The sequence below is a fragment of the Nocardia sp. NPDC059240 genome (genome assembly GCF_042753865.1).
GTDB lineage: Bacteria > Actinomycetota > Actinomycetes > Mycobacteriales > Mycobacteriaceae > Nocardia.
Genome location: NZ_JBHZAC010000005.1, coordinates 171,998 through 227,443 on the forward strand (window position 1 = coordinate 171,998; position 55,446 = coordinate 227,443).

General features: G+C 67.8%; 43 protein-coding genes, 1 tRNA gene and 2 pseudogenes (1 of these 46 running past the window's edge). 27 read left to right on the forward strand and 19 right to left on the reverse strand.

Going from position 1 to position 55,446, the window contains the following annotated elements; translation table 11 throughout:
* The 5 genes from ACFXHA_RS19590 to ACFXHA_RS19610 all read left to right on the forward strand — a co-directional run.
* A protein-coding gene (locus tag ACFXHA_RS19590) for a LuxR C-terminal-related transcriptional regulator (RefSeq protein WP_379358628.1) crosses the window boundary here: on the forward strand, positions 1-417 show its 3' portion. Its footprint begins 2,685 nt before the window's first position; 417 of the gene's 3,102 nt are visible here — the last part of the coding sequence; the start codon falls outside the window, past its left edge; the stop codon is at positions 415-417.
* 44 nt (positions 418-461) lie between these two features.
* Positions 462-1,601, forward strand: coding sequence for a hypothetical protein (locus ACFXHA_RS19595; RefSeq protein WP_379358630.1), 1,140 nt, complete (start codon positions 462-464; stop codon positions 1,599-1,601).
* Positions 1,602-1,719: 118 nt separating this feature from the next.
* Positions 1,720-3,072, forward strand: a complete 1,353-nt coding sequence (locus ACFXHA_RS19600) for a S1 family peptidase (protein ID WP_379358632.1) — start codon at positions 1,720-1,722, stop codon at positions 3,070-3,072.
* Positions 3,073-3,253: 181 nt separating this feature from the next.
* Complete coding sequence (locus tag ACFXHA_RS19605; RefSeq protein WP_379358634.1) at positions 3,254-4,597, forward strand: S1 family peptidase; 1,344 nt, start codon at positions 3,254-3,256, stop codon at positions 4,595-4,597.
* 195 nt (positions 4,598-4,792) lie between these two features.
* Entirely contained in the window at positions 4,793-5,626 is an 834-nt protein-coding gene (locus tag ACFXHA_RS19610) for an NRDE family protein (protein ID WP_379358636.1), read from the forward strand.
* A gap of 212 nt (positions 5,627-5,838) precedes the next feature.
* Here the strand turns inward: ACFXHA_RS19610 and ACFXHA_RS19615 are convergent, their stop codons facing one another.
* The gene (locus ACFXHA_RS19615) at positions 5,839-6,555 is read right to left on the reverse strand and encodes a hypothetical protein (RefSeq protein WP_379358638.1); all 717 of its coding nucleotides are present in this window, start codon (positions 6,553-6,555) and stop codon (positions 5,839-5,841) included.
* Between the two features lie 375 nt (positions 6,556-6,930).
* Between ACFXHA_RS19615 and ACFXHA_RS19620 the strand changes: the two genes are divergently transcribed.
* The 3 genes from ACFXHA_RS19620 to ACFXHA_RS19630 all read left to right on the forward strand — a co-directional run bounded on the left by ACFXHA_RS19620 (position 6,931) and on the right by ACFXHA_RS19630 (position 12,274).
* A complete protein-coding gene (locus ACFXHA_RS19620; RefSeq protein ID WP_379358640.1) occupies positions 6,931-10,140 on the forward strand; it encodes a (Fe-S)-binding protein in 3,210 nt (1,069 codons plus the stop codon).
* 274 nt (positions 10,141-10,414) lie between these two features.
* Positions 10,415-11,176: a copper homeostasis protein CutC gene (locus ACFXHA_RS19625; protein ID WP_379358642.1), complete on the forward strand. Its 762-nt coding sequence runs from the start codon at positions 10,415-10,417 to the stop codon at positions 11,174-11,176.
* A 249-nt stretch (positions 11,177-11,425) separates the two neighbouring features.
* Positions 11,426-12,274: a lytic polysaccharide monooxygenase gene (locus ACFXHA_RS19630; RefSeq protein ID WP_379358644.1), complete on the forward strand. Its 849-nt coding sequence runs from the start codon at positions 11,426-11,428 to the stop codon at positions 12,272-12,274.
* Between the two features lie 782 nt (positions 12,275-13,056).
* On the opposite strand, the pseudogene ACFXHA_RS19635 reads toward ACFXHA_RS19630, so the two are convergent.
* The 3 genes and pseudogenes from ACFXHA_RS19635 to ACFXHA_RS19645 all read right to left on the reverse strand — a co-directional run.
* A pseudogene (locus ACFXHA_RS19635) lies at positions 13,057-14,349 on the reverse strand (YibE/F family protein); the annotation flags it as partial.
* A gap of 482 nt (positions 14,350-14,831) precedes the next feature.
* On the reverse strand, positions 14,832-16,091 hold the full coding sequence (locus ACFXHA_RS19640; protein ID WP_379359583.1) for a pyridoxal phosphate-dependent aminotransferase: 1,260 nt from the start codon (positions 16,089-16,091) through the stop codon (positions 14,832-14,834).
* A 12-nt stretch (positions 16,092-16,103) separates the two neighbouring features.
* Positions 16,104-17,465, reverse strand: coding sequence for an XRE family transcriptional regulator (locus ACFXHA_RS19645; RefSeq protein ID WP_379358646.1), 1,362 nt, complete (start codon positions 17,463-17,465; stop codon positions 16,104-16,106).
* Positions 17,466-17,721: 256 nt separating this feature from the next.
* Here ACFXHA_RS19645 and ACFXHA_RS19650 point away from each other — a divergent pair, with 256 nt between their 5' ends.
* Positions 17,722-18,171: a hypothetical protein gene (locus ACFXHA_RS19650; protein WP_379358648.1), complete on the forward strand. Its 450-nt coding sequence runs from the start codon at positions 17,722-17,724 to the stop codon at positions 18,169-18,171.
* A 264-nt stretch (positions 18,172-18,435) separates the two neighbouring features.
* Here ACFXHA_RS19650 and ACFXHA_RS19655 read toward each other — a convergent pair whose 3' ends face one another.
* From ACFXHA_RS19655 to ctaD, 3 genes are all read right to left on the reverse strand, one after another.
* Complete coding sequence (locus tag ACFXHA_RS19655; protein ID WP_379358649.1) at positions 18,436-19,764, reverse strand: Hsp70 family protein; 1,329 nt, start codon at positions 19,762-19,764, stop codon at positions 18,436-18,438.
* A 205-nt stretch (positions 19,765-19,969) separates the two neighbouring features.
* On the reverse strand, positions 19,970-20,542 hold the full coding sequence (gene dcd, locus ACFXHA_RS19660; protein ID WP_379358651.1) for a dCTP deaminase: 573 nt from the start codon (positions 20,540-20,542) through the stop codon (positions 19,970-19,972).
* Between the two features lie 15 nt (positions 20,543-20,557).
* Positions 20,558-22,309 (reverse strand): cytochrome c oxidase subunit I, encoded by a 1,752-nt coding sequence (ctaD, locus tag ACFXHA_RS19665; protein WP_379358653.1) that lies wholly within the window; start codon positions 22,307-22,309, stop codon positions 20,558-20,560.
* 301 nt (positions 22,310-22,610) lie between these two features.
* Here ctaD and ACFXHA_RS19670 point away from each other — a divergent pair.
* Positions 22,611-22,681 (forward strand) — tRNA-Gly (locus ACFXHA_RS19670).
* 95 nt (positions 22,682-22,776) lie between these two features.
* On the opposite strand, the gene ACFXHA_RS19675 is transcribed toward ACFXHA_RS19670, so the two are convergent.
* From ACFXHA_RS19675 to ACFXHA_RS19690, 4 genes are all read right to left on the reverse strand, one after another.
* The gene (locus ACFXHA_RS19675; protein ID WP_379358655.1) at positions 22,777-23,223 is read right to left on the reverse strand and encodes a hypothetical protein; all 447 of its coding nucleotides are present in this window, start codon (positions 23,221-23,223) and stop codon (positions 22,777-22,779) included.
* Positions 23,224-23,341: 118 nt separating this feature from the next.
* Complete coding sequence (locus ACFXHA_RS19680; RefSeq protein WP_379358657.1) at positions 23,342-23,701, reverse strand: hypothetical protein; 360 nt, start codon at positions 23,699-23,701, stop codon at positions 23,342-23,344.
* A 49-nt stretch (positions 23,702-23,750) separates the two neighbouring features.
* On the reverse strand, positions 23,751-24,047 hold the full coding sequence (locus ACFXHA_RS19685; RefSeq protein WP_379358659.1) for a hypothetical protein: 297 nt from the start codon (positions 24,045-24,047) through the stop codon (positions 23,751-23,753).
* Positions 24,034-24,258 carry a hypothetical protein gene (locus ACFXHA_RS19690; RefSeq protein WP_379358661.1) on the reverse strand — a complete coding sequence of 75 codons (225 nt, stop codon included), beginning with the start codon at positions 24,256-24,258 and terminating at the stop codon, positions 24,034-24,036. Before ACFXHA_RS19690 ends, ACFXHA_RS19685 begins: the two co-directional genes overlap by 14 nt.
* A gap of 73 nt (positions 24,259-24,331) precedes the next feature.
* Between ACFXHA_RS19690 and ACFXHA_RS19695 the strand changes: the two genes are divergently transcribed.
* The 4 genes from ACFXHA_RS19695 (at position 24,332) to ACFXHA_RS19710 (ending at position 28,026) form a co-directional block, all read left to right on the forward strand.
* Positions 24,332-25,111, forward strand: coding sequence for an alpha/beta fold hydrolase (locus tag ACFXHA_RS19695; RefSeq protein ID WP_379358663.1), 780 nt, complete (start codon positions 24,332-24,334; stop codon positions 25,109-25,111).
* Between the two features lie 19 nt (positions 25,112-25,130).
* Positions 25,131-25,889 carry a crotonase/enoyl-CoA hydratase family protein gene (locus tag ACFXHA_RS19700; RefSeq protein ID WP_379358665.1) on the forward strand — a complete coding sequence of 253 codons (759 nt, stop codon included), beginning with the start codon at positions 25,131-25,133 and terminating at the stop codon, positions 25,887-25,889.
* 156 nt (positions 25,890-26,045) lie between these two features.
* Positions 26,046-27,152 carry a DUF4185 domain-containing protein gene (locus tag ACFXHA_RS19705; protein ID WP_379358667.1) on the forward strand — a complete coding sequence of 369 codons (1,107 nt, stop codon included), beginning with the start codon at positions 26,046-26,048 and terminating at the stop codon, positions 27,150-27,152.
* Positions 27,153-27,294: 142 nt separating this feature from the next.
* Positions 27,295-28,026 (forward strand): class I SAM-dependent methyltransferase, encoded by a 732-nt coding sequence (locus ACFXHA_RS19710; protein ID WP_379358669.1) that lies wholly within the window; start codon positions 27,295-27,297, stop codon positions 28,024-28,026.
* Positions 28,027-28,045: 19 nt separating this feature from the next.
* Here ACFXHA_RS19710 and ACFXHA_RS19715 read toward each other — a convergent pair whose 3' ends face one another.
* Positions 28,046-28,936 carry an SDR family NAD(P)-dependent oxidoreductase gene (locus tag ACFXHA_RS19715; RefSeq protein ID WP_379358671.1) on the reverse strand — a complete coding sequence of 297 codons (891 nt, stop codon included), beginning with the start codon at positions 28,934-28,936 and terminating at the stop codon, positions 28,046-28,048.
* Between the two features lie 78 nt (positions 28,937-29,014).
* Between ACFXHA_RS19715 and ACFXHA_RS19720 the strand changes: the two genes are divergently transcribed.
* Positions 29,015-29,587, forward strand: a complete 573-nt coding sequence (locus ACFXHA_RS19720) for a TetR/AcrR family transcriptional regulator (RefSeq protein ID WP_379358673.1) — start codon at positions 29,015-29,017, stop codon at positions 29,585-29,587.
* Positions 29,588-29,646: 59 nt separating this feature from the next.
* Here the strand turns inward: ACFXHA_RS19720 and ACFXHA_RS19725 are convergent, their stop codons facing one another.
* A complete protein-coding gene (locus ACFXHA_RS19725; RefSeq protein ID WP_379358675.1) occupies positions 29,647-30,252 on the reverse strand; it encodes an alpha/beta family hydrolase in 606 nt (201 codons plus the stop codon).
* 504 nt (positions 30,253-30,756) lie between these two features.
* On the opposite strand from ACFXHA_RS19725, the gene ACFXHA_RS19730 reads away from it, so the two are divergent.
* Positions 30,757-32,583 carry an acyl-CoA dehydrogenase gene (locus ACFXHA_RS19730; protein WP_379359585.1) on the forward strand — a complete coding sequence of 609 codons (1,827 nt, stop codon included), beginning with the start codon at positions 30,757-30,759 and terminating at the stop codon, positions 32,581-32,583.
* Positions 32,584-32,678: 95 nt separating this feature from the next.
* Here the strand turns inward: ACFXHA_RS19730 and ACFXHA_RS19735 are convergent, their stop codons facing one another.
* On the reverse strand, positions 32,679-34,382 hold the full coding sequence (locus tag ACFXHA_RS19735; protein WP_379358677.1) for a VanW family protein: 1,704 nt from the start codon (positions 34,380-34,382) through the stop codon (positions 32,679-32,681).
* 227 nt (positions 34,383-34,609) lie between these two features.
* On the opposite strand from ACFXHA_RS19735, the gene gnd reads away from it, so the two are divergent.
* From gnd to ACFXHA_RS19760, 5 genes are all read left to right on the forward strand, one after another.
* Positions 34,610-35,638, forward strand: coding sequence for a phosphogluconate dehydrogenase (NAD(+)-dependent, decarboxylating) (gene gnd / locus ACFXHA_RS19740; RefSeq protein ID WP_379358679.1), 1,029 nt, complete (start codon positions 34,610-34,612; stop codon positions 35,636-35,638).
* Positions 35,639-35,709: 71 nt separating this feature from the next.
* Positions 35,710-36,876, forward strand: coding sequence for a glycoside hydrolase family 3 N-terminal domain-containing protein (locus tag ACFXHA_RS19745; RefSeq protein ID WP_379358681.1), 1,167 nt, complete (start codon positions 35,710-35,712; stop codon positions 36,874-36,876).
* 131 nt (positions 36,877-37,007) lie between these two features.
* Positions 37,008-37,616, forward strand: a complete 609-nt coding sequence (locus tag ACFXHA_RS19750) for a TetR/AcrR family transcriptional regulator (RefSeq protein ID WP_379358683.1) — start codon at positions 37,008-37,010, stop codon at positions 37,614-37,616.
* Between the two features lie 98 nt (positions 37,617-37,714).
* Positions 37,715-38,998 carry a DUF5685 family protein gene (locus ACFXHA_RS19755; RefSeq protein ID WP_379358685.1) on the forward strand — a complete coding sequence of 428 codons (1,284 nt, stop codon included), beginning with the start codon at positions 37,715-37,717 and terminating at the stop codon, positions 38,996-38,998.
* 75 nt (positions 38,999-39,073) lie between these two features.
* A complete protein-coding gene (locus tag ACFXHA_RS19760; protein WP_379358687.1) occupies positions 39,074-40,681 on the forward strand; it encodes an FAD-dependent monooxygenase in 1,608 nt (535 codons plus the stop codon).
* A 114-nt stretch (positions 40,682-40,795) separates the two neighbouring features.
* Here the strand turns inward: ACFXHA_RS19760 and ACFXHA_RS19765 are convergent, their stop codons facing one another.
* Positions 40,796-41,665, reverse strand: coding sequence for a MaoC family dehydratase (locus tag ACFXHA_RS19765; RefSeq protein ID WP_379358689.1), 870 nt, complete (start codon positions 41,663-41,665; stop codon positions 40,796-40,798).
* A complete protein-coding gene (locus ACFXHA_RS19770) occupies positions 41,662-43,062 on the reverse strand; it encodes a 3-oxoacyl-ACP reductase (protein WP_379359587.1) in 1,401 nt (466 codons plus the stop codon). The genes ACFXHA_RS19765 and ACFXHA_RS19770 overlap by 4 nt, the downstream gene beginning before the upstream one ends.
* Positions 43,063-43,205: 143 nt before the next feature.
* On the opposite strand from ACFXHA_RS19770, the gene ACFXHA_RS19775 reads away from it, so the two are divergent.
* A complete protein-coding gene (locus ACFXHA_RS19775) occupies positions 43,206-44,528 on the forward strand; it encodes an acetyl-CoA C-acetyltransferase (RefSeq protein ID WP_379358691.1) in 1,323 nt (440 codons plus the stop codon).
* Positions 44,529-44,643: 115 nt separating this feature from the next.
* Here the strand turns inward: ACFXHA_RS19775 and ACFXHA_RS19780 are convergent, their stop codons facing one another.
* Together ACFXHA_RS19780 and ACFXHA_RS19785 are read right to left on the reverse strand one after the other, a co-directional pair.
* Positions 44,644-45,978 (reverse strand): ADP-ribosylglycohydrolase family protein, encoded by a 1,335-nt coding sequence (locus ACFXHA_RS19780; RefSeq protein ID WP_379358693.1) that lies wholly within the window; start codon positions 45,976-45,978, stop codon positions 44,644-44,646.
* Complete coding sequence (locus tag ACFXHA_RS19785) at positions 45,975-46,427, reverse strand: hypothetical protein (protein WP_379358695.1); 453 nt, start codon at positions 46,425-46,427, stop codon at positions 45,975-45,977. Before ACFXHA_RS19785 ends, ACFXHA_RS19780 begins: the two co-directional genes overlap by 4 nt.
* 209 nt (positions 46,428-46,636) lie before the next feature.
* Between ACFXHA_RS19785 and ACFXHA_RS19790 the strand changes: the two genes are divergently transcribed.
* From ACFXHA_RS19790 to ACFXHA_RS19805, 4 genes and pseudogenes are all read left to right on the forward strand, one after another.
* Positions 46,637-47,125, forward strand: coding sequence for a universal stress protein (locus tag ACFXHA_RS19790; RefSeq protein ID WP_379358697.1), 489 nt, complete (start codon positions 46,637-46,639; stop codon positions 47,123-47,125).
* Positions 47,126-47,260: 135 nt separating this feature from the next.
* Positions 47,261-48,352, forward strand: coding sequence for an isochorismate synthase MenF (locus tag ACFXHA_RS19795; RefSeq protein ID WP_379358699.1), 1,092 nt, complete (start codon positions 47,261-47,263; stop codon positions 48,350-48,352).
* Between the two features lie 102 nt (positions 48,353-48,454).
* On the forward strand, positions 48,455-48,625 hold the full coding sequence (locus tag ACFXHA_RS19800; protein WP_157389630.1) for a DUF2613 domain-containing protein: 171 nt from the start codon (positions 48,455-48,457) through the stop codon (positions 48,623-48,625).
* A 4-nt stretch (positions 48,626-48,629) separates the two neighbouring features.
* Positions 48,630-52,933 (forward strand): annotated as a pseudogene (locus ACFXHA_RS19805) (alpha-(1->3)-arabinofuranosyltransferase).
* On the opposite strand, the gene ACFXHA_RS19810 reads toward ACFXHA_RS19805, so the two are convergent.
* Positions 52,834-53,988: an acyltransferase family protein gene (locus tag ACFXHA_RS19810; RefSeq protein ID WP_379358701.1), complete on the reverse strand. Its 1,155-nt coding sequence runs from the start codon at positions 53,986-53,988 to the stop codon at positions 52,834-52,836. The pseudogene ACFXHA_RS19805 and the gene ACFXHA_RS19810 sit on opposite strands and share 100 nt — an antisense overlap.
* Positions 53,989-54,175: 187 nt before the next feature.
* Between ACFXHA_RS19810 and ACFXHA_RS19815 the strand changes: the two genes are divergently transcribed.
* Complete coding sequence (locus tag ACFXHA_RS19815) at positions 54,176-55,315, forward strand: DUF3068 domain-containing protein (protein ID WP_379358703.1); 1,140 nt, start codon at positions 54,176-54,178, stop codon at positions 55,313-55,315.
* Positions 55,316-55,446 lie beyond the last annotated feature (131 nt).

Genomic DNA, 55,446 nt, shown 5'->3' on the forward strand with positions numbered 1-55,446 from the left:
GAGGGCGCGGCGGCCCGACTGGCCGGACTCGGTCTGCGCTGGGACGCGGCCCGGCTGGCCAGCGAGGCCGCGCTGGCGGCCCGCGATTCGGCCACCGCGACCGCCCTGCTCAAGCTGGCCCGCACCCTGCGCGCGCAGGCGCGGCCACCCGAGTTGCCGATGCGGACGCCCGTACCCACGGCCCCGCAGCCACGACCGGAACCGATCACCGATACGGTGCTCAGCGAACGCGAACGCGAGGTCGCCGAATTGGTGCTCCTCGGTTTGACGTACCGGGAGATCGGGGCCCGGCTCTACATCTCGGCCAAAACCGTGGAACATCACGTGGCTCGGATGCGGCGTCGGATCGGTGCCGGGTCGCGTTCGGAGTTATTGTCAATGCTTCGCGCCATGGGTCACGGTTCACTCCTCGTCTGACCCGGCGCGAGAGGACCCGGACGCACCGAGTGAGGTAGAGAAGGATGGCCACTGGGGTGGGCCTGCGGATCGCGGACGACGAATCCGTCGTAGCCGTGGTGACAGGCGACGATGCCACACTCCCGGTGCACTACACCGTGCGCGAGTCCGTGCTGCACATGTCCGAGGACGGTGACGCCGTACTCGGCGGGGAAGCGCCGGAGGGCTACACGCACTCCATCCGCGATTTCGTGGGCGCGGTCGGCGACCCGGCCGGCCTGGCGGTCGACGACGGCGAGGCGTACCGCGCCGAGGATCTGATGGCGACCGCCGTCTTCTGCCTCATCGGCCAGGCGGCCGAGCATCTCAACGGCCCGGCGGAGTTCTATCTGGCTCATCCGACGAGCTGGCCGGACACGCACATTCGCGCGCTGCGCGAGGCCCTCGACTATCTGGGTCTGAAGTCGGTGGTGCTGGTCGCCGAGCGCGACCTACCCCCGGCGGACGAGGACACGGGCAAGACCATCGCCTATCAAGCCGCGCGCGCGGCCCTGGCGGCGGTGCTGTCCACTCCGGCCGGGGTCACGCCGCCCGATGCCACCGCGTCCGCCGCGAACGCCGCCGATGTCACCGATGTGCTGCCCGCCCTGCGCTCCGATCTCGCGCAGGCCTATTCGGAGGCGGTCCCCGCCGTCCCCGCGGACACCGCCGTCGAACCGTCGGTCACCCGGGGCATGCCCCAGGTGATCGTGTCGTCCCGCGCCCCGCGCGCCAATCGCGGCCCGTACATCATCGCCGCGGTCGCCGCGACGATCGGTTTGCTGCTGGGTGGCGTGGGGATCGCCGCGGTGATGCGGCACGACAACTCCACACCCGGCCCGCCGCGCGGCGAGGTGCGTTCCGAGCCCGCGGGTTCCGCGGGCGCGGCGCCGCCGCTGCTGCCGCCCACCGGATCCGACAAGCCGACCGCGGCCGCGCCCGCACCCGCCGATGTCACGGATGCGCCGGTCACCTCGGACCCGCCGACCACCACGGTGCCGCCCCCGCCGCCGCCCACCACCGAGGCGCCGACGACGACACCCAGCCCGACCCGCACCACGCCGCCGACCACGACACGCCCATATCCGCCGATCTATCAGTACCCTCCTGTGCCGACATTCGAACCGCCGCCGCTGTTGGACCCATGGGGACTGACTCAGCACTGATTTCGTAGAGACCTTCGGTGCTTTGTGCCCTAAAGTGGTGCGCTGACCGACCTTCCGGAAGGTAACCGGATCCTGGTCTCGGAATGCCGGTCTGCTGGGTGCACTACGAAGGGACTCCATGCGCAAGTTCATGGCGCGCCGCGCCACGGTTCGAGCTGCCACCATTGCCGTTGCCTCGACCGTTCTCTTGGGTCCCTTGCTCAGCACCGCCACCGCCGACCCAGCGTCGGTGGATCAGCTTGCCGCCGACAAACTTCCGGCGGAGCTGGTTACCGCCATTCAGCGTGATCTGAAGATGTCGCCCGCCGAATATCTGGATCGGGCCGCGAAGTCGCAGCAATTGCGGGGTTACGCAACGGAATTCCGGTCCCAGCGGCCCGACGATTTCGCGGGCGCCTGGATGGGCACCGACGGCAAGCCGGTCATGGCCGTCACCTCCCTGGATGCCGCCAAGATCGCCGCGGCGGACGGCTACCAGACCCGGTTGGCCCCGATCAGCGCCGACGGCCTGGAGAAGTCGGCCGATCAGCTCAATATGTGGATCACCAGCCTGCCGCGTGATCTCTCGGGCGCCATCAACTCGGTCGCCATCGACTTCCTCAACAGCCAGCTGGTGTTGAGTGTCGCGAATACCCCGGCCGGGCATTTGCTGAATCTGCCCACGCTGATCGCCAATATCAAGGTGATGCTGTCGCCGGATTCGGGTGGCCCGGTGGAACGGCGGCCGATGGGTGGCGACACCTACATCACCGCGCCGACCTCGCTCAGCGATTCGTCGCTGCACAGCGTCGATGTCTGCTCCTTCGGTTTCAACAGTGTGGATTCCGCCGGAAATGCGCTGAACATCAGTGCCGGTCACTGCAATCCGAATGTGGAGCAGGGCACCAGCGCGGATGTCTACCTTCCGAATGTGCGAAATCTGGCGGCCAGCCCGAAGGTCGGCAGCTTCGTCTCCTCGAACCTCGGCGGTCGCAGCGGGCTGGACTATTCGGTCATCAAGCTCAATGACGACGCGGTGCGCGGCGGCATGGATCAGCCGTCGGTGCGCGGCGCCAACGGCACCACGCTGACGATCACCGGTGTGGCCGATCCGATCACCGGTGCGCCGGTCTGCAAGTCGGGCCAATCCTCCACGTTCACTTGTGGTTTCGTGGTGGCCGACCGGGTCGAGACGCAGTTGTTCACCTCGGAGGGCAACTCCAAGACGGTGCGCGGTTTCGCCTCCAGCGCCTGCACCCTGGGCGGTGACAGCGGCGGCGCGATCGTGACCGGCACGCTGGCGCTGGGTATCACCAGTGGTTCGAATGCGGCCGACGCGCCGAACTGCAGCGAGGCCAATACGCAGTTGGCGCAGTACGGTGGAACCGCGTCGCTGGGTATCCCGGTGCGCTCGATTCTCACCGAAATCGATGCCAATTCCGGCGGCGGTATCGGCAGTGGAATTCAGGTGCGGACGCAGTCCGGCGCCTGAGCGAGGGCGATAGCGCCTCGACGGCAACAGCATTAACAGCGGAGTCGGATGTCACCGGAGAGAATCGGACGTCCTTCTCATTGCGCTTGAATCCGACACGCTGGCTGTTTGCCCCCTGAATACCGAAACGTCACCTCGCAATAAGTAGGCATAACGGGCCCGACACCATATAGTCGGGGCCATGCTCCTGCCACGTATGCGCTTCTCCATGCCATCTGCGGGCCGACGACGCCCACAGACCCTTGTCCGCACTGCGGCGATCGCGGCCACCACGCTGCTTGTCGCCGGACCGCTGGCGGCGAGCGCACAGGCGGATCCCACCCCCGCGACCCCGGATCTCCCGGCCGCGCTGATCGACGCCATCACCCGCGACCTCAAGATTTCCCCGCAGGACTACCTGCAGCGCGCGGACGTGGCGCAGAAGGTGGCCGCCTTCGCCACCACCGCGCAGCGTCAGTACCCGAACGTCTTCGGCGGCGCGTGGCTCGACGAGAACGGCAAGGCCGTCGTCGCGCTGGCCCCCGGTGACGGAATCGACCAGGCGCGCAAGGCCGTGACGGACGCCGGCTTCACCGCCAAGGACGTCAGCAAGAGCGAGACCACGCTGCGCGGCGAGAAGAACGCCTTCCAGCAGTGGCTCAAGGATCAGCCCGAGTCCGTGTCGAAGGCCATCCGGGGCGTGGCCATCGACACCCTGAACAACAGCATCGCGGTGCGGGCCGACAAGCCCGGCCTGCCGCTGCCCGGCTTCGTCGATCCGGCCCGCGTCATCGTGATGAGCGCGCCGCCGGTCGGCGGCGAGGGCGTGGACGTGCCGCAGGCGAGCGATATCGCCGGTGCCGGACCGCGGGCCATGGCCGCGGGTGAGGCGTACGCCTCGGTCGCCGGTCGCATGTCGCTGCGCTGCTCGCTGGGCTTCAACGGCACCGACGGCAGCGGCAACGTCGTGAACATCACCGCGGGCCACTGCAACCCGAACATCCCGGCCACCGGCGGCGCCAACTCGCCCGCCGTGTACGCGATGGCCGGCGACAGCCGCGGGCCGCAGATCGGCGTCTTCCAGAAGTCGGTGCTGGGCAACGAGGACTACTCGATCATCAGCGTCAACGGCGACTACCAGGGCGCGCTGAACAACCCGCTGGTGAGCGTTCCGGGCAACGCCCCGATCTCGATCACCGGTGTGGCCGTGCCCGTGGTCGGCGCGCCGGTCTGCAAGTCGGGTGCGCGCACCGGCTTCAGCTGCGGCGTGGTGAACGCCGTCGATCAGACCGTTCAGGTCGGCGACCGCATGCTCACCCAGTCCTTCTCGGCGAATATCTGCGCCCTGCCCGGTGATTCGGGCGGCCCGCTGGTGACCGGCACCCTGGCCCTGGGCATCTCCAGCGCCTCCTCGGTCGCCGACTACCCGATCTGCGAGATCCCGAACCTGATCGGTCTCATCACCGGCAACACCCCGCAGCTGTTCGCGCAGCCGGTGAGCACGGTGCTCTCCGACAACCCGGGGCTGCGGGTCAGCACCACGTAGTCGCGCACCACCACGTAGTCGCGCACCACTGATTCACAGCACCTTCGAAAAGGCCGGTAGCTCAACAGCTACCGGCCTTTTCGGTCTCTCGGCACACCCAAGGTCCCGGAGGGCAGTGCTGAGGCAGCAGGGGGCCATGGGACGGGTGTGGTTCGGGCATAGGCCGGGCACCACCCGCTCGGGCATGCTTGGGGTATGTGTTTGGTGTTGCTGGGCTGGCGTGCGGTGCCGGGGTACCGGTTGATCGTCGCCGCCAATCGGGACGAGTTCTTCACCCGCCCAACGCAATCGCTGCGGCACTGGGACGAGGTGCCCGGCCTGCTGGCGGGCCGCGATATGGGCGCGGCCGGACCGGTGCCCGGCACCTGGCTCGGCCTGCTGCCCGACCGGCACCGGTTCGCGACCGTCACCAATGTGCGTGGGCAGAACGAATTCCGCACCGATGCCCGCTCCCGCGGCGCCCTGCTGCTGGATTTCCTGCGCGGCGACACGGTTCCGGAGAAGTTCGTGCGCGGCGTGGCCGCGGCGCCCGACGACTACAACGGCTACAACCTGGTGACCTCGGACCTGGACACGCTGTGGTGGCACAGCAATCGCGGCGAGCGAACTCCCCGCGAACTCCCGCCCGGCTTCCACGGCCTCTCCAACAGCGCCCTCGCCGGTTCGCTCGAGCCCGATGGCAGCGTCACCACCGGCACCCCGGATCCGGCCTGGCCGAAGGTCCGCGAGGGCGTCCGGGCCCTGCATGCCGTCGCCGCGGCCGACCCCGGCGATACCGCCGGCTACCTGGCCGTCCTGGCCGACCGCACCCGCGCCGCGGACGCCGAGCTGCCCGCTACCGGCCTGGGCCGGCTCGGTGAGCGCGCCGCCTCCTCGCGCTTCGTCTTCCATCCCGTGCACGGAACCCGCTGCAGCACGGTGCTACTGGTTCGCGAGGACGGTAGCTACACGATGACCGAACGCACCTTCGCGCGCTTCGGCCGCCGCCAGGGCACGGTGACCTTCGACGGCGTCCTCGAATTGCCCTGAACCACAAAGGCTTGCCCGGAAGGACCCCGGACAGCCGAACGGCCCGTCTCCACGCGGGAAGACGGGCCGTTCGGATTACTTACCGGGGACTACGCGCCCCAGCCGGCACAGCCAGCGCCGCCGCTGGACGCGGTGCAGAGGGCCTTGAGCAGGCTGAAGAGCAACTTCTGAAAATCCATGGGATTCCTCGATGTTCGATGGGGAGTGGGGTGCTAGTTGGCCCACTTGGTGGTGCCGGCCGGAGCCTGCAGGGTGTTCATCAGGTCGATACCCGCGGCGAGCAGGGTCGGACCACCGGCAGCGATGGTGCCGAGGATGCCGCCCACGCCCGCGCCGGCGACGAGGCCCGGCACGCAGCCGACGGGGATGGTCACACCGCAGCCGATGATCGCGCCGAGCGCGGTGCCGACGAAGCTACCGATACCGATGGCCAGGCTGAACTTCGTGGAGAAGTCACCCATCGCCTTCTGGTTCTCGGCGTCCGAGGCGATGTCCTTCAGCTCGGGCTGACCAGCGATCGGCTGGGCCTGAGCCGCAACCGGCTGGGTGCCGGGCTGGAAGTCGGCCGGCTTGTCGGGAACGACCTCGAGGACCTTGTTGTCGTCCTTGAGGTCAGCCTTCACGGGGATATCCGTGCCGGAGATCTTGAACGCCAGGGGGAACGTCATCGTCGTCGCGCCCTGCGCGTCCTTGACGTTCACGAGGGTCTGCTTGGGATCCTCGGGGGTGGCGCCATCCTGCTGAGTCAGCTCGAAAGTGCCGTTCTTCAGCGTGGAAACGACGGCTTTGACACCATCCTGGTCGACCAGCTTGGTCGAGTAGGCGATATCCGCCACCTTGGTGGGCTCGTCGGCGTGGGCAGTAGACATCCCCACGGTCATTGCGCCGATGACCAGGGCAGCCGCCGCAGTGGTACTGCGAAGCTTCATTCGGTTGGTTTCCAATCCGTCATCAGGTAATCCGCTGTGCGCTCTCCGCCACGCGAGGCCCGGCTTCCCTCGGGCCATGCCTTCGCGCTAGGACGAGTCCTCCCCGAGCATGTGAAGATGCGCACAGCTGTCGGACAGCGTGAGCCTAGTCGATCAACTTACGATTTGCGAGATTCGTTTCTTTCTGCAGGACAGTGCCTTTCAAAGTAAGCCTGCCCTTGGTAAACCCCGCGTTTTGCCGGGATTTACGGTGTGGGAAAACCTGGACACTTAAGTTACCGGCGGGTAACTTACCGTCCATTAGGATACGAGCAACCCGAGGCGGGACCAGGCCGCCTCGTCACACGTTCGTAGAACCGTAAGAGAGGTCGCGACATGAATGCCCTGACAGTGACGCTGGGCACGATTGGGGCGGTGTTCACAGTCTTCTGTTGGGCATCGTTCATCGGAGGCGTGCGGAACATCGCGCGCACCGTCATGGTCGGGCAGTCCGCGCCCGATCGCTGGCGGCCGTTCTTCCCCCGCTTCAAAACCATGTTCGTGGAGTTCCTAGCGCACACGCGGATGAATAAATTCCGCACCGTCGGCTGGGCGCACTGGCTCGTCATGATCGGCTTCCTCGCCGGATTCATCCTCTGGTTCGAAGCCTACGGTCAGATCTTCGACCCCGAATTCCACTGGCCCATCATCGGTTCCTGGGGCATTTACCACCTGGTCGACGAAATCCTCGGCATCGGAACGGTCGTCGGCATTCTGGTGCTGATCGTCATCCGGCAGCTGAACCACCCGCGCGTGCCGGAGCGGCTGTCGCGCTTCAGCGGCTCGAAGTTCGCGCCCGCGTATGTGATCGAGAGCATCGTCCTGGTCGAGGGCCTGGGCATGATCTTCGTGAAGGCCGGCAAGATCGCGACCTACCACGAATCCCACACCTGGAGTGACTTCTTCACCGAGCAGGTGGCCAAGCTACTGCCCGAGTCGGTCGTCATGGTGTCGATCTTCGCGTTCATCAAGCTCTGCTCGGGCGCGCTGTTCCTGCTGCTGGTCGGCCGCAACACCACCTGGGGTGTGGCCTGGCACCGGTTCGCGGCGTTCCCCAATATCTACTTCAAGCGTGAGGACGACGGTTCGGTCGCCCTCGGTGCGGCCAAGCCGATGATGTCCAACGGCAAGCCCATCGAGATGGAGACCGCCGATCCGGACAACGACACCTTCGGCGTCGGCAAGTTCGAGGACTTCTCCTGGAAGGACATCCTCGACGTCACCACCTGCACCGAATGTGGCCGCTGCCAGTCGCAGTGCCCGGCCTGGAACACGGGCAAGCCGCTCTCGCCCAAGCTGCTGATCATGTCGCTGCGCGACCACGGCTACGCCAAGGCCCCGTACCTGCTGGCCGGTGGCCGCAAGGATATGGGCGGCGACGAGATCGGCCTCGTCGACAAGGACGGCAAGCCGAACGAGCGTGCGCTGGCGAACATTTCGGAGGCCGCGCGCGCCGAGGCCGAGCGTCCGCTGGTCGGTGGCGAGGATGTCAACGGCATCATCGATCCCGAGGTGCTGTGGTCGTGCACGACGTGTGGTGCGTGCGTCGAGCAGTGCCCGGTGGATATCGAGCACGTGGACCACATCATCGATATGCGCCGCTACCAGGTGCTCATCGAGTCGGAGTTCCCGTCCGAGCTCGCGGGTCTGTTCAAGAACCTGGAGAACAAGGGCAATCCGTGGGGTCAGAACTCCAAGGACCGGTTGAACTGGATTTCCGAGGTCGACTTCGAGGTCCCCGTCTACGGCCGTGACGCCGACAGCTTCGACGGGTACGAGTACCTGTTCTGGGTCGGCTGCGCCGGTGCGTATGAAGACCGCGCCAAGAAGACCACCAAGGCTGTGGCCGAACTCCTCGCCACCGCCGGGGTGAAGTTCATGGTGCTCGGTCAGGAGGAAACCTGCACCGGTGACTCGGCGCGGCGTGCGGGCAACGAGTTCTTGTTCCAGCAGTTGGCGATGCAGAACATCGAGTTGTTGAACTCGGTGTTCGAGGGTGTGGAGGCGTCGAAGAAGAAGATCGTCGTGACCTGCGCGCACTGCTTCAACGCGTTGAACAACGAGTACCCGCAGGTCGGTGGCAGCTACGAGGTCGTGCACCACACGCAGTTGCTGAATCGTCTGGTGCGGGCGAAGTCGTTGGTGCCGGTGTCGCCGGTGGCGCAGAACGTCACCTATCACGACCCGTGCTATCTGGGTCGGCACAACAAGATCTACAACGCGCCGCGTGAGTTGATGGAAGCCTCCGGCTCGACGCTGGTGGAGATGCCGCGTCACGGTGAGCGTTCCATGTGCTGTGGTGCCGGTGGCGCCCGCATGTGGATGGAGGAAAACCTCGGCAAGCGCATCAACGTCGACCGCGTCGACGAAGCATTGGACACGCTCAAGGGCGGTAACGAGCCGTCGTTGATCGCGACCGGTTGCCCGTTCTGCCGCGTGATGCTCACCGATGGTGTGACCGCGCGTAAGGATGGTGGCGAGGTCGGCCAGGGTGTCGAGGTCGTCGATGTGGCGCAGTTGATGCTGCAGTCGATCGCCCGTGTCGAGGCGTCGGTGCTGACGGAGAACTTGAAGGTTGTTCAGACCCCGAAGGTCGAAGAGCCGGAACCGGTTTCCGAGCCGGAGCCGGTCAAGGCCGAAGCCGTGGCCGAGGCTGCGGTCGAGGCGCCGAAGGCGGCTCCGGCCGGTGGCGGTCTGGGCATGAAGGGTGGCTTGAAGGCCCCCGGTGGCAAGGGTCTGGCCATGAAGGGCGGGCTGAAGGCACCGGGCGCGAAGGCCGAAGCGGCTCCGGCCGCCGAGGCTGCCCCGGCCGAGGCCGCAGCTGAGGCTGCTGCCCCGGCTCCGGCCAAGGGCCTGGGTATGAAGGGTGGCGCGAAGGCCCCGGGTGGCAAGGGCCTGCAGATGAAGGGCGGCCTCAAGGCCCCCGGCGCGAAGGCGGCCGAATCCGCTTCCGCCGCTGCGGCTCCCGCCGAGGCCGCTGCTGCTGCCGAGGCTCCGGCCGAAGCCGCCGCTCCGGCCGCCAAGCCGGGCGGGCTCGCCATGAAGGGCGGCCTCAAGGCTCCCGGTGGCAAGGGCCTCCAGATGAAGGGTGCCGCCAAGGCTCCGGGCGCGAAGCCCGCCGCCGAGGCACCGGCCGAGACGGCTCCCGCCACCGAGGCTGCCGCTGCGGCTGCTCCGGCTCCCGCCGAAACGGCTTCGGCCGCATCGGCTCCGGCTGCCGCCGAGGCCAAGCCCTCCATCGCCCCGAAGGGCCTGGCCATGAAGTCGGGCCTCAAGCGCCCCGGCCCGAAGGCTCCGGGTGCCGCCGCACCCGCCGCCCCGGCCCCGGAAGCGCCTGCGGCTCCGGCCGATTCGACCCCGGCTCCCGCTGCTGCGGCTCCGGCGGCCGAGCCCACCGCCCCTACTGAGCCCACCGCCCCGGCCGAACCGGCCGCGTCGGAGAGCAACGGCACCTCGGAGGGCAACGGCGCTGTCAACCCGCCCGCCGCGAAGCCGGGTGGCCTCGGCTTCAAGTCGGGCATGAAGGCTCCGGGCAAGAAGAACTAGGACCGGGCCCGAATTATCGGGCAGCCGAACCTGATCCACTCGGGCGGCGCTACCACCTCGGTAGCGCCGCCCGAGTTGTCTCAGCACTGGTTCGCATCCCCGGTCACCGCCATTTCGATGAGCCCGGCACCGTCATTCCGGGATGACGAGTGGTCCGACCGCACGAGCAGGCGGGTCTGCGGCCTGCGTTTGCGGGGTTCGTTCACGGGGCATTAATGCGGGAATGGCTAATCTCAGGCAACATGTCGGGCGGGAGTTCGCCATACTGCAAGGTATGACGGATGCGCGGGCGGTTCGGGTCGAGATCGGGGTGGAGTCTCTCGGTGGGGTCCGAATTGCCGAACAGGCGGGGGCTACCCGGGTGGAATTGTGTTCGGGGCTGACGGTCGGGGGACTCACGCCCGGGGCCGCCCTGATCGAGGCGGCGGTCGAGGCGGCGGGGCATACGCAGGTGCATGTGCTGATCCGGCCGCGTCCCGGCGACTTCCGCTATTCGGCCGATGAGGTGGCGTTGATGCGGGGCGATATCGAGCGGGTGCGGGCGGCGGGTGCGCACGGCGTGGTGATCGGGGTGCTCGACGAGGACGGTCACATCGATCCGGCGGCCAATACCGAATTGCTGGCCGCCGCGGAGGACATGGAGGTCACCTTCCATCGCGCCTTCGATGTGTGCGCGGATCCGGCCATCGGTTTCGAACAGTTGGTGGAACTCGGTTTCACCCGGCTGCTCACCTCGGGCCGCCAGGAGTCGGTGCTCGACGGGGCATCGTTGATCGCGCGGCTGGTGAATCTGGCCGACGGCCGCATCGACGTGATGGCCTGCGGTGGCCTGCGCGCCGACAACGCACGCCGGGTGATCGAGCTGACCGGGACGCGCGATCTCCATGCGGCGGTGCGCATTCCGATGCCGGGCCGCCCGCAGCCGGATTCCGAGGTGTCCTTCGCCGAATTCGGAGTGCCCAGCGGCTTCGACCATTTCGTCACCGATGCCGACGGCGTCTCGGCGTTGTGCGAGGCGGCGCGCACCTCGCTCTGAGCGGTGTCACCGGTGGGCCAGCGATCGGCGTGTCGCTGTCGTGTCCAAGCCAAAGTTTGCTGCGCAACCAGTGATGTTTGCTGTGGCACAGGACAATTCGGTCAGGCGTGGTAGGACGCTTGACCAAAGGGTTGCCGGGTCATATCTTTTGGAGCACGCTATTGCTACAAAGTGGTCTGGATCACATCTCAGATCCGTCACGGGGAAGCACGCCGGCCTCCGCTACCCCACTCTCACAAGGGGTTTCACGTGATAGGTAGAAGACTGTCCATGCTCGGGGCCGCCGGGATCACACCGCTCGTCGTCGCGATATTGCCAGCCGCCATCGCCCATGCCCACGGCTACGTGTCGGGACCGCTGAGCCGCCAGGCGCAGTGCGCCCAAGGGCTCCTATCCTGCGGCGACATCAAATACGAGCCACAGAGCGTGGAAGCGCCCAAGGGCTCGAACAAATGCAGCGGCGGCAATTCCCGCTTCCTGGAACTGGATGACGACACCAAGCCCTGGCAGGTCCAATCCGTCGGCAGCACTGCGACTTTCACTTGGACCTTCACCGCACTACACCGCACCCTGAACTGGGAGTACTACATCGGCGCGACCCGGGTCGCGGTCTTCGACGGCGGCAACAATCCGCCACCGGCCGACACCGTCAGCCACACCGTGGATCTCAGCGCCTTCACCGGCCGCCAGAAACTGCTGGCGGTCTGGAATATCGGCGACACCGCCGATGCCTTCTACTCCTGCGTCGACCTGCAGATCGGCGGCGGTGGCGGAACTCCCTCCACCACAACGCCTCCCGCGACCACAACGCCTCCGGTGACGACCACAACCCCGGCACCGACAACGACGCCGGCCACCACGACACCACCCACGACTACACCACCCGCGACCACGATGCCGCCGACCACCACCCGCAGTCCGCAGCCCACCACCACCGCCGGAAAACCCGCTGCCGCCTGGAAGGTCGGCGCGCACTACAATATCGGCGACCTCGTCACCTATGACGACATGCGCTATCGCTGCCTGCAGGCCCATACCGTGTACGACCCCGGTTGGACACCGGAAGCCGCGCCCGCCCTGTGGCAGATGGTGGACTGATCCCAAGACCCCGTCATGAGCGGGTAGCGGGCCCGAAACCGCCGAATCGGGCCGGCCTCTCGTCGAGTTCACTGCCGCAACGGATTTCCCCGCGCCTATCCGCCACGCCGTGACCGATGACCATCCCCGCACCTGACGGAGAGGGGCGTGTTCCTCCGTGGGAACACGCCCCTCGCATCAGCTTTCGCTCACCGGGAGTGCCGGCCGCCACGCGGCGGCTCGGGTGGCCACCCTTGATCCGGCGACTCGGGCCAATCTTGGTTCGGTGTCTCCGGCCAGCCCTGGTCCGGTGAATCCGGCCAGCCCTGATTCCGTTGCTCCGATCGACCCGCATCTCGCGGTTCCGCCCCGGTCCACGGCTCATCGCGATTGAACCAGGAGGACGTCGTATGCCGCTGCTCCTGCGGGACATCCGTCGCGTACCACGAACGCTCGTCCGAGACAGCGGCTTCCGGCTCAGGATTCGGCTGCACCACACTGGTTCTCGGAATGGTCGGCGGCTCACCGCTCCCGCCGCCCGACTCCGCCGACTGCACGCCACTCCACGAATCGCGCGATTGCGCAGCGCTTCTCGGTACCGGCTGATCGCCTCCGTAGGGCGCGCCCCGGCCCGCGGCCGGCTGGGATCCGGTGCGCGACACTGCCGATTGCTCACCGGTTCGTGGGGTTCCGGTACGGCGGGCGGCAGCCTGGGAGCCCGTGCGAGTGGTTGCGGGTTGCGCGCCGGTACGCGGCGCACCCGTGCGGCGGGGCGTATTCCGTTGCGCCCCCGTGCTTCGCGACCGTCCGGTGCCCGCGGGCGCCGTCGCCGGTTTCGCGCCGAGCGGCCGGGCCAGCAGGACCGCGATGGCGGTGGTCAGCGGCACCGACAGGGCCAGCGCGATGCCACCGACCGCGGCCCGCGCGATCTCGATGCCGACCGCGTCGCTGGTCAGCACATCGCTGATCGGCCGCCCGGCGACGCTGAACAGCAGCAGCAGCGGCAGCGCGCCACCGGCGTAGGCGAGGACCAGGGTGTAGACCGTACTGGCGATGTGATCGCGTCCGACCCGCATGGCCGCCGCGAAGATGTTGCGGCGGTTGGACTTTTCGTCGAGCGCCGCCAGTTCGAATGCGGCCGACGCCTGCGTGATGGTGACATCGTTGAGCACACCGAGTGAGCCGATGATGAATCCGGCCAGCAGCAGCCCGGTGATGCTCACGTGCTGGATATAGGCCGCGACATTGGTGTTCTGTTCCTCGGAAAGCCCGGTCAGGCGAGTCGCCTTCAGTGCCGCCCAGGACAATCCCGCCGCCAGCGCCATCGAGGTCAGCGTGCCGAGCAGTGCCGAGCTGGTGCGCAGGTTCACCCCGTGCGCCAAATACAGCACGGCATAAAGGATTACCGCGCCGGCGACCACTGCGACCGGTATCGCGGGCTCCCCGGCCAGCATCGCCGGCAGTAGGAAGAAGACCAGCACGCCGAACGCGATGACGAGTCCGATCAGCGCCCGCAGCCCGCGCCACCGCGCCACCGCGATGATGACGACCGCGAAAAGGACCACGATGATGATCAGTGGCATCCCACGGGCGTAGTCGTTGAACGTATACGACGTGACGAGCGGATTCTCCGCACTCACCGGTTTCGTCGGATCCTTCGGAACCGATTGCGGCGCAATGCGAATCTTGTCGCCCACCTGTAAGTGGGCCTGATCCGGCCCCGGCGAATTCACCAGAATCGCCCATTTGCCCTGATCCGCCCCGGATTCGATGGAGACGACACTGCGGGTGCATTGCCGCTGCGCCGCCGGCAACAACTCCGGCTCCTGGTCGAGTACCTGACCGGCGGTACCGCTACCGCACGGCCCGAGGTCCTGTTTGATCACCGTCGCGGCCTGGGTGGCCACCGCCCCGCCACCCGCACCCTGCATGGGCAGCGGAATATCGACGTGCTGCGAACTCGGCCATAACCAGATCAATCCGGCGATCACCGCTAATCCGATCACCGCCAACAGCCCGACCACAACACGTGCGGCATTCGTCCCGATAGCAATGGGCCCGGAGTGGTCGTGATGGTGGTGATGGTGATCGCTCACGCGCAGAGCCTAAAGGAAAACAATTCTCGACATGCTGAGAGGTTGTCCGCGCCATTGCGAATCCGAAGTCGGAAACAAAAAAGCCCCAGTCGTTTGATAACGGACCGGAGCTTGCGGGAGGGGCGGCGGAGAGCAGGGGGATGTCTCCGCCGCCCGGCATCAGCGGCCCAGGGGGGGTAGGCCGGCTGACACAGGACCGGACGGCCCAGGGGGGGTAGGCGGTCCGGTCGGGCACTCTAGGTGCCGAGGACCACTGTACACAAAAGACGGTTCTTTGCGCTAGCTAAGTCTCTAAAAACCCAACTTTTTCGTACCAGCGGTTTGTTTTTGCCATGGTCCCACCTGCGCCATCCACCCGGAGTAGGGGTGTCCACAGCCGGACAAGATCGAATAGCCGCAGGTCAGGGTGGGTATATACGAGGGCGCGTCGGTACTCCAGCGTACCCCTCGAGTACGCCGTGATCGAGAATTTCCGCCTGGAATTACTGCCGATAGCTCGAGAGGAAGTTCCCGAATCGCTCGATCGCGACCGACAGATCGCGCGCCCAAGGCAGCGTGACGATCCGCAAGTGATCGTGATGCGGCCAGTTGAATCCGGTCCCCTGCACCATCAGGATCTTCTCCTGCAGCAGCAGATCCAGCACCAGCTTCGAATCATCGTGGATCTCATGGACTTCCGGATCCAGCCGCGGGAACGCGTACAGCGCGCCCTGCGGCTTCACGCACGAAACGCCGGGAATCGTATTCAGCTTCTCCCAGGCCACATCGCGCTGCTCGAGTAGTCGCCCGCCCGGCAACACCAGATCGTCGATGCTCTGATGCCCGCCGAGCGCGACCTGAATGGCATGCTGCGCGGGCACATTCGGGCACAGCCGAGTCGAGGCCAGCAGATCGATACCCTCGAGGAAACCGCCCGCGTGATCCTTCGGCCCGGTGATCACCAGCCAACCGGAGCGGTATCCGGCCACCCGGTACGCCTTGGACAGGCCGTTGAAGGTGAGGCACAGCAGGTCCGGCGCGAGCGTCGCCAGCGACACGTGCTTGGCGTCGTCGTAGAGGATCTTGTCGTAGATCTCGTCGGCCAGCAGCAACAGCTGATGCTTGCGGGCCAGGTCCACCACCTGCTGCAGCACCTCGGCGGAGTACACCGCGCCGGTCGGGTTGTTGGGGTTGATCACGACAATCGCCTTGGTCTTGTCGGTGATCTTGGCTTCCATGTCGGCGATGTCCGGCTGCCAGCCGTTGGACTCGTCGCACAGGTAGTGCACCGGGGTGCCGCCCGCGAGCGAAGTCATGGCCGTCCACAGCGGATAGTCCGGCGCGGGAATCAGCACCTCGTCGCCATTGTCGAGCAGCGCCTGCATGACCATGGTGATCAGCTCGGAGACGCCGTTGCCCAGGTAGACGTCGTCCACATCGAATTCCGGGAAGCCCGGCACCAGTTCGTAGCGGGTGAAGATGGCCCGCCGCGCCGACAGGATGCCCTTCGATTCGCTGTAGCCCTGCGCGTACGGCAGCGCGGCGATCATGTCGCGCATGATCACATCGGGTGCGTCGAACCCGAACGGCGCCGGATTGCCGATGTTCAGCTTCAGAATCCGATGCCCTTCGGCCTCCAACCGCGCCGCGTGTGCGTGTACCGGCCCCCGGATCTCGTAGAGCACGTTCTGGAGTTTGGTCGACTGCTCCAGCACGCGCGGGGACTTGTGCGGTAGGTGACTAGAAGGGCTCACCCGATCAATGGTGCCAGAGGGCTACCGGGCAGTATCCGGAGGTAGCACGCTGCGCGCGGCGGTCGACCCGCAGAACTCCTCGATCCTTTCGTCCAGGTCCTGGGCCTCCCCGGCATCGCGGAATTCGGGACTCGCGAGGCGCTGACGCACCGCGGAGAGCCGTTCCTCCAGTTGCGCGATGCGCTTGTCCTCCTCGAGTTCCAGCACCGGGTCCAGGGCCGCGGCGGCCCCGTCGAGGCTGCCGTTGATCAGGTGCGCGGCCGCATTGTCCACGCGGGCCAGCGATTCCGCGCCATAGGAGCGTTTGTCGGTGGGCCCGTTCACGTACAGGTCGATGGCGCGGTTGGTGGCGTCCAGCGCGGGAGCCGCCTGCCCGAGGTGGATGTAGGTCGCGCCCGCGTAGTAGTGGCTCTTGGGCTGGTTGAAGCCGAAGACGCCGCCGACCTCGTCGTGCAGGTTGTCGCTGGATTCGCTGTCGCGGGCGTCGTCGGCGGAGCGGATGCAGCGTTCGGTGTCGGCGGCACTGCCCAGCCGCGACCAGATGCGGGCCTCGATATTCAGCAGCCGCACCCGCGAGGTGGCGGATTCGGCGTAGTGCTGCCCGCTCTGAGCCAGCACGACCGCGCGGCGCGGCCGCTCGGCCCGATATTCGATGAGCGCCTGCATGCCGCGGGTCCAGGCGCGCAGCGGGTTGTGCTCGCACAGTTCGGCGTAAGCCCAAGCCGCCCTTGCCTGTTCACCGGCGGCATCGAAATAGCCCAGATCGGTACTGGCATTCGCCAGCAGACCGGACAAAGTACCCGCTAAAAGGTACAGATGAGACGTATCGGCAGGCCGCTGATGGCCTTCCAGCAACCGGTACACCCGCCGCCGCACCCGCAACATCTCCACCATCATCGGCACCGGCGGCATATGTACGTAATCGTTCGCGATGCGCGTGACATCCGCATCCAGCTGCTCGAGCAGTGTCGCACCCACATTGGTGCCCTCGGCCCTGCCTGCGTGTTCGCTGGCTTCGTGGGCAGCCGCCATGATCAGATCCCTCTCCGAAATCGCCGCTAACGCATCGCCCCTCATCGCACCCGTGTCGACGAGTGCCAGCAGTTCCGCGTCGCTGGAATAACTGGCCTGCGCCGGCATGCCGCTCCAAAGTTCGGAACCGCCTTGGCGCACATCGAAACCGGGAACGGCGGGGCGCTCGCTCGAAGGCTGATCGATCAAGGCCGCGAACCGTGCCCGCACAACATCGTCGGACCTGGCAAGTGAGGTATCCAGGGCGGCCTGATTGATGGGACGGGGATGCACCCGATCGCCCCCGGCCTCCCACTTCGAGACCAGTCGCTCGTGCACGCCCAGATGTGCCGCGAACTCCCGGATACTCATGCGCTTGGCATCGCGGAGGGCCCGGGCCTCTTTGCCTGACCAGTGCCGGACCACGGTGCCATCCCTTCCGAACGAACTCCGATGTCCAGGGTACGAGCGGAAACTGGCCGCGACCACATCCGAAACCCGGTTGGTACCAGGCTTTATACGTATCGGTAATAGTGGCGGCGGATTGGCAGTGGAATGCGGGTGTGCGGGCGTTTTCACAGGCGGTATCCGCGCGCCACCCTTGTGGTCAGGGGAAGGAGGCGGGGATGTGAACGCGGACAAGCTCCGAACAGTCGAAGACTGGGTTTCCTACTACCGGCACGAGTTCGGTTTGCCGGTCACCGAACGCGGCGGATTCGTCATGCTTCCCGTCACCGCGCAGGTCGGGGTGGTGCACCTACCGGTGGCGCGGGCCGAAAAGGTCCGCGGCGCACTGCAACAGCAGCAGCGCGAGGGGCCCATGCTGGCGCGGCAGATTCGCTGGAGCTTTCTGGCCGAACCGGATTCACGGCCCGGCGATCAGATCATGGAGGTCCTGAATCGGCTCGATATCGGCATTCCGGCCGTAGGCAGCGCGGTCATGCTGCCCACGGGCCTCGGCCGCTGGACGCGCGAGGGCTGTCACTGGGTGACGCCGCCCGCGCGCGACACCAAACTCCCACCCCTGTCGGCGATTATCACGACAGCTCTGGCGGTGGGAACCGGGAGCGGGGACTGAACGCAGCCTGTCCTCGCGCCGGCGCTGCTCGCGCCGGATCCACCGAGTCCGCCCCCTTCTGGCAGTCGACGGGGCGGACTTGGCCCAATTCAACTCTCGAAACTCTCAGGGGCTTCGCCCCCGAACCCCCAGGGGCGAACTCGAGGGCTGCGCCCCCGAACCCCCGCGAGGACGCCCCCGAACCCCCGCGAGGATCCGGGCCAACGCGCCCGACTGGCTGCGAGGTTGTGGAGGCGGCGGCCCGAAATACCTTGTGGTGGCGGGCTACTGCGGTGCGGCCGGGGCCGGGAACAGCGGGGGGATGGTGGGCACGATAACCGGGGGCAAGCCCGGGATGATCGTGATGGTGTTCGGGCCGGGCGTGGTGGGGGGTGCCTCGGTGGTGGTGGTCGCGTAGCTGTGGGGCTGGGGGGCGGCCAGGGATTCGTTGGTGGCGTCGCTGGTGGTGGGGGCGACGGTGGTGGATTCGGCCGGGCGGGTGGTGGTGACCGGGACGGAGCTGGTGACGGCGTCCTGGCGCTGCGAATCATGGCTCAGGACTTGGGATCCCCAGCCGAGGGTGATGCCGATGGCGGCGACCACGACGAGTGCGCCGACCGCCACTCCGGCGAGGCTGATCTCGCGGCGGCGACCGGACTTCTCGACCGCGACCCGATGGCCGGACGGCCAAGACTGCGCCGGTTCCGCGGGCGCGGCGGGCGCGCTGTCGTGCGCGGCGGGGAAGGGCGCGGGGGCCGGGCGGGCCATGACGGGGCGCGCCAGCAGGGCCGCGCCGCGGGTGACCACGGTGTCGGGTGCGGCGGGCACCGTGACCGGAACCCCGAGCCAGCGCCGCAGAACCCTTGCGACCAGCGGAATCTGGGCGCAGCCGCCGAGCAGCGCGACCGCCTGCACGGGCTGCTCGGAGCGCAGGATGACATCGCGGGTCATGCGCGCGGAGGATTCGACGGCCAGCATGATGAGGGCCTCGAAGTTCTCCTGCGACAGCAGCACCAGCCCCTCGGTGGAGGGCAGCGCGACGGCATTGCTGGTCGAGAGTTGTTCCTTGGCCTCGCGACAGAGCGCGTCCAGCGCGGCCAGCCCGGTGTGGTCCGGCGGATGCGCGATGCGCCCGGAGGCGATCTGCTGTTCGCGGATCAGCGAATCCAGGTAGTCGCCGCTGATGTCGCTGGTGCGTTCGGTGAAGCAGACCTGTCGGGTGGCGGTGTCCACCACCGTCACGGACAAACCGGACGCACCCAGGTCGTAGAGCGCGACCGTGCCGAAACCTTGCAGCTCACCGGAGTATTCGAGGAATTCCAGCGCCGCCACCACATCCGGCACCAGTTCGTAATTGGTGAACTGCCGCCGCGCCAGTTCGGCGCGGATGGCGCGTGCGTGATTCTCGTCGCGGTAGGTGATGGCGGTGGCGCTGATGCGGGAATCCGCCGCGAGCACCGCGCCGATGACATCGGCGGTGAGTTCGTCGACGCGTCGCTCGCCGACCGGCACCGCCTGCACATCGAAGGCGGCGGTCTCGGCGGAATCACCGGCGATCGGGCGTGCGATACGCACCGCACCCGCTCCCACCGATACTCCCAGAACCGAACTCATCCGTTGCCCGCCCTTGATTCCATACACCTGTCGCCGTCACCTTACGACGTACCGCGCCATCCGTACACCCGGTCTGCTCACCCACCGGTCGGCGTATTCGCGCCATCACTGACGGTCAACTGTCCAGGCAGCGGCCGATTTACGCCGAATACCCGGCAGAAACCGCTAGCGCGAAAGGCAACTCGGCACCGGCTCCGCAGGCGATTCAGCGCGAGACGGGAAAATTCAGATAGGCCCGCGACGGCGTCGGCCCGCGCTGACCCTGATATTTCGAGCCCGCGGCCGCGCTCCCGTACGGATGCTCGGCCGGACTGGTGAGCCGGATCAGGCACAGCTGGCCGATCTTCATGCCCGGCCACAGGGTGATCGGCAGGTTCGCCACATTCGACAGTTCCAGCGTGATGTGCCCGCTGAATCCGGGATCGATGAATCCCGCGGTGGAATGCGTCAGCAGACCCAATCGGCCCAGACTGGATTTACCCTCCAGCCGTCCGGCCAGATCGTCGGGCAGCGAGCACACCTCGAGGGTGGAACCGAGCACGAATTCGCCCGGGTGCAGCACGAACGGCTCGCCCTCGCCCGGTTCGACCAGCGTGGTGAGCTCGTCCTGCCGTTGCGCCGGATCGATATGGGTGTAGCGGGTGTTGTTGAACACCCGGAACATACTGTCCAGCCGCACATCGATACTCGACGGCTGCACCAGCGTCTCGTCGAACGGCTCGACCCCGAGACGCCCGTTGGCGATTTCCTTGCGGATGTCGCGATCTGAAAGCAGCACGGGCAAAAGACTATGTCAATGCCCGGTCGCCTTATCGACTGGCCCGGCCTCGGTGACCTGTTTGGGTTTGCGCAGCCCCCAGCTGGCGTGCGCTTCGGCGCGCATGCGCGGCACCATGTGCGGATAGTGCAGTTCGAAGGCCGGGCGTTCGGAGCGGATGCGCGGGAGTTCGTAGAAGTTGTGCCGCGGCGGCGGGCAGGTGGTGGCCCATTCCAGCGAATTGCCGTACCCCCACGGATCGTCCACGGTGACCACTTCGCCGTATCGATAACTCTTGAAGACATTCCAGACGAACGTGATCATCGAGAACCCGAGGATGAACGAGCCGATGGTGGAAATGGTGTTGAGCGTGGTGAATCCGTCGCTGGGCAGGTAATCCGCGTAGCGGCGCGGCATGCCCTGGTTACCCAGCCAGTGCTGCACCAGGAAGGTGGTGTGGAAACCCAGGAACGTGGTCCAGAAATGCAGCTTCCCGAGCCGTTCGTCGAGCAGCCGGCCCGTCATCTTGGGGAACCAGAAATAGATGCCCGCGAAGGTGGCGAACACGATGGTTCCGAACAGCACGTAATGGAAGTGCGCCACAACGAAATACGAGTCCGAGACATGGAAGTCCAGCGGCGGTGAGGCCAGGATGACGCCGGACAGCCCGCCGAACAGGAACGTCACCAGGAAACCGACGGACCAGAGCATCGGCGTCTCGAAGGTGAGTTGCCCACGCCACATGGTGCCGACCCAGTTGAAGAATTTCACGCCCGTCGGCACCGCGATCAGGAAGGTCATGAACGAGAAGAACGGCAGCAGAACCGATCCCGTCGCATACATGTGGTGCGCCCATACCGCGATGGACAGCGCGCCGATGGCCAGCGTCGCGTACACCAGCGTGGTGTAGCCGAACAGCGGCTTGCGGCTGAACACCGGGAAGATCTCGGTCACGATGCCGAAGAACGGCAACGCCACGATATAGACCTCGGGATGCCCGAAGAACCAGAACAGATGCTGATAGAGGATGGCCCCGCCATTGGCCGAGTCGAAGACGTGTCCGCCCAGGTGTCGATCGAACTCCAGGCCCATGAGCGCCGCGGTGAGGATCGGAAACGCCAGCAGCACAAGCACACTCGTGACGAGGATATTCCAGGTGAAGATGGGCATGCGCCACATGGTCATGCCCGGACAGCGCAGGCAGATGACCGTGGTCACCATATTGACGCCGCCCAGGATGGTGCCGACACCGGACACCGCCACACCCATGATCCACAGGTCCGCGCCCATGCCCGGCGAGTGTTCGGCCAGGCTGAGCGGGGTGTAGGCGGTCCAGCCGAAGTCGGCCGCGCCGCCCGGGGTGAGGAATCCGGCGGTGGCCATGGTGGCCCCGAACAGGTACAGCCAGTAGCTGAGTGCGTTCAGCCGCGGGAACGCCACATCCGGCGCCCCGATCTGCAGCGGCAGCACCGCATTGGCAAATCCGAAGACGATCGGTGTCGCATAGAACAGCAGCATGATGGTGCCGTGCATGGTGAACAGCTGATTGAACTGTTCCGGCGTCAGGAACTGCAGGCCCGGCCGCGCCAGTTCCGTCCGCATCAGCAGCGCCAGCAGGCCGCCGATCAGGAAGAACACCACGGCGGTGAACAAATACATGTTCCCGAGCATCTTGGGATCGGTGGTGGTGATGGCCTTCCACAGATACGACCCCTTGGGTCCCATCCGGCGTGGATATGGCCGCGTTGACTCGAGCTCGGGCACTTCACGAGCGGGCACTGCGGTCATACGTCCTCCTCGACCGCCGAGCAGGATTTGCCGAACGTGCGCTAGCTACCGTTCAGCGCATCCAAACTTCCTGTGGTGGACGGGTTTTCGACCCGGGCCAAGTTTACGACCGCCGGTAGTCGAAACTCGGTGCTTCAGCGAAAGAACCCGACGATCTTCGGCGCGCCGCGTCCGACGCGCGGGAACGATCACCGGAATGCGGACCTCGATCAGAAATCCCCACCCGTACCTGCGGCAACGGATAAGAGTTGCATCCGGTCGGAGCCGGTCTGATAGAGTCGCGAGCGCAAGTAAACACAGTGCCGATGTAGTTCAATGGCAGAACTCCTGCTTCCCAAGCAGGTAGCGCGGGTTCGATTCCCGTCATCGGCTCAATCGAAAGCCCCCGTCCCTCCGGACGGGGGCTTTCCGCATGTCAGGCCCTGTGAGGGGTTTCAGGGGGTACCCCTGAGAGTTACGAGAGTTGTTTACTTCACGCACTCGGTGGCGATGCGGGTGGTGGCCTTCGCCGCCTTGATCAGGTCGTCCTTGCTGAGCCCGGCCGTGGTGGGGTTGGTGCCGTTGGCGCTGTCGATGACCTTCTGAATGCCGCTGTCCGACAGCCCTTCCTGGATATAGATGTTGGCCACGCAGTCGGCGGTCGTCTGGCTGAGTTTGCCCTTGTCCTGCAAGGCCTTCGAGATCTGGTCGGCAGTAAGCCCGCTACCGCTGCCGGGCGTGGTGGTGGCCCCGGCGGAGGGCGTACCGCTCGCGCCCGGGGTGACGGTGGGCGCGCCCGAGACCGTCGTGACGGCCGCGGCCGTGGTCGTCGCCGCGTTCGGGGTGGTGGTGGCCGGTGCGGCCTGCTGGCTGTTGCTGCACGCGGACAGCAGTGGCAGCGCGATCAGCGCCGCCACAACGATGGATTTCCGCATTGTGATCCCTCCCGGTGCCGGGACGATCCCGGTCGATTCAGAGATTGCACACCGGCACCGGAGAGTTAACAAGGGGCGGCCGAAAACCACCGGCCGCCAAGCCAGCTGACGATCTTGACTACTTACCCGTCGTCATGCAGGAGGACACGATCTTGGCGGCGGCCGCCTGCGCCTTGTCCGAATCCGCCTTGCTCATGCCCGCCGCCTCGTAGTCCGCCGCACCGACGGTCTTGGCGTCCTTCTTGACCATCACCTGCAGACCGGCCTGCGAAATACCCTCGTCCAGAAAGACTTTCGCGGCGCAGTCGGCGAACGCGGCATCGAGGCCGCCGCCCTGCAGGGACTTGGACAGTTGGGCCTGGGTGACATCGGCGGGCTTGTCACCGCCGCTGCTGCCGCCACATGCCACCAGTAGCGGAAGCGCGGCGGCCAGCACGACGGTGCCACCGAAAATTCTGCCTCCGAGAGGAACGCGCACTGGGGCCTCGACTTTCATGATTCGACGGGAAGCTGCCGCAGGCACGATCTCACAGATCCATGGCGGCGCGCAGCGCTGTGTCGATTCGTTCCGCCGTCTCGCCGTCCACCTCGGCAATCCGCTCGTCCAACCAGCCACGATAGATGCGGCCCAGATTTCCCGCGTGCACCCAGCCGTGGCCGGGAATCGGCACGGCGAGGATGTCGCGCGGATCCTCGGCCTCGACCTCCGCGGCGATCAGCCAGTGCCGCGGCGACTCGTTGATGCCGTCGCTCGAGATGAGAATGATGGTGCGGGTTCGGGTGGTGCCGTGCGGGTGGTAGACCCAGAGTTCACCCCTGCGCACGCAGCTCCTTCTCGGCGGCCAGTGTTTCCGCCTCGTCAGCCGCGGCGAGTTCGACCGGGTCCGGTGCCGGGCCGAAACCCAATCGCACGGCTTCGCGGCGGGCGGCGCGGGAGATCCACGCCGACGGCGACATACCGGCGCGAGCCGCGGCATCCTGTGCGTAGGACCAGGCCGCCTCGTCCAGCGACAGTGTCACTTTTCGGGTTGCCATACCTTTTATCGTACTTCCGGAGTGGCCGTTTTCCGCCTGTTGGCGACACGTCAACATCGGTAGGGTGAGTGCGGTGACGACGTTGAACCACCACCGCACCGGCAACGGCGATCCGCTCGTGCTGGTGCACGGCGTGGGCAGCCGGTGGCAGGTGTGGGAGCCGATCATCGACACCCTGGCCGCATCCTTCGACGTGATCGCGGTGGATCTACCCGGATTCGGCGACACCCCGCCGCTGCCGCACACCACCGTCTCGACCCTCGCGGACGCGCTCGTCGACTTCCTCGCCGCCGAGGGCATCGAAAACCCGCACCTGGCAGGCAATTCCATGGGCGGCGGCATTGTGCTGGACCTGGCCGCGCGCGGCCTGGCCCGCTCGGTGACCGCCTTCTCCCCCATCGCGTTCTGGGATACCGCCGGTCGCGTCTGGTGTCAGCAGTCGCTCGGCCGCGCCAAACAACTGACCCGGGTGCTGCATCCGGCCGTCCCGGCGCTGCTCGGAAACACCGTGGGCCGCTCCACCTTCCTGGGCTTGGTGTTCGGTAAGCCGTGGGCGCTCGACGCCCAGGTGGCCGTGGACACCGTCGAGGGACTGCTCGCCGCGCCCGGTTTCGACGCGGCCCTGGCCTCCTTCACCGACTTCCGGCTCCCCGACCGCACCGCCGTCGACGGCATCCCGGTCACCATCGCCTGGGGCAATCGTGACATTCTGCTCACGTACGCCACCCAGGCCCGGCGTGCCCGCGCGGTGCTACCCGGCGCACGGCACGTCACCCTGCACGGCAGCGGCCACACGCCCTTCTACGACGACCCGGCCGGCTGCGCCCGCCTGATCCTGGATCAGCTCGACTAGCTCGACAGAAGGAAAGACCGTGAGCCACAACGTTTCCCTGACCTTCGACGGTGATCGCGCGTACGTGGCGCTGGATCGGCCCGATAAGCACAACGGCCTGACCATCGAGATGCTGCGCGAACTGGTGCGGGTCGCGGGGGTCATCGGGAAGCGCTCCGACATCCGGGCGGTCATCCTGTCCGGCAACGGGCCCAGCTTCAGCTCCGGCCTGGATGTCGCCAAGGCCATGAAGGATCCGCTGGATGTGGTGCGCGCCTTCGTGCCGCTGCCGTGGCGCGGCACCAACACCTTCCAGGAGGCGTGCTGGGCGTGGCGGCGACTGCCGCAGCCGGTGATCGCCGTGGTGCACGGCCGTTGCTACGGCGGCGGGCTGCAGATCGCGCTGGCCGCCGACTTCCGCTTCGTCACACCCGATTCCGAGTTCTCGGTGATGGAGGCCAAGCACGGCCTGATCCCGGACATGACCGGCGCGGCCACCCTGTCCCGGCTCATCGGCATCGACAAGGCGCTGCTGCTCACCATGACCGCCGACCCGGTCGACGCCGCCTACGCCGAACGCATCGGCTTGGTCACCGAGGTGACCGCGGATCCGCTTGCCGCCGCGGAGAAACTCGCCGACCGGATCGCGGCGCGCCCGCAACACGCCGTGGCGAGTGCGAAGCAGCTGTTCGATCGCACCTGGCAGGCGTCGGTGCGGCGGACCCTCGCGGTCGAGCGCGCGACACAGCTGCCGTTGATCATCCGGCAGGCGCTCGGGTCTGGTAAGAATCAAAAGTAAGCCAATTCACGGCAAACAATCCGGTTTGCAAGCCCCAGAATTGGGGTTGCGCTGTTAGCATTTTCACACTTTGCCAACGAGTCGAACGCATTGTGCGGCCCGTCACATACGGTGTGGTCCGCGCATTATTCGGCGAGACCCGGAGGAAGCACCGCATTGAGAAAAGCCGCCCCCCTGCTGGTGTCCGCTCTTGCAGGTGCCACGGCCTTGCTCCTTACCGTGACCACACCGGCCGCAGCCAACCCGAACGCGATCAACCCGATTCCCGTTCTCAACGGAACCAATGGTCTGCCACAGCTGCCCGGACGGACCAAGGCGGTCTTCCAGGTCACCGGCATGGCCAGCCCCAACAACACCCAGTCCTACAACGTGCTCGGCACCGACCTGGGCATCATGTGGGACAACGGAAACGGTGAAATGCTCACCGCTTTCGGTGACACCGCCGGCCTCGGCCTGCCGAACCTGCTGGTCGGCAGCACCTGGGCCTGGCGCTCCAACATCCTGGTGCGCTCGCACACCCACGATCCGGGCAACGGGATCTTCTTCGACTCCGTCGTGCGCGATTGGTTCGGTCAGGCCCGGGATCTCATCCCCAGCCCGAAGATCCCCTTCATCGAGATCAGCCGCATCCCCACCGCCGGCATCTCGGTCGGCAACACCCAGTTCATGAGCCTCATGTCGGTGAAGAGCTGGGACGACGTCGGCGAGTGGACCACCAACTACTCGAGTCTCGCCGTCTCCGGCGACAACGGCGAGAACTGGGTCGAACTGCCCGCCACCCGCCGGCCCGACGACGGCGGCAATGCCAACTTCCAGATGAACGCCTTCGCCAAGCGGGACGGCTTCCTCTTCGAGTACGGCACAGCCTCCGGCCGCAACCATCCGGCGTATGTCGCGCGCGTCCCCGAAGCGGCCGCCGGCGATATGGGTGCGTACGAGTACTGGGACGGCGGCAAGTGGCAGAAGGACGTCAACGCGGCCCAGCCCGTGGTCGGCGGCGGCGTCTCCGAGATGTCGGTGCAATGGAACGACTATCTGGGGCAATACATCATGCTCACCACCGACCCGTGGAACTCGGTGGTCATGTACACCTCCCCGAACCCCGAAGGTCCGTGGAGCGCGCCCTCGGTGCTCATCGACACACGGGAACTGCCGACGGCCTACGCGCCCTACATCTTCCCGTACCAAACCGGCCGTGACCTGTACTTCCTGACCACGGTCCACACCCAGTACAACGTGCTGCTCATGCACACCACGCTGTAACCAGCTACCAACTCTCGGGACTCTCAGGGGCTTCGCCCCTGAAACCCCTCGAGATCGCGGGGCCCCGCCCCGTACCCCGGCCGCGAACTCGAAGGAGTTCGCGGCCGAGTCGTCTCCGGACACCGTCAATAGACTCGTCGTCATGGACTCCGCCGAATGGGATGAGTACTACGCCGGTACCGAATTGGTGTGGGGCGCGCCGCCGAGCGAAACAGTGGTCGAGCAGGTCTTCGGGTTGGAGCGACGACTGCCGGTCGGCGGGTTCGGGATCGGTGAGCCGCGACCGGAGTTGCCGCGGGCGCTGGATCTGGGGTGCGGGGAGGGGCGCAATACGTTGTGGCTGGCCACGCATGGCTGGCAGGTGGATGCGGTCGACTTCTCCCAGACCGGGATCGACAAGGGGCGCACCGTCGCGTCGCGGCTGTCGCGGTCGGTGCGCGGGCGCATCCGCTGGGTGCACACCAACGTCACCAAGCTCGACGCGGCCGACATCACCGGGCCGTATGAGCTGATCCTGATGGCGTTTCTGCATCTGCCCGCCGACGAGCGGCGTGCCCTGCTGCTGCACGCGGTCGAGATGCTCTCCCCCGGCGGGACCCTGCTGATCGTCGGCAACGACACCCTCAACCTCGCGGAAGGCTATGGCGGCGAACGCAATCCGGCCCTGACCTTCACCCCGGCCGACCTCATCGCCGACCTCGCCCCCGCCGAACCCGACATCCAGGTCCGCCTCGCCGACCGCGTCCACCGCCCCACCGAGGACCGCGACGCCATCGACGCCCTGCTGGTCGCCACCAAACCGGTCCCCGAACCCCCGGACGAAGAACCGGCCCTCGGCACCGTTCCCCTGCCACCAGCCCTGGACATCTTCTAGCCACACCCCCAGCGCGTGGCTAGCTCCGGACCGGCAGACCGGTCAGGTTCGCACTTTCCTCCCACAGCCGTGCCCGGCGGTCCGGGTCGGTGGTGTGCGCGGCGGTGAGAACATCCTTGCGGCGCACGAAGAATCGTCCGGTGACACCGTTCACCTCGGGAGAAGTGGCGAGCCAGACCGGGGTGTCGGCGCCGGCGTCGGGGCCGGGAAGCAACGGGTTGACCCACTGGGACCAGCCGAAGGCGCGCAGCAGGCCGCGCGCGGAGTCGCGGCCGAGTCCGGTGTGGCGAATGATGCCGGGGTGCGCACCGTTCACGGTGATACCGGTCCCGGCGAGCTGTTCGGCCAGGCTGTAGACGAACATCGCGTTCATGTTCTTGGTACGCCCGTAGGCGACGAAAGGCCGGAAACTGGGCGGGAATCCGTGCGCCCGCGCGTTCTCGAAGCCCAGGTCGTCGAGGTGGACGGGGATGCTCCGCAGTGCGGTCGGCGAGGCTCCGACCACCACCAGCCGGGCGGATTGCCCTGCGGCGGCGAGATTCTCGCCGAGCGTGCGCAGGAGTAGATACGGCGCAAGGTGATTGGTGGCCAGCGTCCGCTGCACGCCCTCCGAGGTGTGGTCGGTGAGGTCGGCGACCACGGCCGCATTGCTGATCAGAATGTCGATTCGGGTGTCCCGCAGGCGATCCGCGAGCGCCCGGACCTCGGACAGCAGCGCCAGATCGGCCAATTCACCCCGCAATCGCGCGCCCGGTACAGCGGTGCGGATCCGTTCCTGCGCCGCATCCAGCCGACCCCGGTCCCGCCCGACCAGGACGACGTCCACTTCGGCGGCCGCCAGTTGTCGTGCGATCGCCTCCCCGATCCCGTTCGTCGAGCCCGTGACGACGGCCGTAGTTCCCCGGTCCATACCCACTCCCATCAGAGGTTGACAACGTCAACCTAGGCGTGCAGGTTGACGCTGTCAACTGCCGATTAGGATGGATCGATGCCACCGCCCACCCGCACCGTGCTGCTCGATTCCGCCCTGCGCCTGCTCGACGCGGGCGGCACCGAGGCCGTCACCCTGCGCGAGGTCGGCAAGGGCGCGGGCGTCTCACACAACGCGCCCTACAAACACTTCGCCAACAAAGAGGCCCTGCTCGCCGCCGTCGCCGCCCGCGAACTATCCGAGCGCGCAGTCGGATTCGCCGAGGCCATCCAGCAACAGCCCAACCCCCTCGAAATGCTGCGCGCCGTCCTGCACGGCTACATCGCCTGGGCCCTCGAACATCCTGCCCGCTTCCGCCTGGTCTTCGGCCGCTGGACCGACGAAACCCCCGAACTCGCCGAAACCGGCGGCAATGCTCAGTCCGCTTTGATCGCCCTGGTCGCGCAGGCCCAAGCCGCAGGCAGTCTGCCCGCCGCCGACCCCGAACGTCTCGCCTCGCTGGTACGCGCCGCCGCCCACGGAGCGGCTGACCTCGCGTCGACGGGTCACCTGGCCGCCAATGGCAAGGGCCACGCCGATCCGACCGACCTGGTCGACGACCTGCTCGCCTACCTGACCAAGGCCCGCTGACCGACCCTCACCATCTCGGGGAACCCTTCGTCATCCCGGGGAGGTCGGTGGCGCGACATTCAGTTCGCGGTCCAGCGCTCCAGCCAGGGCACCACGGAAGCGACGATCTCGTCGAAGCCCGCCCGGTACGAATGCGCCTGTCCGGCAATCACATGCACCTCGGTCGCGTCAGCGGCGTCCGGAATGCCGAACGGGTCGCGCGCGCCGTTCACCACGACGACTTCGATGTCGCCGGGAGCCAGCAGTTCGTCGCGCCGCGACTTCTCCGGCTTCCCCGGCGGGTGCAGCGGGAAGGACAGCGCGAGCACGCCCCGGGCCTTCGCCTCCAGAGCGGTCCGACAGGCGACCCGCGCCCCATTACTGCGACCACCCTGGACCAGCGGCACCCCACGTACCTTCTTGCGCAGTGCCGCAATGATTTCCAGCCACGCCGCGTCCTGCACCTCGGCCTTGCCGGGCGCGCGCCGCCCCGCGACCCGGTACGGCTGGGTCACCAGCGCGACCGCACCGCCGAGCTGAACGGCCGAATCCCGCACGGCGAGCAGGTCTTTCGCATCGACACCGCCCCCGGAACCGTGCGTCAGCACCAGCAGGAACGTCGGCTTGTTCCGCCCGGGCCGATCGATCTCCACCTCCGCCGGTCCGGCACTCGTCTCGATGCGCATGAAGGCACCGTAGTCACGCGCCCGTCCCTACCTCGCGCGGCGCACCGGATTCCCACCCGGACCGGCCGCCGAATCCGCCACGGCACCCTCAGCGGCGTCGGCGGGATTCGATCAGCCAGGCGGCGATCAGCCCGGCGAGACTCGCGATCGCGCCGAGAATCACCAGGTCAGGGGTCACGATCCCAGTGTGCGCCGAGTTCGCCTACGCCCGCCGCACACACCCTGTCGAGGGACTCCTGTCCCACCTCACCGATCTCCCCGCACGGCTGCGAGCTGCGATTACGGGATCCCCACGGGCTCAACGGAACCCCGGGTCTCGGCAACTCGCGTGCTTTCAGTCACATTCGGCCTCGCTGACCTTGGCGACCCTCCTACCGGTCGGTAACATGGCGCATAAGTTACCCGCCAGTAGGCGCTGCTTTACGGTGTCTACCCGGTGGAGACCTAACGGGCGGGAACGGCAACACCGAACCGCACCCATCTCAATGGAGAGTGAGTACGACCATGGGTCACTACAAGAGCAACGTTCGCGACCTCGAGTTCAACCTCTTCGAGTTCCTCGGCATCCAGAAGCTGCTCGACGCGGGCGCCTACGGCGACCTCGACGCCGACACCGTCAAGGAGATGCTGAACGAAGTTCGTCGCCTGGCCGAGGGCCCGCTGGCGGATTCGTTCGTCGACGGCGACCGCAACCCGCCGACCTTCGACCCGGAGACCCACACGGTCACTCTTCCCGAGTCCTTCAAGAAGTCCTACCGCGCCCTCGAGGACGGCGGCTGGTCCAAGGTGCCCGTGCGCGAGGAGCTCGGTGGCCTGGGTGCCCCCTCCGTCGTCGGCTGGGCCCTGGGCGAGATGATCCTCGGCGCCAATCCGCCGGCCCAGATGTACGCCGCCGGTGCGGGTTTCGCGCAGGTCTTCTACAACAACGGCACCGATGAGCAGAAGAAGTGGGCGGAGATCATCGCCGACCGCAACTGGGGTGCCACCATGGTGCTGACCGAGCCGGACGCCGGTTCCGACGTCGGCGCGGGCCGCACCAAGGCGATCCAGCAGGAAGACGGCACCTGGCACATCGAGGGCGTCAAGCGCTTCATCACCTCGGGTGACTCCGACGACCTGTTCGAGAACATCATGCACCTGGTGCTGGCTCGCCCCGAGGGCGCCGGACCGGGCACCAAGGGCCTGTCCCTGTTCTACGTACCGAAGACCCACTTCGACTTCGAGACCCAGACCCTGGGTGAGCGCAACGGCGTGTTCGTCACCAATGTCGAGCACAAGATGGGCATCAAGGTTTCGGCCACCTGTGAGGTCACCTTCGGCGGCCACGGCATTCCCGCCAAGGGCTGGCTGGTCGGCGAGGTGCACAACGGCATCGCGCAGATGTTCGACGTCATCGAGAACGCTCGAATGATGGTGGGCACCAAGGCCATCGCCACCCTGTCGACCGGTTACCTGAACGCGCTGGAGTACGCCAAGATCCGCGTCCAGGGTGCCGACCTGACCCAGATGACCGACAAGGCCGCCCCGCGCGTCACCATCACCCACCACCCGGACGTCCGTCGCTCGCTGGCCATGCAGAAGGCGTACGCCGAGGGCCTGCGCGCCGTGTACCTGTACACCGCCGCGCACCAGAACGCCGATATCGCCGAGCTGGTCTCGGGCGCCGACAAGGACACCGCGTTCCGCGTCAACGACCTGCTGCTGCCGATCGTCAAGGGTGTCGGCTCCGAGCGGGCCTACCAGTACCTGACCGATTCGCTGCAGACCTTCGGTGGCTCCGGCTTCCTGCAGGACTACCCGATCGAGCAGTACATCCGCGACGCCAAGATCGACTCGCTGTACGAGGGCACCACCGCCATCCAGGCGCAGGACTTCTTCTTCCGCAAGATCGCCCGCGACCGCGGTGTGGCGCTGGCCCACGTGGCCGGCCAGATCCAGAAGTTCATCGAGCGTGAGGGTGGCAACGGCCGCCTGAAGGCCGAGCGCAAGCTGCTCGCCACCGCCCTCGAGGACGTCCAGGGCATGGCCGCCACCCTGACCGGGCACCTGATGGGCGCCCAGCAGGACCCGAAGGAGCTCTACAAGGTCGGCCTGGGTTCGGTCCGCTTCCTGATGGCCGTCGGCGACCTGGTCATCGGCTGGCTGCTGCTGTCGCAGGCCGAGATCGCCATCAACGCGCTGGACAACGGCTCGACCGAGAAGTTCTACCAGGGCAAGATCGCCACCGCGCAGTTCTTCGCCCGCAACGTGCTGCCGGAGCTGACCTCCGTCCGCACCGTCCTGTCCAACCTGGACAACGACATCATGGAGCTCGACGAAGCCGCGTTCTGACGAAGGGTCTTGGGGGCTGACGCCCCCAAACCCCCAGCACAAGCGATGCGGCCCGGAATCCTTCCGGGCCGCATCGCTTTTCGCGTTATCCACAGTCATTCACAGGTGACGATGGGGACCGGGTCGTACTTCACGGTTCGGGTGTGGCGGGAGATTTCCTTGCCCGTCTTGGCGTCTCGGATGACGCGAGTGTCGGAGGTCGTGAAACCCGGTGCGCCGGAAGAGGCGATGCAGTCCTTGCCCTTGGGGAGGGTGACGGTCTTGGGATCCGTCGGCTTGGTGCGGTCGCCGGTGATGGATTCGACCTCAACGGTTTTGGTGCTCCACAGGCGGACGGTGATCGACGAATCGTCGGCGACGGCGTCGATGACCACACCGTACGGGGTGTTGTTGCGGAATTTCAGGTCGATCGCGCCGTCGAAGACGGTGGCCTCGCGCGCGGCCGGATAGCGCGAGATGTAGTAGCTGTGCTCGGTGTGGCCCGCGTCCTCCAGGCCCGCGAAATACGAGGCGTTGTAGAGGGTGGTGGCGAACTGGGAGATGCCGCCACCGACGGCCGTGGCCGGACGGCCGTTGTTGATGATCCCGGATTCCACATAGCCCTGGGCGGTACCGCGCGGGCCGGTGAAGTCGTTGAGCGAGAACGTCTCTCCGGGCTTCACCACCGCGCCGTTCACCTTGCGGGCGATCACGCGGATGTTCACACCGGAGGGTCCGCTGAAGCCGCCGGTGGTGAACGAGCCGACCGGCTGCTCCACACCCATCTTGGTGGCGTCGTCGGTGCTCAGCTTCGGCTGAACCTGCTGGTAGACGACAGCTTTCGAACGATTCGACGGGGACGCCAGCACGGCGGGCAACCCGTCGAGGGTCTTGCCCCAGTCGACGAGGGTGCCGACCACGGCGGGGCGCACGGTCGCGCGTGAGCCGGACAGATCGAAACCCGCGTCCTCCGGCGGTATCTCGGTGGGCTGCAGTTGCGGGGCCAGCGCGGCCGTGAGGGCCTCGGCATTGGTCGAGAGGTCCAGTCCGCCTTGGTCGTTCGCGCGGAAGGAGAGCGCGCCCGCGATCTGTGCGGGGTCGAGGGTGGCGTCGCCGCCCTGGCCGGTGAAGGTGAACGGGCCGCTGACCGCCGGTTCGGCGACCTGTTTCAGCGCGCGGTCGACCGCCTCGGCACGCACGTGCGGCTGTGTGTCCACCACCGGCAGTACCAGTTCCGGGCCGTCGGCCCAATGGTCGGCCAGGGCGGCGCGGGCCCCGGGGACATCGAGCACACGTCCCGACACCGGCGGTACCGCGACGGCCCGAGCGTCCTCGAAGACCACTCCACCCTCGACCGGTTCCCGGTCGTGCGCCCGCAGCGCCGTCAGTTCCCGATCCATGGCGGGGTTGTCGATGGTGACGGCCGGTTCCACGGTCCGGGTGGCGAAGAACGATCCGAGCCGGGTGAAGGGATTCTTCGGCTGCTCGCCGATACGCGCCCAGGTGCCGTCCCAGTCCACGCTCAGTCCGGCGTCGCGGGGCACCAGTTGCGTGCGCACGTCACCGGTGCGCACCGTGAGCGGCTGTGCCACACGCTGATCGAGTGCGGTCTGCAACCGGGTGCGCGCGGCCGCCCGGTCCAAGCCGCCGATCTCGATCCCGGCAACCTGCACGCCACGCGGAACATCGCCGGACGACAGCGACAGATCAACTACGTATCCGACCCCGGCCGCGGCGACCAGCACACCTGCGGCGATTCCGGCCCGGCGGGCCGCGGTCGAGTTCAGAAGTTGGCGTACGCCAGGACTTTCACCGGTCACGGGCACCCTCCCAGCTGTCAGCAAATCTTCTGCAACGATAGCCGGGGATAGAAAAAGAGCTCCGTGCGGTTGCCGGGTCGGGGGTCTGGCAACAGCACGGAGCCACCCCTTCTATCGACACCTGTTCCAGGGCGTTACACACCGCTACATCCGATCGGAAAAAAATTCGCAACCTTCGACAGGGACAATCGGGACGGACCGGCAACCTACGACGTGAGGAGCCACCCATGCAGCTCGGAATGATCGGACTCGGCCGGATGGGCGCGAATATCGTGCGCCGCATCGTGCGTGATGGGCACAGCGCGGTCGGCTACGAACGCCGCGTCGAGAATGTCGACCAGCTCACCGCCGAACTCGGCGAAAGCTTCCAGGGCAGTACCGAACTCCCCAAATTCGTGGCCATGCTGGATGCCCCGCGCGTGGTGTGGGTCATGATCCCGGCCGGGGCGACCGGCGCGGTCATCGACGACCTGGCCGAGTTGCTGGAACCGGGCGACATCGTCATCGACGGCGGCAACAGTCGGTACCACGAGGACATCGCGCGCGCGAAGGCATTGCGCCCCAAAGGCATTCATTACGTAGATATCGGCACCTCGGGCGGCGTGTTCGGGCTGGAGCGGGGCTTCTGCTTGATGATCGGCGGCGAGGACGAGCCGGTCGGCTATCTGGATCCGCTGCTGCGTTCCATCGCGCCCGGAGTCGACGCCGCGCCGCGTACACCCGGCCGCACCGGTGAGCCCACTCCCGCCGAACAGGGCTACCTGCACTGCGGGCCCGCGGGTGCGGGCCACTTCGTGAAGATGGTGCACAACGGCATCGAATACGGCGCGATGGCCGCCTACGCCGAGGGCCTCAACATCCTGCACAAGGCCAACGTCGGCAATCAGACCGACACCGAGCATTCGGCGGAGGTCACTCCCCTCGAACACCCCGAGTACTACCGCTACGACCTCGACATCCCCGAGGTCACCGAAGTATGGCGGCGCGGGTCGGTGGTCGCGTCCTGGCTGCTCGATCTGACCGCCGCCGAGTTGTACGCCGACCCGAATCTGGACTCCTTCGGCGGCCGGGTCTCCGACTCCGGCGAGGGCCGCTGGACCCTGGACGCCGCGATCGACGAGGGCGTCCCCGCCCCGGTCCTGTCGGCGGCGTTGTTCCAGCGTTTCGCCTCGCGCGGCGAATCGCTCTATGCGGACAAAATGCTCTCCGCCATGCGGCAGGCCTTCGGCGGACACCACGAGCTACCGCCGGGGTGAATTCGCCACGCGCGGTGGCGCACCCGGTGTCGATGGCGAGAGATCGGCGTCGGGACGCTACCGTCGGGGGCATGCGCCTTGCTCCGGGAATCGTTGTCGCGGTGACCGCTCTCGCCCTGTCCGCCTGCTCCAGTGGCTCGAACTCGTCGAACGAATCGGCCTCCAGCAGCACGCCGGCACCGAGCAGCACCACCACCGCGCCCCCGACTACGACTCCGGGGCAACAGGATTGCGGCGCGGGCTACCTTTCGCAGTTCACCCAGCGTCAGAAGCTGGCCCAGCTGCTGACCGTCGGTGTCACCGGTGAGGCCGACGCCGAGAACGTGGTGAAGACCGAGCAGATCGGCGGCATTTTCGTCGGCAGCTGGACCGACAAGGCGATGCTGGCGCAGCACCAGATCGACACCGTCCAAAAGGCCTCGCGGACACCGTTGATGGTGACCATCGACGAGGAAGGCGGCCGGGTCTCGCGGGCCAAGGACCTGATCGGGGTCGCGCCCGCGGCGCGAGTGGTGGCGCAGACCATGAGCCCCGACGAGTTCTACACCTTCAGCCTGGAGCGCGGGAAGAAGCTCAAGGCGCTCGGCGTGACCGTGGACTTCGCCCCCGATGTGGATGTCAGCAGCGAGCCCGACGATGCGGTGATCGGTGACCGCTCCTTCTCCGACGATCCGGACGTGGTGGTGCAGTACGCCGGCGCGTTCATCCGGGCCATGAACGATGCCGGGGTCGGCAGCGTCATGAAGCATTTCCCCGGCCACGGGTCCGGTTCGGGCGATTCGCACACCGGCGCGGTGCAGACGCCCCCGCTGGATCAGATGCAGACCAAGGACCTGGTGCCGTTCCGCAAGCTGGTGGATTCGGGTGCCGCGGTCATGGTCGGTCACCTGGACGTGCCCGGGCTGACTACCCCGAATGTGCCGGCCAGCATCAGCCCGCAGGCCATGGCGTTGCTGCGGCAGGGCACCGGCTACGGCGCAGCACCCTTCGACGGGGTCATTTTCACCGATGATCTGGGTGGCATGGCGGCCATCACCAAGCGCATGAGCATCGAGGATGCGGTGGAAGCCGCCCTGATCGCGGGGGCCGACAATGCCCTGTGGATCACCACGGACGCGGTCCCGAAGGTGCTCGATCGGCTCGAGGACGCGGTCAAGAGTGGCCGCCTGGCGGGATCCCAAGTGGATGCCTCGGTGTTGCGCATGGCAAAGTTCAAGGGCTCCGCGCCGCACTGCTGAGAATCAGCGAATGGGTTCTGCTGAGAATCGGCCCTTACTTACTGCCGATTCATAGCAAATCAGCGGCAATTCACACTCGCGGAACTTACCTTGGAGTAAGATAGGAGCTTCGATATGTCCTAGGAGTGTGAATGGCTGGCGGAACGAAACGGCTTCCTCGCGCGGTGCGCGAGCAGCAGATGCTCGACGCCGCCGTGGAGGTCTTCTCGCGCAAGGGGTATCACGACACCTCCATGGACGCGATCGCCGCCGAGGCGAAGATCTCCAAGCCCATGCTGTACCTGTACTACGGGTCCAAGGACGAGCTCTTCCGCGCCTGCATCCACCGCGAGGCCATGCGCTTCATCGAGGCCGTCTCGGTCGCGGGCAACCCCAAGCTCACCCCGCACGAACAGCTGCGGGCCGGGCTCGAAGCCTTCCTCACCTACGTCGATCAGAACCGGCTGTCCTGGCAGGTCCTCTACCGGCAGGCCCTGGGCCAGCAGCCCTTCGCCTCCGAGATCGCCAACAGCCGCGACCGGGTCATCGAACTCACCGCCAAGCTGCTGGAATCCAGCGCCAAGTACGCGGAACCGGGCACCAATTTCGAGGTGGTGTCGGTGGCCGTGATCGGCGCGGGCGAGGCCATCGCCGACCGGGTCGCCAGCGGCACGGTCGATATGACCGAGGCCGTGAACCTACTCGACGATCTGGCCTGGCGCGGTCTGTCGGGCAGCAAGAAGAAGGCCGAACAGATTTAGGGGCAAGCCGGTCGTCATTCCCTGAACTACAGTCGCAACGATCGAGATTGTGGGACGGCCGAATTCGGCCGGGGAAACGGGGACAAGAGTTGTTCGGCTTGCTCAAGCCGTGTGCGCACAGTGCGGCGCGCCACGGCATCGACCCGTCGGCATGGCAGACGCACATGTGCGGACTCTGCCTGGGATTGCGGGACGGCCACGGCCAGCTGGCCCGCGCCGCAACCAATACCGACGCGATCGTTCTGGAAATCCTCACCGAGGCGCAGCAATCCCTGCCCTCCGCCCGCACCGACGCCGGACCCTGTCCGCTGCGCGGAATGCGGCGTGCACAGGTGGTGGCGGCCGACGCCCCCGGCGTGCGACTGGCCGCCACGGCCTCACTCCTGTTGGGCGCGGCCAAGATTCGCGACCACATCGATGACGGCGACGCGCACCCCATGGCGCGCCGCCCCCTCACCCGCGTCTCGACCCGCTGGCATGCCCACGCCCGAGCCTCCGCCGCACCCCTGGGCCTGAACGTCGATCCCCTCATCGAGGCCATCGAATCCCAGCTGCGCCTGGAGAATTCGCCCGAAAGCACCCTCGACGAACTGACCGGCCCGACCCAACTCTGCGCGGCGGAACTGTTCGCCCACACCGCCATCCTCGCCGACCGCCCCGAAAACGCCGACGCCCTCCGCGAAGCCGGCTGGCACTTCGGCCGCATCGCCCACCTCGCCGACGCCCTCGAAGACCTCGAATCCGACCACACCCTGGGCCATTTCAACCCGCTGCTCGCCACCGGCACCACCCCGGAACAGGCGCACGCGCTGGTGGCCGAGTCGAATTCACTGCTCCGCGCCGCCCTCACGCGCGTGGCCCTGGATCGCACCGCGACCATCCGCTGGATCCTCCTGGACCCCTTGGGCGGGGTCGTCCGCAAACTCGGCCGGGCCGCGGGCATCACCCACGCCTGCTCCACCGGAAGCTGCCGCACCGCCAAGGCGGACGCACCGCGGGCTGGACAGCCGTGGCCACCGCAGGGACCCCGCCCGCAGTTCCCGCCGCCGGGCCAGTTTCCGCCGCCCGGACCGCAATTCCAGCCGTGGCAGCCCGGGGCGCCGTTCACACCGCAGCCGGGCATGATGCCGCCTGGGCCCGGCATGCCGCCCCCGCCGCCACCGCGGGGGCCGAGCCTGCTGGAGGGCCTGGGGATCATCTGCACGCAGTACTGCACCGGATATGCCTGCTGCGCGGCACATACCGGGCCGTGCAGCGGCCATCACAAGGGGCCGTGGTTCGATCGCGGCTGCCGTGACGAATGCTGCGAGTGCGGCTGCAACTGCGGCTGTGAATGTTGCTGCGAGAGCTGCTGCGACGGGTGCTGCGACTGCAGTTGCTGAGGCCGGTGCGACCGGGTCAGGGCCGTGTGATCGCGGTGCAAGGGGTGCGCAAGCGGGGGTGTGCAGCCTGAAGGCATGACGACGGCAGATGTTCCGGTTCTGGTGGTGGGTGGCGGTCTGGTCGGGTTGTCGGCCGCGCTGCTGCTCGAATACCACGGTGTTCCCTATGTTTTGGTGGAGCGGCGGGCGGTGGCTTCGGGGCTGCCGCGCTCGCGTGGGTTGCATGTCCGCACCGGTGAGATATTTCGGCAGGCCGGGGTGGAGGGGCGAATTCTGGAGGCGGCGCGGACCGCGTTGAAGGCCGGGAAGTTCGGCGGGGCGTGGACCGGTGGGTCGGTGCGGTCGGCGGAGTCGCTGGATCTGTCGGGGATGGGCGCGGCCATGGCGAATCAGGACGCCAGTCCGTCGCAGTTCGTTTTTCTGCCGCAGGATCTGCTCGAACCGGTGCTGGCCGACGCTGCCCGGGAGCGCGGCGGAGAGCTCCGGTTCGGCACGGAGCTGGTGGAATTCACGCAGGATGCCGACGGCGTGACCGCGGTGCTGCGGGACGCCTCGGGTGCGCGGACGGTGCTGCGCGCGGAGTATCTGATCGCGGCCGATGGGGCGGGCAGTCCGGTCCGGCGGGCGCTGGGTATCACCGGCACGGAGATGCCGCCGACGCATCACTATCTGAATGTGTTCGCCCGCATCGATCTCACCGGCATGCTGGACAGCCGCGGCTTCAGCCAGTGCGAGATCACCGGGCCTGACATGCGCGGACTGGTGTTGGCCAAGAACAACACCGACGAATGGTCCTTCCACATCGAATACGATCCGGCCGTCGAATCCCCCGCCGACTGGCCGGACGAGCGCTGCATGGCCGCCATCCGCACCATGGTCGGCGCTGACGATATCCCGGTTACCATCCTGGCCCGAAGTGCTTGGGACACCGGTACTTTCGTGGCCGACGAGTACCGCCGCGACCGCGTCTTCCTGGTCGGCGATGCCGCGCACCGGCATGCGCCGTGGGGTGGCTACGGCGGCAATACCGGTGTCGCCGACGCGCACAATCTGGTGTGGAAACTGGCGATGACACTGCAGGGTGCGGCCGGTCCGGCACTGCTGGATTCCTATGCGGCCGAACGCCGTCCGCGGGCATCGATCGCGGTCGAGCAGGCCCGGCTGGGCACCGATTTCCGCACCCGCTACGGCATCGCGACCCCGGACAATGCGGCCGATCTCGCTCGCCGGCTCGATATGTCGTCGATCATGACCCGCTACCGCTACACCTCGACGGCCGTCCTCGACACCGAGGATCCGTCCCCGCACGTACCCGCCCTGCGCGGGCAGACCGGAACCCGCCTGCCGCACTGGTGGATCGACGCCGGTTGGTGGACCGCGTCCACGCTGGACCTGTGCGGCCCCGGCTTCACGCTGCTGGTGTCGGGTCCGGCCGGGGTCTGGCGGGACGCCGCCGCGCAGGCGCAGCGCGCCACCGGTATCGAGTTGGCGGTGCACGCCCTCCCGGCGACCGACTGTGCCGAACACGCCGGCCTCGCCGAGGGCCAGGCGCTGCTGGTGCGCCCCGATCACCACATCGCGGCCGGACCCGACTCGGGCCTGACCCCGGCGTGGCTGGGTGCGGCGCTGGAACTGCTGGTGGGCGAAAAGGCAAGAGCCGCACACCGTTCCGGCCGGATGTAGAAACCCCTGCGTGGCGACATCCGAGGGTGGAACAATGTGCGGCTCTTCACCCCCATCGAGCCGGATCGCGTCGAGGCGGTCCGGCCCGAAGTTACGGGTGACTGCTTGTCACTGTCAGCGCAGCGTAGCGGTCAGGTGCGGGTAGCCCTTCTTCGGGTTCTTCAAGGAGATGTCCCACCCACCGGACACGTGATCCGCGTACAGGTTCACCGTGGACGGCAGGAAGATCGGCTTGCCGAATTTGACCGCGTAGGTGGTCTTTCCGGGAATCCGGCCCTCGAGCGCGCCGAGCACGGTGGCCGCCGACCACATGCCGTGCGCGATCGGCTTCGGGAACCCGAACGCCTTGGCGCCCAGACCCGAGGTGTGGATCGGGTTGTGGTCACCGGAGGCGGCGGCATAGCGGCTGATCATCTGCTGATCGACGCGCATCGCCTTCAGCGGGGGCGGCGGCACCTCGTCCGGCTTGGGCTCCGGCTTCGGTCCGCCCGACAGCGAGGTGCGCTGCTGGTGCAGGAAGGTGGTGACCTGACGCCACACCAGTTCCCGGCCCACACTGACCTCGGTGACGGCGTCCACGAGCAGGCCCTTGGGGTGCTCGCGCAGGTTCTCGATGTGCGTCTCGAAGTCCAGCGGTTCGGACACCGAGATCTCGCGGGTGCGCTCGATGACGTTCTCCGCGTGCACCGCACCGACGGCCACGAACGGGAAGTCGCGGGCGACCACCAGCTGCATGGCCAGCGGGAAGCTGAGCACGAACGGATAGGTCAGCGGCAGCGCGTCATCGAAGCGCAGGCCGGTGGCCCGGCAGTAGGCGGCCAGGTGATCGGGATCGACCTTGAAGCCCTCGAGCCGGACCGTGCGGTCCGGCAGCACCGGCTTGCGGGCCGAGAGTCCCGGCACCGGCAGCGCGCCCAGGGCGGCCTTGACGAACAGGCCGCTGTTCTTGGGCACCTCGGTGAGGTTGATGGTCTGCGACATCATGCTCCGATCAGGGCCTGGCCGCAGACGCGGATGATGTTGCCGGACACCGCGTTCGAGGCCGGAGAGGCGAAGTAGGCGATGGTCTCGGCGACGTCCACGGTCTGCCCGCCCTGCAGCAGCGAGGACAGCAGACGGCCACCCTCACGGGTCGCCAGCGGGATGGCGGCGGTCATGGCGGTCTCGATGAAGCCGGGGGCCACCGCGTTGATGGTGATGCCGTGCTCGGCCAGCTTCGGGGCCTCGGCGTTCACCATGCCGATGACACCGGCCTTGGACGCGCCGTAGTTGGTCTGGCCACGGTTGCCCGCGATACCGGCGATGGAGGACACGTCGATGACGCGGCCACCCTGCTTGAGCGCGCCGCGGGCGACCAGGCCCTCGGTGATGCGGTGCGGCGCAGCCAGGTTCACGTTGAGCACCGAGTTCCAGCGGCCCTCGTCCATGTTGGCGAGCAGCTTGTCGCGGGTGATGCCGGCGTTGTGCACGACGATGTCGATGCCGCCGAAACGCGCGGTGGCGAATTCGGCCAGTTTCTCGGCGGCGTCGGGGGAGGTGACGTCCAGGGCGAGCGCGGTCGCGCCGACCTTGTTGGCGGTCTCCGAGAGCGCCTCACCGGCGGCCGGGATGTCGGCGACGATCACGGTCGCGCCGTCCCGGGCGAAGACCTCGGCGATGGTCGCGCCGATGCCGCGGGCGGCACCGGTGACCACGGCCACCTTGCCCTCGAGCGGGCGGTCCCAGGAGGCGGGAGCCGTCGCGTCGTCCTTGCCGACCCGGAAGACCTGGCCGTCGACGAACGCCGACTTGCCCGACAGCACGAAGCGCAGGCTGGACTCCAGACCCGTTGCGGCCGTGGCGGCTTCGGGGTGCAGGTAGACCAGGTTGGAGGTGGCGCCGCGCAGCAGCTCCTTACCGACCGAGCGCGTGAACCCCTCGAGCGCGCGCTGGGCAATCTGAGCGTCGACCGAACCGGCCAGCTCCGGGGTGGTGCCGACAACCAGCACTCGACCCGACGCAGCGAGGCTGCGCATGGCGGGCTGGAAGAACTCGAACAGCTGCTGCAGATCTTCGATCGTGCGCAGGCCGGTCGCGTCGAACACCAGCGCGCCGAACTTCACGCCCGGGGTGACGCTGTCGACGAAGGTGTAGTCGCCCAGCAGGTTTCGCACGGCGTCGGCGACGCGGCCCTTACCGCCCAGCAGCACCGGCCCGGGGAGGGCGGGCTCGCCCGCCTTGTAGCGGCGCAGCGACTCCGGCTGCGGCAGGCCCAGCTTCGAAGCCAGGAACGCGCCGGGGGCGGAGTGAACGAAAGATCCGTAGAGGTTGGGAGCGCCCTTGCTCTTGCTGGCAGCCACGTTTCTACCTTCTCCTTGGTCTCGCCCCGCCGACGGCAACATTTCAAGAGCGGTCTTGCGCACATTGCGGGGTACGGTGTCGACAATGAACTTACTCCAGAGTAAGTTTAATGTAAACCGACTGACGTGCTGCCCGCGGGATAGTGCGTGCCGGATTTCCCACCGACGAGACACTGGAGACTCGAGTGACCACCAAAGCCCGTTCGGCGAAGGCCGCGGCCAAGACCACCAAGCAGGCGCGTCCGGTTGCCATCCTCGGCGGTAACCGCATCCCGTTCGCTCGTTCCGACGGCAAGTACGCGCACGCCTCCAACCAGGACATGTTCACCGCGGCCCTCAACGGCCTGGTCTCCCGGTTCGGCCTGCAGGGCGAGCGCCTGGGCATGGTCGTCGGTGGCGCGGTCCTCAAGCGCGTCGGCGAGCACGGCATGATCCGCGAGAGCGTGCTCGGCTCCACCCTCTCCCCTTACACCGCGGCCCACGACCTGCAGCTGGCCTGCGGCACCGGCCTGCAGTCCATCGTCACCGTGGCCGACGGCATCGCGCTGGGCCGGCTCGAGAACGGCGTCGGCGGCGGCACCGACACCACCTCCGACGCGCCCATCGGTGTGAGCGAGGGCATGCGCGAGTGGATGCTCGACGCCAACCGCGCCAAGAAGAACTCCGACTACGTGAAGCTGGTCGGTCGCCTGCGTCCGTCCATGGTCGGCATCGAGATCCCGCGCAATGCCGAACCGCGCACCGGACTTTCGATGGGTGAGCACGCCGCGATCACCGCCAAGGAATTCGGCGTCTCCCGCGAGGCGCAGGACGAGCTGGCCTACCTGTCGCACAAGAACATGGCCGCCGCCTACGACCGCGGCTTCATGGACGACCTCATCACCCCGTTCCTCGGCCTGACCCGCGACGACAACCTGCGTCCGGGCTCGACCATCGAGAAGCTGTCCACCCTGAAGCCGGTCTTCGGCGTCAAGCTGGGCGACGCCACCATGACCGCCGGTAACTCCACCCCGCTCACCGACGGCGCGTCCGCGGTGCTGCTGGGCTCCGACGAGTGGGCCGCCTCGCGCAACCTGGAGCCGCTGGCCTACCTGGTCGACTCCGAGGTCGCCGCGGTGGATTACATCCACGGCCCCGACGGCCTGCTGATGGCCCCCACCTACGCGGTGCCGCGCATGCTGGCCCGAAACGGCCTGAAGCTGCAGGACTTCGACTACTACGAGATCCACGAGGCGTTCGCCTCCGTGGTGCTCGCCACCCTGCAGGCGTGGGAGTCCGACCAGTACTGCAAGGAGCGCCTGGGCCTGGACGGCGCGCTCGGCCCGATCGACCGTTCCAAGCTGAACGTGAACGGCTCCTCGCTGGCCGCGGGCCACCCGTTCGCCGCCACCGGCGGTCGCATCATCGCCCAGACCGCCAAGCACCTCGCGGAGAAGGGTGGCGGCCGCGCACTGGTCTCCATCTGTGCCGCGGGCGGCCAGGGCGTCGTCGCGATCGTCGAGCGCTAACCCACAGGGGCTACGCCCCTGAAACCCTATGGAGGATGGGGGCTTTGCCCCCGAACCCCCGCGAGGCGGTATCCGGTCCGAGTGGACCGGATACCGCCTTCGTCGCACTCGGGGCTTAGGCAATCAGAATCCGGGTGCGGTGGGCGAGGTCGGAGATGCGGACGCTGTCGTAGCCCGTGACGGCGCTGTGGACGGTGTCGTGGAAGGGGGCGGTCCAGTGGGTGGGGAGGGCGGCGGCACCGGTCAGGATGCCCGCCACCGAGCCCGCGGTCGCGCCATTGGAGTCGGTGTCCCAGCCGCCCTGCACGGTCAGGGCGATGGTGCGGGTGAAATCGGCTTCGCCCCACAGCAATCCGGCCGCGATCAGACAGGCGTTGCCGACGGCGTGGACCCAGTTGTAGTGGGCGTGGCGCTGATGGATGGCGGCGACGGCCTCATCCCAGGACCGGCCGCGGCGGTGGTCGTCGAGGACTTCCGAGAGGGCGACGGCGAGGCGGGAGCGGGTGGGGATGACAGATCCGGCGGTGGCCAGGATGTCGGTGGGGGCGGGGGTGGTGAAGGCGGCGGCGACCATGGCCGCCGACCACATGGCGGCCCATAAACCGTTGCCCACGTGGGAGATCGACGCCTCGCGGGCGGCGGCCATCGCGGCCCGGCGGGGTTGACCGGGGTGGGTGTAGCCGTGGATGTCGGCGCGGATGAGTGCGCCGATCCACTCCCGGTAGGGGTTTCGGAAGGTGGCGGTGTCGGGTGGGGCGTAACCGTCGATGAGATTGCGATAGGCGACCCGTTCGGCGGTGTAAGTCTGCAGGAACGGCAGGCGCTCGAGCCACAGGGCGGCCACCTCGTCGGGCGTGAAGGCCGCACCGCGCTGTTCCAACAGGTGCACGCCGAGAATGGTGTAGTCGATATCGTCATCGCGGGGACAGCCGTCGATGCGGCCCAGAGTGGCTGTGCCCCAGGACCTTCGGCCGGTCGCCTCGGGCGGCAACGGGTCGGCGACGGGGACGTAGTCGCGCAAAGGATAGGCGCTGTTGGATTCCAGGTACTCGCGGATGCGCTCCGGAGTCCAGAGGAAGCCGTTCTCCAGCGGCTTGCCGAGCGTGCATCCGGCGCAGCGGCCGAGCCAGCCGCCGTGGATCCGGTCCAGCAACTCCGGCTCGCGGATCGAGTAGCGCGATTCTTGTTCCACGCCAGTGAGATTCACGCTCCACGGCTCGTCCACCCATTCGGTGTACGGCCAGTCCGGCAGCCGTGGCGCGCGCTCGACCCGGTCCAGCAGCCGCCAGCAGGCGCCCGGGATCGGATGTTCGACGTGGGTCAGATCGTGTACTTCCTCGGTGAATTCCTCTACCGCGTAACCGGATTCGTCGCGCTGACACCATTCGTAGTAGAGCAGCGCACGTGGATCGGCCTCGTGATGGCCGAAGAAGGCCGCCTCTATGGTCACAACACCGCCTGGGTGGCCGCGACCACCTCCGAGAGCAGGGGCAGGGATTCGTCGCGCTGGGGAGCGCGCGCCCACCAGCGACCCTCGTGGGTGCGACGGCCGAAACCGGTGGGCAGGATGACATTACTGCGATGCGGGCCGATATCGACGCTGTTGCGCTCGAGCAGTTCGAGGCATTCGTCGGAGGGGTAGCCGTCGAAGACCGCCAGGAAGGTGCGGCGCGGCGGCTTGTCACGGACCAGCACCGGGCCGGGCACCCCGCGACCGACCAGTTCGTCAAGGATCAAGGCCCCCAACGACTCCGGCGTATTCAGGGCAGCGATCGAGTCGTTCAGCGGTAGCACTACGAATCCGGGGGTGGTCACGTGCACGTAGGGGAGACCGAACAGGGAGCGGTACACCCGTGCCCACTCCTGCGGGGTCGTCAGCTCGTCCTCGTCCAACCGCACATTCCACCCCTCGTTCGGGCCCTGCTCCAACGACGGCGATGTCAATTTCCAGTGAAAGCCCGGAACCCGCACCGCACCACCGGTTTGGGTAAATCGTTGGCGAACTGTCGAGAACTTGCGACGCGGCGGGGGTTGCCAAGTCCGCTGAACGGTCTGTTTCCGGGGTAGCCTCGGGGGTAGAGACAGGCGTACCTACCAGGAGGTTCGTCATGCCCTGCGATTTGATGCTGATCGCCTACGACGGTTCCGAGAATGCTCGGCGGGCCGTCGAATACGCGGGCCGGTTCCTGGCGGCGAACAGAGCCGTCGTGCTGACCGCGTGGGAGCCGATGGTGCGGCAGGCCGCGCGACTGTCGGGGTTGTCCGGGGTGATGCAGCCCGAATGGATGGCCGACGACGAAATAGCGGACATCGCCCTGGTGGACGCGAAGAATATCAATGCCGAAGGCGTGCGCCTGGCCAAACTGGCCGGTCTCAACGCCGAGGCGCGCACGGTGGAGTGCACCACCACCATCTGGACCGCCATCGTCGAGGTGGCCGACGAGCTGGATGTGGACATCATCGTGGCGGGCACCCGCGGGGCCACCGGCATCCGCGCGCTCATGCATTCCAGCGTGGCGGACGCGGTGCTCAAACACTGCCACCGGCCGGTGCTCATGGTTCCGCCGGGCCGGGAACCGGCCGCGAAACCGGCCTGAACGCGGCGGCCCGACCTCGCAATTGCGGGAAAGATGCTGGGGCGCACCATGTTCACCCGTGCGTGACCGCGGGCACCGTGAGAGATGCGTCGCTCCCCGGGGCTCGGCGCCGACGCCCCGGACTATGTTCGGATCATGGACGGATTTCTGCTCGCGACACCCGACGGTGTCGTCCGCACCTCGGGCACCCGCGCCGCGTTCGCCTCGGCGGCGGCCGCGAGCGCGGCACTGCGCTCCGGCGCGCACGAGCTGATCGTGGGCGCGCTGCCGTTCGATCCGCGCCGTCCGGCCGCCCTGGTCGCCCCCGAGCAGGCCGCGCACACCGTCGGGCCGTGGCGTCCGGCGGCGTTGCCGGAGCTGCCGGAGGTTCGGGTGGTCTCCGAAATGCCCAGCGCCGCAGAGCATGTCGCGCGGGTTACCAAGCTGGTGGAACTGCTGTCGGATCCCGGGCAACCCCTGCGCAAGGTGGTGGCGGCACGGTCGCTGGTGGCCGAGGCGTCGGCCCCGCTGGAGGCCGAGGTGATCGCCGGGCATCTGGTGACCCGCCATCCGCGCGCCGCCGTCTACGCCGTCGACCTCTCCGCCGCCGGACGCCCCGGCGAGACCCTGATCGGGGCGACACCCGAGGTCCTGATCTCCCGGCGCGGCCACACCGTCACCCTGCATCCGCTGGCCGGCACCCTGCCCCGGCTCGCCGATCCGGACGCCGACGCCGCGCAGGCCCAGGATTTGCTGGACAGCAGCAAGAATCGCGAAGAGCACGCCTACGTCATCGACTGGATCCGCGAGCGACTCGCGCCCGTCTGCGTCGAACTGTCCATCCCCGACGGCCCCGAACTGCTGTCCACCCCCGAGGTCTGGCACCTGGCCACCCCCATCCACGGCCGTCTCCGCCACCCGGCCACCACCGCCCTCGACCTGGCCGTCCTGCTGCACCCCACCCCCGCCGTCTGCGGCACCCCCACCAACCTCGCCCTGGACGCCATCGCCGACCTGGAAGGCGACCGCGGCTTCTACGCGGGCGCGGTCGGCTGGTGCGACACCGCCGGCGACGGCGACTGGTACGTGGCCATCCGCTGCGCCGAACTCTCCGCCGACACCCTCACCCTGCGCGCCTTCGCCGGCGGCGGCATAGTCGCCGCCTCCGACCCCCATGCCGAACTCCACGAAACCACCGCCAAACTCCACACCTTCCTCGGCGGACTGCACTGCCCGATTCCGGAATAACCCAGCAGCGTTTTCCGTACGCCGAGGCACCATCCGCTAGAGTGCCGGGGAGGCTGGGCCGTTGGCCCGGTTACGCATGCGTCCGATGTTGGGAGTACCGCGATGAAGTTTGCCGTTCCTGGTGCAGCGAGTGCTGTCGGCGGAGCCCTGGTCGGGCTGGCGGCGGTCCTGGTCATCACAATGGCGGCTTCGCAGGACAAGCGGCCCGATATCGACCGCAGTGGCGACGCGGGCTCGTCGCTATTGAACAACGTTGAGTACGGCTCGCGCTGACCGGCTGACCTCCGAACCAGGCCACACCGCACCGCTGGGCCGCCGCTGGCTGTTCGGCAGTGTCATCGCCGCATTCCTACTCACTTTTCTGCAGTCTCCCGGGCAGACCGTCGCCGATACGAAATACGATCTGGCGCAGAACCCGCTCGGATTCCTTTCGCGCGCTTCACATCTGTGGAGCAGCCAGGCCCCGATGGGGCAGGTCCAGAACCAGGCCTACGGGTACTTCTTCCCGCACGGCGCGTTCTTCTCCCTCGGTCATCTGCTCGGTCTGCCGGGCTGGGCGACCCAGCGCATCTGGTGGGCGCTGCTGCTGCTCGCCGGATTCTGGGGCATCATCCGGCTCTGCGAGACGCTGGGGATCGGTAGTCGCGGCTCGCGACTGATCGCCGCGGTCGCGTTCGCGCTGTCGCCGCGCGTGCTCACCACGCTCGGGTCGATCTCCTCCGAGACGCTGCCGATGATGCTCGCGCCCTGGGTGCTGCTCGCGCCCGCCGCGCTGGGCGTTGCCTTGAAACACGGCGAGGATTCCGACTCTTCACTCCCGCGACGCGGGATGGCGACACCCGCGGGCAGTGCGCTGGCGCTGGCGCTGATGGGTTCGGTGAACGCGGTCGCCACGGCGGCGGCGTTCCTGCCCGCCGCGCTCTGGTGGATCTCGTTCAAACCCAACCGCGCCTGGTGGCGCTTCACGCGCGCGTGGATTCCGCTGCTGGCGCTGGGCACCTTCTGGTGGGTGGTGCCACTGCTGTTGCTGGGCAAGGTGAGTCCGCCGTTCCTGGACTACATCGAATCCTCCGGCGTGACGACGCAGTGGGCCTCACTCGGTGAGGTGCTGCGCGGCACCGACAGTTGGACTCCGTTCGTCTCGCCGGAGCGCATCGCGGGCGCGGTGCTGGTGACCCAGCCCGCCGCGGTGCTGGCCACCGGCATGCTGGCGGCCGCGGGCATGGCCGGACTGGCCTTGCGCTCCATGCCGAATCGCGGACGACTGGCCCTGATCCTGCTGGTCGGCCTGGTCGGCATCTGCGCGGGCTACGCGGGTGAGCTGGGCGGACCGTTCGCCGAACAGGTCCGGTTGTTCCTGGACTCCGGCGGTGCGCCGCTGCGCAATGTGCACAAGCTGGAGCCGCTCATCCGGCTGCCGCTGGTGCTGGGCCTGGCGCAGCTGCTGGGCCGGGTGCCGCTGCCCGGGTCAGTGCCGATGCCGGTGTGGCGCAGGGCCTTCGCGCATCCGGAGCGCGACAAGATGGTCGCCGTCGGCGCGCTCATCCTGACGGCGCTGACACTGTCCACCTCGCTGGCCTGGACCGGCAAACTGGCCCCGCGCGGCAGCTACGACCGGGTGCCGCAGTACTGGCAGCAGACCGCGGACTGGTTGGCGCACAACGCCTCCGACACCCGCGCCCTGGTGGTACCGGGCGCGCCGTTCGCCAGCCAGGTGTGGGGTCTGACCCGCGACGAACCGCTGCAGGCACTCGCGAGCACCCCGTGGGCGGTGCGGGACGCGGTGCCGCTCAACCCGCCCGGCGCGATCCGGGCCATGGACTCGGTGCAGCGGCTCATCGCCGACGGGCGGCCCTCGGCCGGGCTGGCGGCCACCCTCGCCGGGCAGGGCATCGGAATCCTGGTGCTGCGCAACGACCTCGACCCGGACACCTCGCGCTCCACGCGGCCGATGCTGGCGCACCGCGCGATCGAGGGCTCCCCCGGCCTGCACAAGGTCGCCGAGTTCGGTGACCCGGTCGAGACGGGCCGGGTGGAAGGCCTGGTGGCCGACGGCGATCTGCGGCCCGACTACCGAGCCATCGAGATCTACCGGGTCGACAGCGGACAACCCGGCATGCCCGCCGAAGTACGCGGCGGCATCGGCGCGCCCACCTCGTTCCCGGGCGCGTTCACCGTGCCGCTGGACAGCCTCTCGGTCGTGCAGGGCGGGCCGGAGGTGGTGGAACGGCTGCGCCGCAATCCCGCGACACCCGTCGGGCCGGTACTGCTGGCCGCCGACGCCGCGGCGGCCGGGTTGCCCGCCGATGCCGTCACCATCACCGACACCCCGATGGATCGGGAAACCGATTTCGGGCGCGTCGACAACCACAACTCCGCGCTGCGCGCCCCGGGCGATGACCGGCGCACCCACAATCTGGTCCCCGACTATCCGGTGTACGGCGCGCAATCGGTCGAGGGCGAATGGTCCGGCGCGACCGTCACCGCCTCGAGTTCCGCCGGTGACGCCACCCAGCTGGGCGGGGCCGCCCCCGGCAGTTCCACCGCGGCCGTGGTGGACGGCGACCCGGCCACCGCGTGGATCTCCAACGGCGCGGAACATGCTGTGGGCCAATGGCTCCGGCTCGACCTCGACCGGCCGGTCAGCTCCGCGGTGCTGCGCCTGAACACCAGCGCCGCCGCCATCGGCAGCCCTGTGAAGTGGGTGGAGGTGGAGACCGCCAAGGGCACGGTGGCCGCGCGCATTACCGAACCCGGTACGCCGGTGCCGATCTCGCTGCCGCCGGGCGCCACGAACTGGATCAAGGTCACCGCCATGAACACCGAGGACGGCAGTGCCGGTGGACAATTCGGGATCAGCGAGATCTCGGTGGACGACTACGCCGACCGCGACAACCCGGTCACCCTCGATATCCGGCACCGCACCGTACTGCCGCCGGCGCCCGCGAACACGCCGGTGCGCGGCTGGGACCTGGGCCAGGAATTCCCCGGCCGCAGTGCGTGTTTCGACTCTCCCGACCGGGTCCGCTGCAGTAAGGGCCTGGCACTGGCCGCGGAGGAACCCGGCCTGTTCGAGCGCACCCTGCAAGTCCCGCAGCCGATCCCGGTCGCCCCGGATCTGATCGTGCACACCCGTCCGGGTCCGGCGCTGGAGGCGTTGCTCACCGATCCGGATCGCCCCATCGCGCGCGGGCAGGCCGATGTCGGCGACCCGCGCGGGTCGGCGCTGGCCGCCACCGACGGCGATCCGCGCACCAGCTGGACCGCGCCGGAGACCAGCGTGCGCAATCCCGCCGGGGCGAAACCCACACTCACCATCGAACTTCCGGCCCCGACCCTGGTGACCGGCCTGGAGGTGGCGCCCTCGCGCGGCGATCTGCCCGCCCACCCCACCTCGATCTCGGTGAATCTCGGTGACGGCCCGCAGGTGCGCGCGGTGAACTCGGATTCCGGCGCGGTCAGCCGGGTCGAGCTGCATCCGTACCTCACCGACCGCATCGAGATCAGCATCCAGACCTGGGATCCGGTCCTCGACCGCACCGCACTGGGTTTCGCGCAGGAGCAGCCGCCGGGCCTGGCCGAGGTGAACGTGCTGGGCCCCGACTATCCCGCGCCCGCCGACCCGAACCGGCCGATCACCATCGACTGCGCACACGGCCCCACCATCGCCGCCGCGGGCCACACCCTGCACACCACCGTGACCGGCACCGCCGCCGAATTGCTCTCCGGCGCACCGCTGCCCGCGACCGTGTGCTCGGAGGACGACTCCACCTTCGAATTCCCTTCCGGACGGGTGGATGTCGCGGTCGCTCCGACCGAACTGTTCACCGTCGACGAACTGCGCCTCGACCGCACCCCGGCACTACCGCCGGTGGCCGAACCGAACGGCACGGCCGGGACGCAGGTGCTGGTCCTGCCGCTGAGTACGAATGTCGGCTGGCAGGCCCACACCGCCACCGGCGCGACGTTGAAACCGCTGGTGATCAACGGCTGGCAGCAGGCGTGGCTGGTCCCGCCCGGGACGCAGGGCCCGATCACCGTTTCCTTCCCCACCGACCGCTGGTATCGCCTCGCCATCTTCGGCGGCCTGCTGCTGTTGCTCCCGTTGATCGTGCTGGCCGTGCGGGGTGCGCGGTCCCGGGTCCGCGATGACGGCCCACCGCCGCGCACCTGGCGCAGCCGGACCGTCGCCGGGCTGGGCCTGGCCGCCGCGGCCGGGCTCATCGCGGGTCCGATCGCATTGGTGCTCACCGGAATCGGGCTGCTCGTCGATCATCTGAGTCCAAGCCGGTGGCCCCGGGTGCTGGTCGCGCTCGCGGGCGGCGGCACCGCGATCTGTGCGGCCGCGCTGTCGACGGGGCCGTGGCGATCGTTCGACGGTTATGTCGGCGGCTCATTGTGGGTGCAGTTCCCGGCCCTGGTCGCGGTGATCGCGGTCGGTCTGGCCGCGCTGCCCGACAAGCGCTGAATCGTGCTGCCGTTCAGCCGAAGCGGCGGCGCGTCCACTGCCGGACGGGTTCCTCGACGAGCGCGAAACTGGCGGCCGCCAACGGCAGCGCGAAGGCGATCGTCAACAGGTAGACGATGACGAAATGCCCGCGGAACGGCACGATGCCGAACACCGGGAAGATGATCGACAGCACCGCCAGATGCCAGATGAAGATGCCGAAGGACCAGCGTCCGAGCGTCGCGGCCACCCGGCTTTCCAGCCAGCGGTGCTTGCGATCCGGCCGCAGCACCAGCGGTGCCAGCAGCCCGAAGCCGATGATCGCGCCGAGCGTCATCTTGGTGGCGTACTGCCACGGCTGACCGTGCGTCAGGCCCCGGAGCCCGGCCAGGTTCGTGGTCGCGAGCAACAGGGCCGCCAACGCCAGCGGCCACATCAGCCGGTGGTCTCCAGCGATCCGCCGCAGGCGCGGGACGGGCAGGTCGGCGAGTTCGGCCAGCAGCATGCCGGTCGCGAACCACGGCAGGTAGGCGGGCAGCCAGTTGTCGGCATGGATGCCTTCGGGGGTGGGCACGGGCAACAGGTTCCAGCCCAGGAAGAGCAGTCCGAAGCCGAGCACCACCGGGACCCGGAATCGGGCCCGCCGCCCACGCAACCAGACCAGGGCGAACGCCAGCAGCGGAAGTATCAGGTAGAAGGCCACTTCCACCGAGAGACTCCACATCTGGGTGAGCCCGTCGGTCAGCGTGAACGGCACGAACACCTGCAGCAACGCGAGATTGGAGACCCACACCCGCAGTCCGGCGGTGTGCGCGGCACTGGGCAGCAGGATGAGCACCGCGGTCACCACTACCCAATACGCGGGCAGGATGCGGGCCGCGCGATGCAGGAGATACCGCGCGGCACTCGGTGCTTTTCCGTCTTCCCGGGCCGCCGTCGCGTGCGGCCGCCACAGCAGGAATCCGGACAGCGCGAAGAACACCGCGACCGCCATGTCGAATCGCTCCCAGACCCGGCCCAGCAGCGGCTGTCCGGTCGCGCCGGTCTGGAAGGCCACGTGGGTGAGGACCACGCCCAGCGCGGCCAGCGCGCGCATCCCCTCGAGCGCCGGAACGAACCGGCCGAGCCGCTGTTCGGCCGGAACTCCGGCCGGGATCGGGCCCGCATCAGGGTTCAGGGTGGTGGTCATCGGGTCCCAGTCTGCCTTGTACCCCTTTATGTGAGCATCCGCCATTTGACTTGGGGGATTTTAGGGGTGTTTTCCTGACTCGGCCGCACTCTTGGACCGCTCGGACTGTTAGTGTCTGGGCTCACGAGTGCTGCGCGGCGACCGTAGTGCTGGACGAATCACGTGTTCGACGACGAGGAGAACCTGCATGGCACTCAGTGCCGGTACCCGAAGGACGGTGGCCTGCGTACTCGTGGGAATCGGTGCGATGCTGCTCGTCGCCGCGATCATGATCCCCACCTATACCGTGAGCCGCCTCGCGAAGACCCCGCTGGACCTGGAAATCACCACCGTCGCGACGAATCCGCAGACCGGTGCCCCCAGTGAGGTGCTCGACGCCAAGTCCCTGACCTCGCCGACCGGTTCGGCCAAGGTGGACCAGAACGTCCCGCTCGTCTCGCAGCGCTTCCTCACCATCGAAAACCCCTCCAATGCTTCGGAATTGACGATCCAGGCCGGTCAGACCCTGCGTCGCACCGATAAGCAGGGCGACACCGGCCTGCTCACCGCGACCATCGACCGCGTCACCGTGGACCGCAAGACCGGTGAGCCCGTGGACTCCGTGGACGGCGGCCCCAACGGCTCGATCGCGGTGACGGTCGACAAGAAGGGCGCGAGCGTCATGGACCCGGTGCAGCACACCGGCCTCCAGTACCGCTTCCCGATCGGCACGGACAAGAAGACCTACCCGTACTTCGATCTGAACGCGCGCAAGACCTTCGACATCAACTACGTCGAAGAGACCGAGATCAACAATCTGAAGGTCTACCACTTCCAGATGACCGTTCCGGCCACCGATCTCAACTCGGTCGCCAACTCGGCGACCAACCGGCTGACGCTGCCCGCCGCCAAGTGGGGCGTGGACGGTGACGGCGACGTCGCCATGGACCGCTTCTACACCAATGTCCGTGACCTGTGGGTCGAGCCGGACACCGGCACGGTCATCAAGGGCCAGGAGCAGATTCACCTGTACTACGCCCGTAGCGGCGACAAGCCCGAGGTGACCGCGCTGAAGTCGACCCTGGTGTTCGATGAGAACACCATCGAGTCGCAGATCTCGGTGGCCAAGGACAATATGGACAAGCTGGCGCTGTACGGCCGCATCCTGCCGATCATCCTCGGCGTGCTGGCCGCGGTCTTCCTGATCCTCGGTGTCCTGCTCGGGGTGCTCGGCAAGAACGGCAACGGCCCCACCCCGGTCCGCCGTCCCGCCCCGGCTCCGGCCGGCGGTCCCGGCGGCAGCTTCGACCCGCCCACCCAGCAGATCGACATGAACAAGAAGCCCTAGCGGCTCCCGTTCACCCGGCGGGGGGGGGGGGTTGGGTATATGGGGGGGGGGCGGGCGGGGGGGCCCGGGGGGGGGGGGGGGTGGGGCCCGCGCCCGGGGGGGGGGGGGGTGTGTAACACGGATTGGTGGGA

Bases quoted from the DNA above. Each gene is read 5' to 3' on its own strand.
- ACFXHA_RS19800 (WP_157389630.1), top strand. From the start codon at position 48,455: ATGAAGTTTGCCGTTCCTGGTGCAGCGAGTGCTGTCGGCGGAGCCCTG.
- ACFXHA_RS19615 (WP_379358638.1), bottom strand. From the start codon at position 6,555: ATGAAGCTTCGCAGTACCACTGCGGCGGCTGCCCTGGTCATCGGCGCA.
- ACFXHA_RS19715 (WP_379358671.1), bottom strand. From the start codon at position 28,936: ATGGACCGGGGAACTACGGCCGTCGTCACGGGCTCGACGAACGGGATC.
- ACFXHA_RS19790 (WP_379358697.1), top strand. From the start codon at position 46,637: ATGCCCTGCGATTTGATGCTGATCGCCTACGACGGTTCCGAGAATGCT.
- ACFXHA_RS19605 (WP_379358634.1), top strand. From the start codon at position 3,254: ATGCTCCTGCCACGTATGCGCTTCTCCATGCCATCTGCGGGCCGACGA.
- ACFXHA_RS19720 (WP_379358673.1), top strand. From the start codon at position 29,015: ATGCCACCGCCCACCCGCACCGTGCTGCTCGATTCCGCCCTGCGCCTG.
- ACFXHA_RS19795 (WP_379358699.1), top strand. From the start codon at position 47,261: ATGGACGGATTTCTGCTCGCGACACCCGACGGTGTCGTCCGCACCTCG.
- ACFXHA_RS19760 (WP_379358687.1), top strand. From the start codon at position 39,074: ATGACGACGGCAGATGTTCCGGTTCTGGTGGTGGGTGGCGGTCTGGTC.
- ACFXHA_RS19625 (WP_379358642.1), top strand. From the start codon at position 10,415: ATGACGGATGCGCGGGCGGTTCGGGTCGAGATCGGGGTGGAGTCTCTC.
- ACFXHA_RS19815 (WP_379358703.1), top strand. From the start codon at position 54,176: ATGGCACTCAGTGCCGGTACCCGAAGGACGGTGGCCTGCGTACTCGTG.
- ACFXHA_RS19600 (WP_379358632.1), top strand. From the start codon at position 1,720: ATGCGCAAGTTCATGGCGCGCCGCGCCACGGTTCGAGCTGCCACCATT.
- ACFXHA_RS19645 (WP_379358646.1), bottom strand. From the start codon at position 17,465: ATGAGTATCCGGGAGTTCGCGGCACATCTGGGCGTGCACGAGCGACTG.
- ACFXHA_RS19690 (WP_379358661.1), bottom strand. From the start codon at position 24,258: ATGGCAACCCGAAAAGTGACACTGTCGCTGGACGAGGCGGCCTGGTCC.
- ACFXHA_RS19770 (WP_379359587.1), bottom strand. From the start codon at position 43,062: ATGTTGCCGTCGGCGGGGCGAGACCAAGGAGAAGGTAGAAACGTGGCT.
- gnd (WP_379358679.1), top strand. From the start codon at position 34,610: ATGCAGCTCGGAATGATCGGACTCGGCCGGATGGGCGCGAATATCGTG.
- ACFXHA_RS19610 (WP_379358636.1), top strand. From the start codon at position 4,793: ATGTGTTTGGTGTTGCTGGGCTGGCGTGCGGTGCCGGGGTACCGGTTG.
- ACFXHA_RS19730 (WP_379359585.1), top strand. From the start codon at position 30,757: ATGGGTCACTACAAGAGCAACGTTCGCGACCTCGAGTTCAACCTCTTC.
- ACFXHA_RS19765 (WP_379358689.1), bottom strand. From the start codon at position 41,665: ATGATGTCGCAGACCATCAACCTCACCGAGGTGCCCAAGAACAGCGGC.
- ACFXHA_RS19725 (WP_379358675.1), bottom strand. From the start codon at position 30,252: ATGCGCATCGAGACGAGTGCCGGACCGGCGGAGGTGGAGATCGATCGG.
- ctaD (WP_379358653.1), bottom strand. From the start codon at position 22,309: ATGACCGCAGTGCCCGCTCGTGAAGTGCCCGAGCTCGAGTCAACGCGG.
- ACFXHA_RS19710 (WP_379358669.1), top strand. From the start codon at position 27,295: ATGGACTCCGCCGAATGGGATGAGTACTACGCCGGTACCGAATTGGTG.
- ACFXHA_RS19595 (WP_379358630.1), top strand. From the start codon at position 462: ATGGCCACTGGGGTGGGCCTGCGGATCGCGGACGACGAATCCGTCGTA.
- ACFXHA_RS19675 (WP_379358655.1), bottom strand. From the start codon at position 23,223: ATGCGGAAATCCATCGTTGTGGCGGCGCTGATCGCGCTGCCACTGCTG.
- ACFXHA_RS19745 (WP_379358681.1), top strand. From the start codon at position 35,710: ATGCGCCTTGCTCCGGGAATCGTTGTCGCGGTGACCGCTCTCGCCCTG.
- ACFXHA_RS19810 (WP_379358701.1), bottom strand. From the start codon at position 53,988: ATGACCACCACCCTGAACCCTGATGCGGGCCCGATCCCGGCCGGAGTT.
- ACFXHA_RS19620 (WP_379358640.1), top strand. From the start codon at position 6,931: ATGAATGCCCTGACAGTGACGCTGGGCACGATTGGGGCGGTGTTCACA.
- ACFXHA_RS19655 (WP_379358649.1), bottom strand. From the start codon at position 19,764: ATGAGTTCGGTTCTGGGAGTATCGGTGGGAGCGGGTGCGGTGCGTATC.
- ACFXHA_RS19750 (WP_379358683.1), top strand. From the start codon at position 37,008: ATGGCTGGCGGAACGAAACGGCTTCCTCGCGCGGTGCGCGAGCAGCAG.